This window comes from Parageobacillus thermantarcticus, assembly GCF_900111865.1.
Classification (GTDB): Bacteria; Bacillota; Bacilli; order Bacillales; family Anoxybacillaceae; genus Parageobacillus; species Parageobacillus thermantarcticus.
Window position 1 is genome coordinate 1 of the sequence record NZ_FOJS01000022.1, and the last position, 50,799, is coordinate 50,799.

Annotated in this window: 47 protein-coding genes and 4 pseudogenes; 13 read left to right on the forward strand and 38 right to left on the reverse strand. The window is 42.6% G+C overall.

Going from position 1 to position 50,799, the window contains the following annotated elements:
* Positions 1-321 precede the first annotated feature (321 nt).
* A pseudogene (locus BM278_RS19265) lies at positions 322-513 on the reverse strand (asparagine synthase (glutamine-hydrolyzing)); the annotation flags it as partial.
* 422 nt (positions 514-935) lie between these two features.
* On the opposite strand from BM278_RS19265, the gene BM278_RS11195 reads away from it, so the two are divergent.
* Together BM278_RS11195 and BM278_RS11200 are read left to right on the forward strand one after the other, a co-directional pair.
* On the forward strand, positions 936-1,799 hold the full coding sequence (locus tag BM278_RS11195; RefSeq protein WP_090949754.1) for a C39 family peptidase: 864 nt from the start codon (positions 936-938) through the stop codon (positions 1,797-1,799).
* A 219-nt stretch (positions 1,800-2,018) separates the two neighbouring features.
* The gene (locus BM278_RS11200) at positions 2,019-2,366 is read left to right on the forward strand and encodes a four-helix bundle copper-binding protein (protein ID WP_090949755.1); all 348 of its coding nucleotides are present in this window, start codon (positions 2,019-2,021) and stop codon (positions 2,364-2,366) included.
* Positions 2,367-2,419: 53 nt separating this feature from the next.
* Here the strand turns inward: BM278_RS11200 and copZ are convergent, their stop codons facing one another.
* From copZ to BM278_RS11215, 3 genes are read right to left on the reverse strand one after another with little or no spacing between them, the layout of a single operon-like run.
* The gene (gene copZ / locus BM278_RS11205; protein ID WP_090949756.1) at positions 2,420-2,623 is read right to left on the reverse strand and encodes a copper chaperone CopZ; all 204 of its coding nucleotides are present in this window, start codon (positions 2,621-2,623) and stop codon (positions 2,420-2,422) included.
* Positions 2,624-2,653: 30 nt separating this feature from the next.
* Positions 2,654-5,050, reverse strand: coding sequence for a heavy metal translocating P-type ATPase (locus BM278_RS11210; RefSeq protein ID WP_090949758.1), 2,397 nt, complete (start codon positions 5,048-5,050; stop codon positions 2,654-2,656).
* 14 nt (positions 5,051-5,064) lie between these two features.
* A complete protein-coding gene (locus BM278_RS11215) occupies positions 5,065-5,376 on the reverse strand; it encodes a metal-sensing transcriptional repressor (protein WP_090949760.1) in 312 nt (103 codons plus the stop codon).
* 324 nt (positions 5,377-5,700) lie between these two features.
* Here BM278_RS11215 and BM278_RS11220 point away from each other — a divergent pair, with 324 nt between their 5' ends.
* On the forward strand, positions 5,701-6,651 hold the full coding sequence (locus BM278_RS11220) for a multicopper oxidase family protein (protein WP_090949761.1): 951 nt from the start codon (positions 5,701-5,703) through the stop codon (positions 6,649-6,651).
* A 28-nt stretch (positions 6,652-6,679) separates the two neighbouring features.
* On the opposite strand, the gene BM278_RS11225 is transcribed toward BM278_RS11220, so the two are convergent.
* From BM278_RS11225 to BM278_RS11255, 7 genes are all read right to left on the reverse strand, one after another.
* On the reverse strand, positions 6,680-7,933 hold the full coding sequence (locus BM278_RS11225; RefSeq protein WP_244151146.1) for a TlpA family protein disulfide reductase: 1,254 nt from the start codon (positions 7,931-7,933) through the stop codon (positions 6,680-6,682).
* A gap of 413 nt (positions 7,934-8,346) precedes the next feature.
* Complete coding sequence (locus BM278_RS11230; RefSeq protein WP_090949765.1) at positions 8,347-9,330, reverse strand: F510_1955 family glycosylhydrolase; 984 nt, start codon at positions 9,328-9,330, stop codon at positions 8,347-8,349.
* 311 nt (positions 9,331-9,641) lie between these two features.
* Positions 9,642-9,899, reverse strand: coding sequence for a hypothetical protein (locus tag BM278_RS11235; protein WP_090949767.1), 258 nt, complete (start codon positions 9,897-9,899; stop codon positions 9,642-9,644).
* A gap of 482 nt (positions 9,900-10,381) precedes the next feature.
* A complete protein-coding gene (locus tag BM278_RS11240) occupies positions 10,382-11,650 on the reverse strand; it encodes a cell wall-binding repeat-containing protein (protein ID WP_425272982.1) in 1,269 nt (422 codons plus the stop codon).
* A gap of 353 nt (positions 11,651-12,003) precedes the next feature.
* On the reverse strand, positions 12,004-12,189 hold the full coding sequence (locus BM278_RS11245; protein WP_090949769.1) for a DUF2933 domain-containing protein: 186 nt from the start codon (positions 12,187-12,189) through the stop codon (positions 12,004-12,006).
* A 45-nt stretch (positions 12,190-12,234) separates the two neighbouring features.
* Complete coding sequence (locus BM278_RS11250; RefSeq protein ID WP_244151147.1) at positions 12,235-12,615, reverse strand: cupredoxin domain-containing protein; 381 nt, start codon at positions 12,613-12,615, stop codon at positions 12,235-12,237.
* Positions 12,616-12,618: 3 nt separating this feature from the next.
* Positions 12,619-14,472, reverse strand: coding sequence for a copper-translocating P-type ATPase (locus BM278_RS11255; protein WP_090949770.1), 1,854 nt, complete (start codon positions 14,470-14,472; stop codon positions 12,619-12,621).
* A 270-nt stretch (positions 14,473-14,742) separates the two neighbouring features.
* Here BM278_RS11255 and BM278_RS19480 point away from each other — a divergent pair, with 270 nt between their 5' ends.
* Both BM278_RS19480 and BM278_RS11260 read left to right on the forward strand, forming a co-directional pair.
* Entirely contained in the window at positions 14,743-14,865 is a 123-nt protein-coding gene (locus BM278_RS19480) for a hypothetical protein (protein ID WP_279625761.1), read from the forward strand.
* Between the two features lie 441 nt (positions 14,866-15,306).
* Positions 15,307-16,382 (forward strand): annotated as a pseudogene (locus tag BM278_RS11260) (YncE family protein).
* Positions 16,383-16,514: 132 nt separating this feature from the next.
* On the opposite strand, the gene BM278_RS11265 reads toward BM278_RS11260, so the two are convergent.
* The 6 genes from BM278_RS11265 to BM278_RS11285 all read right to left on the reverse strand — a co-directional run bounded on the left by BM278_RS11265 (position 16,515) and on the right by BM278_RS11285 (position 21,550).
* Complete coding sequence (locus BM278_RS11265) at positions 16,515-17,012, reverse strand: QcrA and Rieske domain-containing protein (protein WP_090949824.1); 498 nt, start codon at positions 17,010-17,012, stop codon at positions 16,515-16,517.
* 77 nt (positions 17,013-17,089) lie between these two features.
* Positions 17,090-17,218: a hypothetical protein gene (locus BM278_RS19485; protein ID WP_279625762.1), complete on the reverse strand. Its 129-nt coding sequence runs from the start codon at positions 17,216-17,218 to the stop codon at positions 17,090-17,092.
* Positions 17,219-17,872: 654 nt separating this feature from the next.
* A complete protein-coding gene (locus BM278_RS11270) occupies positions 17,873-18,817 on the reverse strand; it encodes a hypothetical protein (RefSeq protein WP_090949772.1) in 945 nt (314 codons plus the stop codon).
* Between the two features lie 201 nt (positions 18,818-19,018).
* On the reverse strand, positions 19,019-19,807 hold the full coding sequence (locus BM278_RS11275; RefSeq protein WP_090949773.1) for an ABC transporter permease: 789 nt from the start codon (positions 19,805-19,807) through the stop codon (positions 19,019-19,021).
* Positions 19,808-19,809: 2 nt separating this feature from the next.
* Positions 19,810-20,583: an ABC transporter permease gene (locus BM278_RS11280; protein WP_090949775.1), complete on the reverse strand. Its 774-nt coding sequence runs from the start codon at positions 20,581-20,583 to the stop codon at positions 19,810-19,812.
* Positions 20,573-21,550: an ABC transporter ATP-binding protein gene (locus tag BM278_RS11285; RefSeq protein ID WP_090949776.1), complete on the reverse strand. Its 978-nt coding sequence runs from the start codon at positions 21,548-21,550 to the stop codon at positions 20,573-20,575. The genes BM278_RS11280 and BM278_RS11285 overlap by 11 nt, the downstream gene beginning before the upstream one ends.
* A 344-nt stretch (positions 21,551-21,894) precedes the next feature.
* Between BM278_RS11285 and BM278_RS11290 the strand changes: the two genes are divergently transcribed.
* Complete coding sequence (locus BM278_RS11290) at positions 21,895-22,503, forward strand: transglutaminase-like domain-containing protein (RefSeq protein ID WP_090949778.1); 609 nt, start codon at positions 21,895-21,897, stop codon at positions 22,501-22,503.
* Between the two features lie 149 nt (positions 22,504-22,652).
* Here BM278_RS11290 and BM278_RS11295 read toward each other — a convergent pair whose 3' ends face one another.
* Positions 22,653-24,653 (reverse strand): acetoacetate--CoA ligase, encoded by a 2,001-nt coding sequence (locus BM278_RS11295; protein ID WP_090949780.1) that lies wholly within the window; start codon positions 24,651-24,653, stop codon positions 22,653-22,655.
* A 268-nt stretch (positions 24,654-24,921) separates the two neighbouring features.
* Between BM278_RS11295 and BM278_RS11300 the strand changes: the two genes are divergently transcribed.
* Genes BM278_RS11300 through BM278_RS11310 form a run of 3 tightly spaced genes read left to right on the forward strand, consistent with a single transcriptional unit; the run spans position 24,922 to position 27,263 of the window.
* Complete coding sequence (locus tag BM278_RS11300; RefSeq protein WP_090949781.1) at positions 24,922-25,182, forward strand: FeoA family protein; 261 nt, start codon at positions 24,922-24,924, stop codon at positions 25,180-25,182.
* Positions 25,169-25,900 carry a FeoB small GTPase domain-containing protein gene (locus BM278_RS11305; protein ID WP_090949783.1) on the forward strand — a complete coding sequence of 244 codons (732 nt, stop codon included), beginning with the start codon at positions 25,169-25,171 and terminating at the stop codon, positions 25,898-25,900. The genes BM278_RS11300 and BM278_RS11305 overlap by 14 nt, the downstream gene beginning before the upstream one ends.
* Positions 25,869-27,263, forward strand: a complete 1,395-nt coding sequence (locus BM278_RS11310) for a nucleoside recognition domain-containing protein (protein WP_090949784.1) — start codon at positions 25,869-25,871, stop codon at positions 27,261-27,263. The genes BM278_RS11305 and BM278_RS11310 overlap by 32 nt, the downstream gene beginning before the upstream one ends.
* 254 nt (positions 27,264-27,517) lie before the next feature.
* Here the strand turns inward: BM278_RS11310 and BM278_RS11315 are convergent, their stop codons facing one another.
* The 8 genes from BM278_RS11315 to BM278_RS18795 all read right to left on the reverse strand — a co-directional run bounded on the left by BM278_RS11315 (position 27,518) and on the right by BM278_RS18795 (position 38,376).
* Entirely contained in the window at positions 27,518-29,185 is a 1,668-nt protein-coding gene (locus tag BM278_RS11315) for a diguanylate cyclase domain-containing protein (RefSeq protein ID WP_090949786.1), read from the reverse strand.
* 79 nt (positions 29,186-29,264) lie between these two features.
* On the reverse strand, positions 29,265-30,005 hold the full coding sequence (locus BM278_RS11320; protein WP_090949787.1) for a LytR/AlgR family response regulator transcription factor: 741 nt from the start codon (positions 30,003-30,005) through the stop codon (positions 29,265-29,267).
* Between the two features lie 234 nt (positions 30,006-30,239).
* A complete protein-coding gene (locus BM278_RS11325) occupies positions 30,240-32,291 on the reverse strand; it encodes a FapA family protein (protein WP_090949789.1) in 2,052 nt (683 codons plus the stop codon).
* Positions 32,292-32,656: 365 nt separating this feature from the next.
* The gene (locus BM278_RS11330) at positions 32,657-33,376 is read right to left on the reverse strand and encodes an EAL domain-containing protein (protein ID WP_090949791.1); all 720 of its coding nucleotides are present in this window, start codon (positions 33,374-33,376) and stop codon (positions 32,657-32,659) included.
* Positions 33,377-33,585: 209 nt separating this feature from the next.
* Positions 33,586-34,788 carry a hybrid sensor histidine kinase/response regulator gene (locus BM278_RS11335; RefSeq protein ID WP_090949793.1) on the reverse strand — a complete coding sequence of 401 codons (1,203 nt, stop codon included), beginning with the start codon at positions 34,786-34,788 and terminating at the stop codon, positions 33,586-33,588.
* A gap of 377 nt (positions 34,789-35,165) precedes the next feature.
* A complete protein-coding gene (locus BM278_RS11340; RefSeq protein WP_090949795.1) occupies positions 35,166-35,789 on the reverse strand; it encodes a histidine phosphatase family protein in 624 nt (207 codons plus the stop codon).
* 375 nt (positions 35,790-36,164) lie between these two features.
* Positions 36,165-38,171: a sensor domain-containing protein gene (locus BM278_RS11345; protein ID WP_090949797.1), complete on the reverse strand. Its 2,007-nt coding sequence runs from the start codon at positions 38,169-38,171 to the stop codon at positions 36,165-36,167.
* A gap of 58 nt (positions 38,172-38,229) precedes the next feature.
* A complete protein-coding gene (locus BM278_RS18795; RefSeq protein WP_167359629.1) occupies positions 38,230-38,376 on the reverse strand; it encodes a hypothetical protein in 147 nt (48 codons plus the stop codon).
* 136 nt (positions 38,377-38,512) lie between these two features.
* On the opposite strand from BM278_RS18795, the gene BM278_RS11350 reads away from it, so the two are divergent.
* Complete coding sequence (locus BM278_RS11350) at positions 38,513-39,007, forward strand: PCYCGC domain-containing protein (RefSeq protein WP_090949799.1); 495 nt, start codon at positions 38,513-38,515, stop codon at positions 39,005-39,007.
* 34 nt (positions 39,008-39,041) lie between these two features.
* Here BM278_RS11350 and BM278_RS11355 read toward each other — a convergent pair whose 3' ends face one another.
* The 6 genes from BM278_RS11355 to BM278_RS11380 form a co-directional block, all read right to left on the reverse strand.
* Complete coding sequence (locus tag BM278_RS11355) at positions 39,042-39,779, reverse strand: exonuclease domain-containing protein (protein ID WP_090949800.1); 738 nt, start codon at positions 39,777-39,779, stop codon at positions 39,042-39,044.
* Position 39,780: 1 nt separating this feature from the next.
* Positions 39,781-40,824, reverse strand: coding sequence for a DUF294 nucleotidyltransferase-like domain-containing protein (locus BM278_RS11360; protein ID WP_090949802.1), 1,044 nt, complete (start codon positions 40,822-40,824; stop codon positions 39,781-39,783).
* Between the two features lie 38 nt (positions 40,825-40,862).
* Positions 40,863-42,161, reverse strand: a complete 1,299-nt coding sequence (locus tag BM278_RS11365) for an ammonium transporter (protein ID WP_090949803.1) — start codon at positions 42,159-42,161, stop codon at positions 40,863-40,865.
* A gap of 396 nt (positions 42,162-42,557) precedes the next feature.
* Complete coding sequence (locus tag BM278_RS11370) at positions 42,558-42,965, reverse strand: vWA domain-containing protein (RefSeq protein ID WP_090949826.1); 408 nt, start codon at positions 42,963-42,965, stop codon at positions 42,558-42,560.
* 97 nt (positions 42,966-43,062) lie between these two features.
* On the reverse strand, positions 43,063-43,893 hold the full coding sequence (locus BM278_RS11375; RefSeq protein WP_090949805.1) for a DMT family transporter: 831 nt from the start codon (positions 43,891-43,893) through the stop codon (positions 43,063-43,065).
* 94 nt (positions 43,894-43,987) lie between these two features.
* Entirely contained in the window at positions 43,988-44,185 is a 198-nt protein-coding gene (locus BM278_RS11380; protein WP_090949807.1) for a YozQ family protein, read from the reverse strand.
* A 151-nt stretch (positions 44,186-44,336) separates the two neighbouring features.
* On the opposite strand from BM278_RS11380, the gene BM278_RS19490 reads away from it, so the two are divergent.
* Entirely contained in the window at positions 44,337-44,465 is a 129-nt protein-coding gene (locus tag BM278_RS19490) for a hypothetical protein (protein ID WP_279625763.1), read from the forward strand.
* 27 nt (positions 44,466-44,492) lie between these two features.
* Complete coding sequence (locus BM278_RS11385) at positions 44,493-44,945, forward strand: YndM family protein (protein ID WP_090949810.1); 453 nt, start codon at positions 44,493-44,495, stop codon at positions 44,943-44,945.
* A 38-nt stretch (positions 44,946-44,983) separates the two neighbouring features.
* On the opposite strand, the gene BM278_RS11390 is transcribed toward BM278_RS11385, so the two are convergent.
* Complete coding sequence (locus tag BM278_RS11390) at positions 44,984-46,177, reverse strand: toxic anion resistance protein (RefSeq protein WP_090949813.1); 1,194 nt, start codon at positions 46,175-46,177, stop codon at positions 44,984-44,986.
* Positions 46,161-46,823 carry a 5-bromo-4-chloroindolyl phosphate hydrolysis family protein gene (locus tag BM278_RS11395; protein WP_090949815.1) on the reverse strand — a complete coding sequence of 221 codons (663 nt, stop codon included), beginning with the start codon at positions 46,821-46,823 and terminating at the stop codon, positions 46,161-46,163. The genes BM278_RS11390 and BM278_RS11395 overlap by 17 nt, the downstream gene beginning before the upstream one ends.
* Positions 46,824-47,032: 209 nt before the next feature.
* On the opposite strand from BM278_RS11395, the gene BM278_RS19495 reads away from it, so the two are divergent.
* Positions 47,033-47,167: a hypothetical protein gene (locus tag BM278_RS19495; RefSeq protein ID WP_279625764.1), complete on the forward strand. Its 135-nt coding sequence runs from the start codon at positions 47,033-47,035 to the stop codon at positions 47,165-47,167.
* 98 nt (positions 47,168-47,265) lie between these two features.
* On the opposite strand, the gene BM278_RS11400 is transcribed toward BM278_RS19495, so the two are convergent.
* From BM278_RS11400 to BM278_RS11420, 4 genes and pseudogenes are all read right to left on the reverse strand, one after another.
* Entirely contained in the window at positions 47,266-48,027 is a 762-nt protein-coding gene (locus tag BM278_RS11400; protein WP_090949817.1) for a zinc ribbon domain-containing protein, read from the reverse strand.
* A 251-nt stretch (positions 48,028-48,278) separates the two neighbouring features.
* A complete protein-coding gene (locus BM278_RS11410; RefSeq protein ID WP_090949818.1) occupies positions 48,279-49,544 on the reverse strand; it encodes an MDR family MFS transporter in 1,266 nt (421 codons plus the stop codon).
* Between the two features lie 420 nt (positions 49,545-49,964).
* Positions 49,965-50,492, reverse strand: a pseudogene (locus BM278_RS11415) (CAP domain-containing protein); the annotation flags it as partial.
* A gap of 76 nt (positions 50,493-50,568) precedes the next feature.
* A pseudogene (locus BM278_RS11420) lies at positions 50,569-50,799 on the reverse strand (IS701 family transposase); the annotation flags it as partial.

Below are 50,799 nucleotides of genomic sequence, written 5' to 3' on the forward strand. Positions count from 1 at the left end.
AAATGGATGTCGGGACGTAAATACTTAGATATGTCCGAATATTGGCAGTGGCGGAAAACGAAAGAGCAAGAAGCTCGATCGGTGAATCAGGAAGTTTCGGAGATGAAAAGAGTAGGGTAACCCCTTCGCTGTGTCAAGGAGAACGTGGAATACCGGAGCGAAGCGAGGATATGCCGCGAAAGCTCCTTGACACGCCTGTTCCTTGACAACATGATCGTTTGTCCGGGAAGGCGACTGGCAGGGAGACTTGCCGGACTTGCCTACCATACGTCAAGTCATCAGGTCCATGTTGTCTATCAAAGGGGAATTTACACAATAATTAGGACTTGACCCTGATTCAAGATCAATAATACTTAAACGTCGAAATCCAAAATTCACGTGTTCATCAAAAAAATAGCCATTATCATCAGGACCGCGATGAGTAATGATATCATTCATTTTTTGAAACGTTTCTTTCCATTTTTTATCGATGATTCTTGGTTGGTCATGAATGCATCCAATAAAACCACACATTATATTATTATTCCCCCACTTTATTTAATGTGATAGATTTATCAAGGATTAGGCTAATTAAATATTATATTATTATATATTTAAAACTTAACAAATTTTATTATATCATTTTATCGATTCCTGTAATGGGCTTTTTACATTAAATTAAATTAAAATTATTTTTCTTGAATTTTCTTGCGACATGGCCCAAGATATTAAAACATACAAAATGTAGAGAAATGATAAATTCTTTTGCGATTATTGCATACATTACACAGGGGAAGCATTCTCCATTGGGTCAATTCTTTAGCATTGGTGTAAGTCCAAGCGAACTTGGATCATTGGCAAACAAATGCACTTTTCGGCGTTCAATCCTCCATTGTTTCTGCAAATTTAGCCGGTAAGATAAAAACAGCAAGCTTTGCGAAGGGGTTGCAGCTGTTATGTTGGGAACTATATTTTTCTTAGCACTTATGATTTTTTCACTTTCTATTTTTCTTTTGCGAAAGCCAACTAATGAAAAGTTATATAAATTAGCAATAGGATATTATATCGCTTTTTCCTTATTGTTTTTCACTCTATTTGTCCATTATGCAAAATCTGAGAATATGATCGATACTATAATGGATCTAGTACAGAAAACATCAAAAGTGGAAGCAAGAAACCGATCATCTAGGGATTCAAAAGAACAAGCCGCCATTAAATCGACTCTCATCGACGCCCCCATTATCTCGCAGCTTCCAGAATTACCAAGGGGGTGCGAAGTAACAAGCTTGGCCATGCTTTTGAATTATGCGGGGGTCAACGTAGACAAGATGACACTAGCGAAACAAATAAAGAAAAATCCAACCCCCTATCGAAAACATAACGGAAAAGTATTTTATGGACATCCAAATGAAGGGTTTGTTGGTGACATGTATACAACAAAGAAACCCGGATACGGCGTCTATCATAAACCGATAAAACAATTAGCCGAAATGTATTTGCCTAATCAAATCGTTGATTTAACAGGACAATCATTTGCAGAAATATATAAATATTTGTCAAAAGGCACCCCAGTTTGGGTGATTACCAACACAACCTTTCGTGTACTTCCTCCGTCTGAATTTAGGGAATGGCAGACCCCGCAAGGTCCTATAAAAATAACATATCGGGAGCATTCGGTATTAATCACCGGATATGATGATCAATATATTTATTTTAATGATCCGCTGACAGGTACGAAAAATAAAAAAGCGCCTAAAGTTGAATTCATTAAAGCTTGGGAACAAATGGGCAAACAAGCGATTACCTATAACCGCAATTAATCGGTTGTAGCTAATCGCTGTCTTTTTTTATTTTAGACTCTTAAGATCCAAAAGAAATAACGGTTTATCGCAGTAAGAAAAGAGGCTGGCTTCAAAAGGGGGATGGATTTAGCACCCTTTTGAGGAAGCCTATCTTTTTTTGGTTTTTATTTCCAGTTTATTGTTTTTTAAGTTAGAAAAAAATAAAAATGAATTTTAATCAATGGAGGGATATTATATATGGCGACAGTTATTAATTCATCTGTTCAACAATTTCAAGCGTGTATCGATGCTTGTAACAAATGCATGCAAGCATGCGAAGAATGTCTGACTTCATGTTTAAAAGAAGCGGACGTACAGGCTCGAACACATTGCATCAACATTTTAAGGGATTGTGCAGACATTTGTGCCATGGCGGCTCAATGGATGTCCCGCGGAAGCACATATGCGAAGCAGTTTTGCCAACTTTGCGCAACCATTTGCGATGCTTGTGCGGCTGAATGTGCAAAATTCCAAGATACACATTGTCAGGAATGTGCTAATGTATGCCGTCAGTGTGCTGAAGAATGCCGTAAAATGTCATCATAATATGATTGAAGGCTGCCCCAAAAGTGGTTTCACTTTGGGACAGCCTTTTTACGTTATTTCACATCATAACCTTGTTCTTCAATCGCCTCTTTGAGTTTTTCTACACTTACCTTTGTTTCATCATAATCGACATCCACAGTGCCTTCTTGCAGATGTACTTCTACATTTTTTACACCGTCTAGCTCTTTAAGAGCGTTCGTCACTGCCATTTTGCAGTGGCCGCAAGTCATTCCTTGTACATGTAATGTAATGGTCATTGTCCATTCCTCCTTAAAAATTTTTATTTTTTATATTTTCACGCGTTTCAAACGAAGCGCGTTTGTCACAACAGATACGGAACTGAATGCCATGGCCGCTCCGGCAACCCACGGCTGCAATAATCCTGCGGCAGCTACAGGAATGCCGATGGTATTATAGAACAAAGCCCAGAACAAGTTTTGTCGAATGTTTTTCATCGTTTTGCGGCTTAACTCGATCGCTTTCGGAATATGCGCTAAATCTCCGCCGACCAAAGTGACATCAGCCGTTTCGATGGCGACATCCGCTCCTGTGCCAATCGCCATACCAATATCCGCTTTGGCAAGAGCTGGGGCGTCATTTATTCCATCGCCAACCATCGCCACACGTTTTCCTTGTTTTTGCAATTCCTCGACAATTTTTGCTTTGTCTTCCGGAAGCACCTCTGCATAGACATGATCGATGTTCACTTGGTTTGCGATCGCTTCTGCTGTCCGTTTATTGTCTCCTGTTACCATGTACACTTCGATACCCATTTGTTTTAATGTTGCAATCGCCTCTTTTGAGCTTTCTTTTACCGTATCCGCGACGGCAATGATGCCAGCAAGCTGTCCATCAACAGCAACTAGCATAGCCGTTTTTCCCTGTTTTTCAAGCTCTATCATTTGATGTTCATAGGCGTCAATCGCTACAGAGCGCTCCTTCATCAGTTTTCGCGTTCCAACAAGGACGCTGTGCCCATCAATGACAGCTTCAATTCCGTGGCCGGTAATAGCAGCAAAATGTTCCAGCGGCTTCATAGCGACCGCTTGTTTTTTTCCATATTCGACAATCGCATGTGCCAACGGATGTTCCGAAGCGCTCTCAGCGGAAACGGCATAATCGAGCATATCCTCGCGGAATTTAAGCACATCGGTTACTTCCGGTTTTCCTTTTGTCACTGTTCCTGTTTTATCCAGTAATACGGCATTGATTTTATGCGTTCCTTCCAGGTATTCACCTCCTTTAAAGAGGATTCCCTGTTCTGCCCCTTTTCCTGTACCAACCATAATCGATGTCGGTGTGGCAAGACCAAGCGCACAAGGACAAGCAATAACAAGAACCGCGATCGCGACCTCAAGCGCTTTTGGCAAGTCGCCCGGCGCAACAAAGAAGTACCATATAATGAATGCAACGGCAGCAATTCCTACAACAATTGGCACGAAAATGCCTGAAATGACATCAGCCATACGCTGAATCGGCGCTTTCGAACCTTGGGCCTCTTCGACGATTTTAATGATATTGGCAAGTGCAGTATCTTTTCCAACCTTTTCCGCACGAATGGTTAGTACACCGTTTTTATTAATGGTTGCCCCAATGACATAGTCTCCTTCTCTCTTATCAACAGGAATGGATTCGCCGGTAATCATCGATTCGTCTACAGAGGATGCTCCGGCGATGACAGTGCCATCTACCGGGATTTTTTCTCCCGGCTTGACGACAATGGTGTCGCCAATCGCCACTTCCTCCAGCGGAACTCTTATTTCCTCCCCATTACGGATGACAGTAGCTTCTTTCGCCTGCAGACTCAACAGCTTAGAGATCGCTTCTGTCGTTCTCCCTTTCGCGAGAGACTCAAAATATTTTCCGACAAGTACAAGCGTAATCAGCACGGCACTCGTTTCAAAATACAATCTTGGCATATATTCGGGATTTCCTAACGTTTTGAGTGCTTCATATAAGCTGTAAAAGTAAGCTGCCGATGTTCCAAGCGCCACCAGTACGTCCATGTTGGCACTCTTGTTTCGCAATGCCCGGTACGCCCCTACATAGAAGGGACCGCCAATGTAGAACTGGACAGGTGTAGCTAAAAGAAGCTGGAACCACGGATTCATCAATAGGTGCGGCATCGGCAAGCCGATATTAAACGGCATATGCGCAATCATCGTATAAAGCAAAGGCAGCGATAAAACGATGGAAATGGCAAGTTGCCGTTGTTTTTGTTTTAGCAGCTCTTCTCTTCGGCTTGCGTGATCTTGTTCTTCATTTCGGATTTGTCCTTTGTATCCAAGCTTTTTGATTTTCTCTAAAATGTCATCTACAGATATAATCCCTTCATTGTATTCTACAACAGCACTGTTTGTCGCCAAGTTTACAGCAGCGCTTGTCACACCTTCCATACGATTTAATCCTTTTTCAATCCGTGCCGCACATGCCGCGCATGTCATCCCTTCAATGTCCAGCGTCACTTTTTCCGTGGCAACGCCATAGCCCAAGTTCTCAATCTTGGATTGAATGTCAGCTATGCTTTGTTTCGATGGATCATATTTAACCGTTGCTTTTTCCATTGCCAAATTAACATTTGCTTCTACGCCATCCATCTTGTTCAACACTTTTTCAATACGATTGGAACAAGCGGCGCATGTCATGCCAGTTACTTTCAGTGTCACGGTTCTTTGTTCACTCATCCATTTTCCCTTCCTTACTTTGAGAATTGCTTAATCACATCCATTAGTTCCTGAATGGATTCTTCCCCGCTTCCTTCGCGGATCGCCTTGGCAACACAATGATTGACATGGCGTTCCAGCAAGTTCAGCCCGACTTTGTTTAATGCGGCTTGGATTGCGGAAATTTGCACTAAAATATCAATGCAGTATCGATTGTCCTCAACCATTTTTTGCACTCCGCGTACTTGCCCTTCAATGCGCCTCAGGCGCTTGACGATGCTTTCGATCTCTTCTTCGGTCCGCGGAACCATTTTTGCATTGATATGGTCATCTTCATATTGGCTCATTACTATCACCTCATTGCTCATACCCGTCGCTTCTGAATACATTATACCCGTATCGGGTATAAATTGCAACTGATACATATGTAATTTTTTATTTATTTTGAATCAGAGCAGCAAACATCTATTCAACTATTGATGAAATTCAAGAATTTGTGTAAAAAACAGCAAACAGCCGCTTTATTTTTCTAAGTTTGCTGGGCAGAGAACACCATTTCACATCATATTCCAAACTTTATCCAGCTATTTCCTGAAAAAATAAAACGACTATCGCCGCATTTAATAACATATATTGAAATTGTAATACCTTTTCCATAGGGGGATGACGAAATGTATGATTATTTTGCCAAAAATCCTCAAACTCCTATTGTGACTCCCGACGTGAAAAATGCACCGTTTCAAATTCTCCAAAACGGTGCCAAACGATTTCATTTGCGTGCAGAACCGGTTGTTCATGAACTAGTGGGCGGAATAAAAATCCGCGGGTATGGTTACAACGGGAGTATTCCCGGCCCAACCATTCTTGTCAATGAGGGAGACTATGTCCAAATTACAGTGGAAAACCGGTTGCCGGAAGCGACATCTGTTCATTGGCATGGGTTAATTGTTTCCAACCGAATGGATGGGGTGCCTGGCCCCGGGGGAAGTCCCATTATACGTCCCGGGGAAAGTTTTATGTACGAATTTCGTATACAGCAAGCAGGGACTTTCATGTATCACAGTCATGTCCATAACGCAAGACAAGAGCTAATGGGGCTGGGAGGCATGCTTATTTCGCGCGGTATATACGAAGAGGCAGTCGACCGCGACTATGTTCTTTTACTTCAGGAGTGGGCGGTGCAAACGGAAAGGCGCCCACAAAATAATGGCCAGCCAATTTCTGGGCAATTGGCTCCAAATATATACCATATTGACCCATCGTCCATGATGTTTAATTTTTTCACGATTAACGGCAAAGCTTATCCTGATACAACTCCTCTACTTGTTCGATATGGTGAACGAGTTCGTATTCGCCTTGGCAATTTAAGCATGAACTCCCATCCTATGCATTTTCATGGACATGACTTTATTACAACTGCCGTCGACGGAAACATCATCCCCGTTGCGGCGAGACAAAAACGAAATACGATTAATGTCGCTCCAGGAGAAACGTGGAATATTGAATTTTTCGCGAACAACCCAGGAAATTGGGCATTTCACTGCCATAAGCCACATCATACAGCGAACATGCATTCTATGGATATGGGCGGAATGCTTACCATTATTCGCTATGTGCAGTGATTGGTTCTAAATACTGTTTTAGCTTTTTCTAGTTGGCATCTGAATTTTTTATATTAGAAATGAAGTTATCCATCATTTCATAAGACATGGGACCTATATGCTTATCTCTGATAACCCCATTTTTATCGATGATATACGAAGTAGGAATCGTCATTACACTGTATAAATTGCTAATTTCTCCTTGTTGATCAAGCAAGATGTTAAATGTCATTCCTTTATCCTTGACAAAATCCTTCACCGCATCAGGGCTACGTTCGCTATTCGTTAAATTGACTGCCAAAATCTCTACGTTGTTATTTCGGTTGTTTTCATAAAATTTTTGCATTTCCGGAATTTCCGCTTTGCAAGGCGGACACCAAGAAGCCCAAAAATTCAATATAACGGTCTTCCCGCGAAAATCAGACAACTTCCATTTGTCCCCTTTTATTGAAAGCAGCTCAAAATCTGGCGCCACTTGTCCTTTATTAATTCCGATTTTTCCTGAATTTAACGGCGCAGACGCAGCCGCTTTAGATTCTATTCGCTTTGTTTCTTGTTGATTGGCAAGAATAGAAGTTATGCCAAAGCTTAAAATGATCACACCTAATGTGATTTTAATCGTTGTATTTCTCCATCCCTTTTTCTTGTCCTTATCCGCTTCTTCCCTACCTTGTCTTTCTAGCCAATACGAAACAGACAAAAAGATAACAATTAAAGAGACATAGAACAATGCTTCTTTTGATATGCTTGTGGCATATACAAAATGATTTTTATACAAAGCGATCTCCAATTGAACTAAATGAAACCATATGAGAAGCTGCAACAACGTTTTTTGCCTTTTCATTAGTGAGGCTGCTATAAAAAAAGAAACAGCTGCTATTGCTTGCAAAATTACTGGATAGTTCCGTGGATCTTCCATTACGTAAACCGATGCAAAAGTGCTAAAATACCCAAAATATACTGGAACTGCCGCCCGTATATAAGAATCTACAGGAATGTTCTGTTTTCTGATGCATGACCAAGTATAGACCGTCATAAATACAATCGCAATGCCAATTCCAACATATCCCCCGTTAAAATAAAGTATCGTCATAGGATTTTGCAAAACGGAATCGAGGTGTAAAACACCATAGCTAAATTTCCAAATCAACACTCCATTAATGAAGCTATTAAAAATTAAATCCATGATATTTCGCTCTATTTTCAATATCCTAATACCATAATAAAACAGTACATAGCTAATTAATAAGCCGCTTATTAGCAAAAGATTTTCACCTTGAACGATGATGCTACCAAATTGCAATATACATTCCCCCTCATTCATCGGTCATTGATAAAACGATACAAGAGATAAAAACCAATGGCGATTAATACCACCCAGAACAACATCACCGCGATCATCAAGACCGAACCCTCAAACATCGCCTTCCACTTTCCTCCTCTTCGCCACGTTAGCATCAACCAGCAATAGTATCTTAATAAACCGAGTAAGATTCATGACAATTCCAATAATTTTCCGAACATAACTTCCTGTTCATTTTCTTTTAGAAACCGCTAGACTAAGAAATTACTTATTCCATCCAAGAATGAATACGCCCTTCTTTCCACCTTTTTCTCCAACAGGTTATTGATGATTATAGCAATGAATTTTGCAGAAATGATGGAGTAGGATATTTTTGAAATAGGAAGCAAAAAAGACATGCGGATGCATGTCTTTTATTCCAAATTTATTTTTCCTTTCGATGCCAATTTTGCCCAACTTGCACCGTTATTTTTTGTCATGAAAATATCCCCGTTCATGGTAGCAATCACAATTTCCTTCTCGTTTCTCGGATTAGAGGTTATATACATGATATGGTCTTTTTCATCAAGCGGAGGAACAGGAAGAAATTCCTCTCGTTTTGAGTTTAATGATTGTTTGATCAGTATAGGCTTATTGTTTTCTATAGCCGCAAATAAAATGGATTTTTCTTGAAAGGCAAAAGTTGTGGTATTGATCTTTCGAGTAAAACGCTCAAACGTATTTCCATTATCATTTGAGATGAAAATTCCTTCAGGCGTACTAATTCCAACCATGTTTTCGTCGGTTGGATGGGCTGCAATCGTTCCTGCAGAAGTTTGCGGCAAACCGTTCAATTGGCTTTGCGACCACGTTTTTCCATCGTCTTTACTATAAAATACCCCTTGTCCGAGCGTTTTATTTTCTTCTTGGTTCACCACATAAATCGTATGGCTTCGATAGCCGACGGCCATGTAATGAAAATCAGATTCTTTATAAAATCCTAGATTCATCAATGTTTGTCCATTATCAAAACTTTTGACAAGACCAAGCGGATTCCCCAACGATGAACCTGCTTCTGGATGCCCCGATGAATAAAAGCCATCATCAGTCGCAGAAAAGCCCATATAATCATGTTTATTGGAAGTCGTCTCATACCATCTATTATTTTGGTAAACAAGCAAACCTTCGTGTGTAGCGAAGTAAACCGCATTTTTGTTGCCTGCATAACCGATTCCATGCAAATGTTCAAACTTTCCTTCTTTCTTTTCTTTAAAGAAAGGATTGTTCGTAACAGAGACGTTCGACTTTGCCTGTTCTTTGCTAGTAATAAAAGGCTGTTTTTCTGCAGTGGGAGATGAACAAGCGCTTAACAGAAAAATAGCCGATGTAATCATAATGGCTTTGGTCATTTTTTTCATCGTGGATACCCCTTTTGTGCATGAAGTGTATGAAAGTATTATAACAAAAATATTTGCAGAATTTAAAACTTAACTTTTGCAAGCGTTCCATCATTATCTGCTAATCGTTGCGTCAAGTGTATATTCGGTATCCGGCATCTGTTCTCGCCGTTTTCGGGATTCACTCTCCGTTCATGGTTGATATTGCAATCGTTTCTTTATTAAATTTTCTCGGCAACTTCACGAATCCGATCATGGCGCACGCAGATCATCTCACACAAAAGTATAGACCCTGTATGAAAGTACAGGGTCAAGAATTTGATTTGCCTTTGTTACATCATGCTATTCATTTGTTGATTCATTTTGCTATTATTCATCATATGTTCCATCATTTGATTCATATTTTTAGTATTTTGGCACTGTTCGTACATCTTTTGTAATTGTTCCTCCGAAAATTTTGGATGCATTTGTTTCATCATTGACAACATTTCTTTCTGGTCATTATTCTCGTTTTTATTTGCTGCAAAAACTGCTGTAGCTAATACAAAAGCTGAAACAAGAACGAACAAACCTGAAATAAGTTTTTTCACTTTCAACACCTCCATCTTTTTCTGGTTTTAGAATAAAGGAAAAGTATGGAGAAAGTATTCATAAAAAATTACAAATTTTTGTCGCGTTAGATATTGTCAAAAATCGATTAGAATTTCTAATGGCTTTGTCATCATAAACATATTTTGTTTTGTTGCTTGCATGTTTCTTAAACAACGTGAGTCATTACGATTAAGTCCGAAATTTGGTGTAAAAAGAAACGGCCAAAAGCAGTTTGATTTTTGATTTCTCCAAAACGTCAATTTGCTGAACCAAGAAATGAAAATTTACACAAGACTTGGATCATCATCACACATTAGCTTGTAGAAATGGTATAAGATGATATGCGAATAATTCAAAAACCTTTGCTGTTAGTCGAATGCTATATGTTTGCACATCCGTCATATTAATACAACGAGTTTCCAAAATAAAAAACAGCTCGCTCAGCTTGCAAGCTGTTTTGCGCATATCGATTTGCGTGCTTCTAATGCCCTTTCCCGGTCGCGGGAACAATTTCGAGTTTTTCATCGATGATTCCTTGTGTTTGATAAGAGATAGAACGGAATGTACCAGATAAAAATGCGTGGTTATACGGTCCTGCTGTTGGATCATCCGTAAAAGTTGGTTTTAAACGGGCTAAAAATGCATATACGTCCTTTGTTAATGTCCCATTTTCTAGCCATATTAAAGGCGCATGTTTTCCTAAATGGGAAAACGGCGCAGCCGCAATCGCTAGTTCTGGGGTTTTCGTTGAAATAAATGATACGCCATGTCCCGGATCATTTAACCCCCAGCCAAACTTCGTTTTTTCATCTTTGTAAGCAGCAAAAGAAACAGATTGTTGCACCGGCGTTTCGCCCGCGATTCGGACAACGGAGCCAAATGATTTTAGTTCGTTTTCCACTTTTTTAGAGATTACTGATTCGGGACCTAAAAGATATATGTTTGCTTTTCCTTTTCTTTGCTGTAGCGCCACTTTGGTTGGCTGCGGAATGTCATTTTCCGTAACATACAGTAACGGTTCTTCCATATGGGCGATCCAATTGGCGGCTATAAGAGTGTACAATTTCGCCTTCTCTTCTAAAGAACCAATAATCACGCCTTGTGGAGTCTTACCGGCGATGTCACTGTAAAATCGGTCAATTTCTTTTGCAAACGCAGCTGGATCCGTCTCACTAATTTGTTTCAGCTTAAAATTTTTTAATTTATTCAGTTCGCTTTTCTTAAGATTTCCCATCACCATAATTTGCGTACCGTCAGCTGTGCCTAAAGGTTGAAGACGGTTTATTTCTTTTATGACGGCATCTGGTATTTTTTGGTCTTTTGTAAATAAAACAGGGCCATTGTTTGGATGATGGATGAAGTCCACACTCGCCAATGCGATTTGCCAGTTTTCAACAGGCACTAAGATAACTCCGCCGGGTTGATTTTCTTTATGTGTAGCAGGCCAAACCGTTTGTGAAACCTTGACGGATAATTCAATGGGATCATCCGTGTTGATACGGGTAACGTTTTTCGTTGCGGTTATCATGATGTGTTGATTTGCCAAACGGTTGAAGGAACTTGGCGGCTTTGCGAATTCCATTTCATTGTTTTTGCCATTGGTGGACATCCCCATATTTTCATGATTCATATTCGCACGCTGCATTCCTTTTGAATCACGATCCATCTGGCCATTGTTTTGATTATTACATCCGATAGTAATAAAGACAGGCAGCACAGCTACTAGGAGTCCCCTAAACAATTTACTGATCATGTGCAATCCTCCTTGAAACAACTTTTCTTTTTATAATTATCCCCGTTTGTTATTGCTTTTATTAATCAAAAAAGTCCAATACAAGGCTTTCCACCAAAAAACTCAAACGAATGTATATGAAAATCGCTCTCTTTTTGGGGCGGCGATGATCAAGCCCGGAATTTATGTCAAAAGAAACGGCAAAAAGCAGTTTAGTTTGATTCCCCAAAATCTAAATTCGCTGGATCAACAACTTTTTACACATAATCAAGATTTGATCGGCGGCCACTTTATGATACGAAAACATGGCTATTGCATTTTTTGCAAAAGACAAAAAGCGAAGGATGCCCTAAGACACCCTTCGCTACCCCTCATTTACTTTTTAATTGTTTCTTTAATTGCTCATTGTCTGCCTGTAATTTTGTAATCTGATCCTGTAATTCCTTGATGGAATGATGATCATGATGGTTATGATGATTATGATGCTTATGTCCTCTCATACAAAATAGCATCATTAAAGGACATAGCAACAATATTAAAAGATTGGCCCAATTCATTCCGTTTCTCTCCTCTTCCGTTTAGTTGACAACTTTTGTTGTCTTTTAATCCTGAACAATTACTTTCCCGCGATACATCCCCATTTGACATTGAAACGAATATTCTCCGCTTTCTTTTGGCAGAAATTCAACCGTCACCTTTTCCCCAACAGGGAGAACCGCACTTTTGTTGAATTCAGGAAATACAACCATTTCCGAACAAGAGTTTTCCTCTTTTCGAATAAATTGAAACTTCACCGGCTTTCCTTTTTTGACTACAACAATATGTGGAGTATAGCCGCCTTTGACGATTATTTCTGCTTCTTGATATCCAGATGGGGTTAAGGTAGCTTTGTATCCGCCCTTTTTAGGACCCCAGAAAAACCAAGCAATGAAAACAATAAGAAGCAGCCCACTCACATTAACGATAATCGGAGTCATATCCATCAATCATACCTCCTTTGGTTGAAAACGTTTCAAGCGATTGGCGTTTGCCACAACAGTAACAGAGCTAAACGCCATTGCCGCTGCGGCTACAAGCGGAGACAATAATGAACCAGTCAATGGATAAAGCGCGCCAAGAGCGATTGGGATGCCTAGTGCATTATAAATGAACGCGCCAATTAAATTTTGATATACATTTCTCATCGTTGCCCGACTAATTTGAATCGCTTGCACTACCGATTGTAAACTTCCTTTAACAAGGGTAATATCACTCGCTTCAATCGCTACATCCGTACCGGTTCCGATTGCCATTCCAATATCTGCCTGCGTCAGTGCCGGGGCATCATTGATTCCATCTCCCACCATTGCTACTTTTTTCCCATCTGCTTGCAGTTTCCGGACAATTTCTGCTTTATTCTGCGGGAGCACATCTGAGATGACATTGGTAATCCCTACCTTCTTCGCGATTGCACGCGCCGTTCGCTCGTTATCCCCCGTAACCATGATTACCTCTAATCCGATGTTTTTCATTGCCGTAATTGCCTCTAAAGAATCTTGTTTCACCGTATCCGCTACAGAGATGACTCCTTCCGGTTTTCCATCAATCGCCAAAAACATTGGTGTTTTTCCTTCGTCCGCCAATCTTTCAGCATGTTGTATATAAACTTCTGTTGCAATGTTGCCTTTCTTCATGAGTTTCAAGTTTCCGAATAGAACATGGCGATCATCAATCCATCCTTGCACACCATGCCCCGGTATAGCTTCAAAGTTCTCGGTTTTCCCCAGCAATATATTTTTCTCTTTAGCTGCTTCAAGTATTGCACCTGCTAACGGATGTTCCGATCCTTGTTCAAGCGTTGCCGCGAAATAAATTAATTCTTCTTCTTTGAGTGAACCTACAGGGATCACATCGGTTAACGAAGGTTTGCCCATGGTGATCGTCCCCGTCTTATCTAAAACGATAGTCGTTAATTTCTGGGCGATTTGCAGCGCTTCGCCGGAACGGATGAGAATCCCGTTTTCCGCTCCTTTACCTATCCCCGTAGTCAAGGACATAGGAGTGGCCATTCCTAATGCACAAGGGCAGGCAATAATGAGCGTCGTCACTAAAACAATTAGAGCATACATACTTGAAGGCGAAGGACCGAAATTAAACCAAATTAAGTACCCAATGATAGCTAAAATGATTACACTCGGAGTAAAAATCGCAGAAACTTTATCAACAATTCGTTGGACAGGGATGCGGGAGCCTTGAGCTTGCCTCACCATGTTGATGATATTAGATAATGCGGTATCATCCGGCGACTTTGTCACCTGAAATGTAAAGCTCCCTGTTTTATTCATCGTGCCGCCAAATACTTCGTCACCTTGAACTTTCTGTACAGGCAACGATTCGCCGGTCAACATCGATTCATCAACGGCTGAACTTCCGTCAAGAATGATTCCGTCGACCGGTATCTTCTCACCGGGCCGCACAACAACGATATCCCCGATCTGAATCTGCGATACAGGAATTTCTGTTTCCACTCCTTCTTTTAACACCCGAGCCGTCTTAGGTTGTAAACCAATGAGTCTTTTAATTGCTTCAGATGATTTGCCCTTCGCTTTTTCTTCCATCGCCATTCCTAATACGACTAACGCAGTGACAACCGTTGAAACATCGTAATACACTTCCGCCATCGATGGATCTGGAAATAAGTCCGGCCAAAGCAAGGCGACAACCGAATAAATCCATGCCGCACTGATCCCGATGGCAATTAGTGTATGCATATTGGCTGAACGTTGTTTTAATCCTTCCCATGCCCCAATGAAAAACTGGCTTCCGCTGTAAATCATCACAATCAAGGCTACTACTGCCATGAGCAACCTGCTAAACCAGAGTTGACTGCTTCCCATAGGCAGCAAATTTCTTATGATTGGAAAAAAATCTGGATATGACACCAATATAACAGGAACTGACAATATTCCGGCAACCCACCATTTTTTCATTAGTTCTCGATACAATTGTTCATCATTTTCGTGTTTTTCTCCCTCTTCTGTTTGATGTGAGGTATCCGAGTGTATCGAGCTAGAACTGAAAGTGTTGGATTCGTGATGGCATGAATGTTTCTCTTGATGGTGAACGCGATGATGGCTGTGGCTGTGGTGATGCTTGTCATGATGGTGATCATGTTGGTGATCATGATGGTGATGGGTGCAAGAATGGTTATTTCTTCTCTCCATAAATTCCCCTCCGCATTGTTTTCTTTGTGAATAATATTAAGAACGAAACATGGAGATTGTATGGAGAAATTTAGAAAATTACGTGACAGTTGAAACCATAATGAATGTATTTATATGTAAATAAAAGGAAATAAAATCCCTTCGATCACTTTTTTGATAATGATGAACGGATTTTTCTGTGACGAACCCCTTATTTCTTTCTCTTTGCTCTCTGATATCCCGAAAGATAGACTGATTCCATGTCAGATCGATACTCTTGGATCATTCTTTCGAAGTTCGCCTCCACAACAGTCCCTCCTTCTTATTGAAAATCTTTTCTATTTTACAAGATAAATTTGCAGAATTGATGGATTTCAATAAATTGTAACGGTTAAGAACAATTTTAATTTTATTGTGAAATTCATCACAGCGATTAAATATTTTGGCTAATATCATGTCTTTAGACTCAATAAACCAAAAGGAGGAATTTGGATGCGTAAAATGACCATTGCCTTGTTAACCTTATTGGCGATGTTTACGCTTATTCTAGGAGGTTGCGGGACGAATTCTCAAAAAAGCAACACTACTTTAGGGGAAAATAAACAATCCGCAGCCGCCACAAAAGGGCAAAGAAAAGAAACGAAAAAATATTATTTTACCGCTAACGAAGGCGGAAGCATTTCAAAAATTGATTTAGAGACAAATAAAGTCGTTTCAACAATCAAAGTAGAAGGTTCTGTTCACAATGTCCAAGTTTCCCCGGACGGAAAAATTCTCGGCGCTACTTTAGTGCCGGGAATGCAGCACGGGAACGATCACTCCATGGAAATGAAAGGAATGGCATTGTTTTATAATACAGAAACGGACGAATTAATAAAGAAAGTGGAAGTCGGGAATCATCCTGCTCATATCGTTTTTACCGAAAATGGAAAGTACGCTCTCGTTACCAATAATGAAGACAATAACGTTTCAGTCATTGATATGGCGAGCTACTCAGTCATCCAAACAATTCCAACTGGAAAAGGTCCGCATGGTTTCCGGATCTCTAAAGATAGCCGTTATGCGTATATTGCCAATATGGGAGAAGATAGCGTCAGCATCCTCAATTTAGAAACCATGAAAGAAGAAAAGAAAATAAAAGTAGGATCTACTCCTGTAACAACCGGTATTACTTCGGACGGTAAAACATTAGCCGTAACGTTAAATAAAGAGAATGCCCTCGCCATTGTTGACTTAGCAAGCGGTAAAGTAGAAAAAGTGCCGGTCGGTCGGGGGCCAGCCCAAGTGTACATGGATCCAGATGATACATTCGCTTATGTAGCCATCAAGGGACGAAGGAGGCACCGTCTCATTCCGTAAGCAAAATAAACATAAAAACAAAAAAAGTGGTTGCCACGATTGAAACTGGCAAAGGAGCGCACGGAGTTGTCACAAGCCCGAATCAAAAATATGTTTTCGTCACCAATATGTTTGACAACACGGTGAGTGTCATTGATAAAGTGCGAAACAAAGCAATCAAAACGGTTCCAGTAGGTGAAATTCCGAACGGGATCAGCATCATGCCGTAAAATAAATAAGCAGCAGGTTGCATTTTTAGCCTGCTGCTCTTTCTTTTCTATTTACGGAATGATAAAAATTATAAAAAAAAGAAAACAGCGCTCCGTTTTTATTGTAGCAAACACATCCCTTTAGTCCTTTTTTTATTTTTCTCTTTTTCTCGGGCTCAATACAGCAATATAAACATTGCCGTCCTTAATGTAAGGGTCAAATACATCTAACGGTCTTGGCGGCGGCCCTCCTACATTGATGCCGTATTCATCATATTGCCCTCCGTGGCACGGGCAAAAAAAGCGGACACCTTTTTTCTGCATATTCATTTCCGCATCGCCTATTGTACAGCCTAGATGGGTGCAAACCGGAGACATAATCAGCAAAGAGTCGTCTTTTTTATTGATATACACAAATCCTTCCCTTTCCTGTTCGGTCCATGCATCTTTTATTTTGGCTTTATACGATACCTTTTTCGGAAATTCCCCCTTTTCTAACTCGCTTAGAGGACCTAGATTGGCCATGGAGCTGATATCGACGTTTTTCTTTTTATCATTACTGCAAGCAGACAACCCTATAGGCAATGCGGAAACGGCAAATAATCCAGCTGCTCCTTTTAGCGATCTGCTCAGAAAATCTCTCCGATTCAACTTCAATCTCCCCCCCTAATCGCCTTTAAGATAAAGGTCCTTCTTTTCTTACTCTGCGACAAATGCATCTTTAATGATCACTTGTCTTTATGACGTAATGCAAGTTTTACAGCAAAATAAACAACCAGTCCAATGATGAACAAGTTAAGAACCCAACCAATGATTCCCAATCCCATCATTCCCCAAACACTCATCATCCCATCCATCATCATCATCACCTCTCGCAAATTTTAAAATGATTCATCATCGTTCCTTGGCGTTTCATTTATTCAAAGTTTTTGCTTGATGCTTTGCTGTTATACATGATGGCATGGATCACACATGTTTTCTAGCTTATTTGGAGGGGCATTGCTCCATAAAGTGGAAGGAAGCGTTTAATTCGATATTCCCCCTTGTCTTCACTGCTGCTACGCAAATAGTCCATTCCATAAACTAATACAACAGCTAACTTGCACTCTTTTTCGAACAAGTCCGGAAATTGCGAAAAAAGAAACAACAAAAAGCAGCGGAATTTTCCCGAAGCTGAAATTCGGGCCACGTCCCAATTATTGTGTACAATTCCATGACAGTACAATAAATTTGGATGACGAAAAAACCAAATCGTCTTTTGCCGTTTTGCTTTTTACACAAAATCTCGACTTCATCGACATTCGCTGGACCAACAGTGCTTTTTTCATGTTTTTTATGATTTTATAATAAAAAAAAAGTATGGAGAAAGTGTTCATAAAAAATTACAATTTTTTGTCATGGTCTTTTATTTGGCAACTAGATGTTTTCAAAAAATCGATTGCTTCTGCCATTCAATCATATTGGTGTTTACGCCAACATCCGGACTTATTTCCAACAGCCGTTCCTCTTCTTTAAGAAATTTCAACGAATCCAACCATTCCAGATTCTTTATGGCCGGGAACCGTACAATAAAATCGAAAAACACCGCTTTCAACCGGTATGAACCGAATTTCGGCTGTTTTACCCGGCAAAGAGTGAACATGGACTGTTTGATTTTTTGAATCATTCCCATGATGACTTGGTTGTAAAAGGGAGGCTTTCATATTTTCGAATTCGATATCATGTTCAACTTCACCGCTATTTTTGAGAATTAAGGTTACGGGTTGTCCTATAGTAAGTTTGAAATTTTTTGGGAAATAAGCAAATTCGGTTGCTTCCATGACTACTGTTTTCACCTTTGCCCCAGAGTTTAACGGAGAAGCAAACCGATTATTACTGATCATAGAATGGCCCATAGATGAATTTTTTATTGGAACGTTGTCATCTCGAGCGAGTTCATTATATAAGTGGTTATAAGCGTAGAAAAACAGGAGAAAAAATATTGCTAGTAATAGGGGATTATGGAATATTTTATTAATCAAAGATAAACGGTTAAAACCGGTTTCTTGTTGAAGCATGTACAAAATGATGCTAATCATTCCGACAAATATGACGAGCATGATATGAATCATTGAATTTCGGTATTCTGGTAACATCATTTCACCTAACATCGCACCCATCATTCCGCCCATGATTCCTGACAAAATACCATCTATGATGGCCATCACACTAATCGGCAGACCGGTCAAAAAACCAGCTAAAAAACCAATGGCCGCTCCTAAAATAGTTGAGAAAAAGAGGTTGCCGCTATACAAAATCCCGACGAGCAATCCGCCTGTTAGCCCGACCAACATTCCCAAAGCCATCGCCGTCATCATTCCAGCCATGCATGTTATTTTCTTTCTTTTTATGAATACGAAAGCAATAACCATCAATGATAAAATGGTTACAATAATTCCGGTTAATAAAATTGGCAATGAACGATCCCCTCCCGCGTAAGTTTTTATTTGTAAACATATATGTGGCCAAGTGATTAGTTAGTCCTTTTAAAATTTATTATTCATAGGGATAAACTAATGTCTGAAACAATAAAATGACTTTTATATTTTCCTTATTCTTCGCCCATACAGTAGTGGTATCGTGATTTTTTGCTGTTGAAACGAAAACACCGCAATTTATCAGCTGCTCGCGCTCGTATAAAAACGAAGCGCAAAGCGCCAAAAGCGGCGCGCAAGCCATAGAAAGACCAAAGCAAGCAAAGCGGCGATGAGCGCGGTCGCCATATTCCACTTTCCTAACAGTGACAACGCCGGCATGTTCGTAATGACAGCGGCAGGCAATACGTACGTCAGCACAATACGCACCCAGCCGCGGTACATGCCGACCGGAAACCTTGCCGTTTCAAAAAACGAATCAAAAATAAAGGACAAGTCGTCAATGCGGATGACCCAAAACGACGTCGTCATCAGCAGCATCCATAACGAATAAATTAACACGAACGAAGCGGCGATCGTTACGATAAAAACGATCACATCTACTAGCGACGGAATATAATGTTTTTTTATTAATCCGTAGCCGATGACGCCAATGCCAAGCAATACATCGATAAGCCGCCAAAATACTAAATGGCGAAAGCTGACGTAAAACATGCTATCGACCGGCTTTGTCAAAATATAATCCAACGTGCCGCGGCGGACATGCTCAAGCAGGCGCGGCATGTTTGGACGCAACGCAAAATCAATCATCCCTCTCAGCGTATTAAAGACGCCAAGCAAAACAAGCACGTCGGCATATGTCCAGCCGCCTAATTGGTCAGTCTGATAGAAAAAGATGTTAACCGTCAAAACCGCAATCCCAATGCCAAAAAAGCTGGAGATGAGATTGCCGAGAAACTCGCTGCGATATTCCAATTCTTCCACAAAACAGGCGCGGAAAAACTCGCGGAAAATCCGTACATATCTTCGCACGCTTAACCACCTACCGCTTGGTTTTTCTTTAATCCCGCTTTCCATATCCACCGCAAAGCGATAACGAACACCACAATCCAAATGGAAGCGATGGCAAAGCCTTGCAGCATATCATGGCTATTGGCTGCTTTGGTAATGATGTCAATCGGAAAGCCAATCATATAACGAAACGGCAAAAAAATGCTCCACTGCTGCAACACCGGCGGCAGCAGCGACAACGGCGCAATCCGCCCTGATAAAAATAGAGAAATCACTTCCAGCACGCCATAGACCGCCGTAACTTTGGTAATCCAAAAGCCGAGCAGCCCGCAAATGTAGCTAAGCAAAAAGCGCAGTGCCGCTCCAAGCAGCAGCGCCATCAAAAACAAAAGCGTTTGTCCTCCTGTCATGTCAAAACGAAGGGCGGGCACAAACAGCGCCGCCACCGCCCATACCGGCGCTAGTATGACGAGAAATAGCACTTTATAAACGATATTTTCCGCAACTGCCCAATGAATTGGATGAAGCGGGCGGAGAATATAGTTGGAAAACGTCCCCTCGCGAATTTCGCGATCCAGCTCCCAAACGTCCCACGCGCTCGTCATCCGCTCGACAAAAATGACCGCCATAAAGTAAAAAAGGAAAGCATCGCTTTGGGACGGATCGATGTTCATCCAGACGGCCATCGTAATGAGCGGCTGAACAATCGCTCCTGTCATCCAGACGATCGTTGCGAGACGATAAGCCAACATTTCTACATATTTCATGCGCAGAAGGGCGATGTATTTACGAATCATTGAACCCCTCCTGAAACGCCCGCGTAATGACTTCTTCCATCGGCGGGTCTTGAATGTTAATGTCATGGACGTGGAAATGCTGCAAAAAATGGGACGATACTTCCGCTACTTTCTCGCGGGCGACGCGCAATGTCGCCTTTCCGTCTTCAATCTCCACGATTTCTCCGTAATTTTCCCATGGCACTGCAGGTATATTCGCAAAACGAATTTCCAGCCGTTTATAAGGGGCAAGCTTCTCTGTTAACACATCTAGCTCCCCATCATAAATAAGCGTTCCATGATTGATAATCATTACCCGGTCGCATAGCGCCGTAACATCGCCCATATAATGGGACGTTAATAAAATCGTCGTTTCATGTTCACGGTTGTAATCGACAATAAAGCGGCGCACTTTTTCCTGCGTATGGACATCGAGGCCAATGGTCGGCTCGTCTAAAAACAACACTTTCGGGCGATGCAGCAGCGCCGCCGCAAGTTCGCAGCGCATCCGCTGCCCGAGCGACAAGCTGCGCGTCGGTTTATCTAGCAGCGGCGCAAGCTCCAGCAATTCGACCAATTCGTCCAACGTTTGCTGAAATGTGCGATCATCGATTTCATAAATCGCCTTGTTGACCAAAAACGTTTCCATTGGCGGAATGTCCCAAATGAGCTGGCTTTTTTGCCCCATCACCAAACTCATCATTTTTTTAAATTCCGTTTTTTGCTCAAACGGCACAAAACCGCCGACCGTAATTTCCCCCGAAGTCGGATGAAGGAGCCCCGCGAGCATCTTCATCGTCGTCGTCTTTCCCGCTCCGTTCGGACCTAGAAATCCGACAATCTCCCCCTTTTCAATCGTAAACGAAATATCTTTGACTGCTTCCACAAGCCGATATTCGCGATTCAACAAGCTGCGGATGGCCTCCAGCCATCCCGTTTGCCGGACATGCACGCGAAATGATTTATGCAAATGCTTCACATGAATCATCGGTTTATTCCTCCAGCCGTTGCCAAGAAGTGTTGCCCTTACATTATTTTTATATGAGCGGCCGGCAGCATGCAAACAAAAAGCAAATTTCCAAAATTAACTGTAACTTTAAAGAGGGGACATAGCCCACAGCGGGAGGCGCAACAAAATCTTTTAATTTCAAGAAGGCGCTCCCCTATTCAAAAAATCGACAAAGCAATCGAAAACCTATACTATACATACAAGCCAATGGGAATTTTAATGAACATGTGGTACAGCTGAAGTAACCCAAGTAAATTATAATTGTATTTTTATTCAAATATTTTTATAATTATGTAAAACATATTCAATAAGGGGGAACTAAAATGGAACTAATTCCCGAGTCGACTAATTTAATGGACTATCTGGAAGAATTAGAGGTTGTCGATTTTTCCCATCCTTTCATCCAGAAAAAAATAAACGAATTGTTTCATGAAGGGCAGTCAGAACTGGACAAAGCGAAAATAGCATTTGAATTTGTCAGGGATGAAATTTCGCACTCATGGGATATACAAAGCACAAGAGTTACATGCAAAGCTTCTGAGGTGCTTTACTATAAAGAAGGAGTTTGTTACGCAAAAGCGAATTTATTAGCCGCTTTGTTAAGATCGCAAGGAATCCCGACAGGTTTTTGTTATCAGCGGCTCATGATATTCGATACACCGGACAAGGGCTATTCCCTTCATGCGCTGAATGGTGTTTTTCTTTCTTCATTAAATCGGTGGATTCGTTTAGATGCTCGCGGAAACAAACCAGGTGTACAGGCAGAATTTTCTATAGATAAAGAAATATTAGCATTTCCCGTCCAAGAGGAGCTGGGCGAAAAAGATTTTCCGACCATCTATACGAAACCGAACCCAAAAACCATTTCCGTTTTAAAGGAACATACAGATGCGCTAGAAATGTATAAATATTATTTGCCTGACAATTTATAAACTGTTAACAAATAAATATGAAAGATGAGCAATTTACTTCAGCATTCTATACGTATAAGCCTAGACGCTTATCCTTTATCGCTGCTTCTTCCCCGAAACAACAAAGGGCTGGCCCAAAAACTTTTTGGTTCAGCCCTTGCGAAATACGTTTAATGATTCGATAAACGATTTTGTTCGCTGCTTGCCAACTGTTTGGATAATTCAATAAAAAACTGCAAAGCCTCCGGATTCGCCATTGATCCACGGTTGACCGCTTTTTCGAGCGGAAAGCCTAACAAGATTTTGCGAATGGGGATTTCCATTTTCTTTCCGTTTAACGTTTTTGGAATTTGCTCGATTTGGTAAATTTCATCTGGCACAAAGCGCGGCGATACTTTTTGGCGAATGGCGTTTTTGATTTTTTCTTTTAGCTCCTCGTTTAATGCCACTTCTGGCTGAAGAACGACAAACAGCGGCATAAACGATTTTTTGCCCATCATTTCCAAATCGATGACCAAGCTGTCGAGCACTTCATCGATCGCTTCGACGGCGCGGTAAATTTCGCTCGTTCCCATGCGGACGCCGGCGCGATTAATCGTCGAATCGGAGCGCCCGTAAATGACGCAGCCGCCTTCCTCGTCCATTTTAATCCAATCGCCATGTTTCCAAATTCCCGGATACGTATCGAAATAACTGTCCAAATACCGCTCGTCATTTTGATCATTCCAGAAATAAAGCGGCATCGACGGCATTGGATCAACAATGACCAGCTCTCCCACTTCGTTTATTAAGCGGTTTCCATTTTCATCAAACGCTTGGACATTCGCACCTAGCGAACGGCATTGGATGACCCCGGCGCGAACCGGCAAGATGGGCGAACCGGCAACGAAAGCGGTGCACACGTCCGTCCCGCCGCTGCACGAAACTAAACAAACGTCGTCTTTGACGTTTTCATACACCCATAAAAACCCTTCCGCCGTCAGCGGCGATCCCGTCGAAAGAACCGCTTCCAAATCGGAAAAATCGTATGATTCTTTTGGTTTCACCCCAAGCTTCATGCAAATGTTGATAAACGCCGCGCTCGTTCCAAAATGGGTGATGCGGGCCTTTTCCGCCAGCTCCCATAACGCGTTTCCGTCCGGATATGTCGGACTGCCGTCATAAAGAACGACCGTCGCTCCGACAAGCAATCCGCCGATCAAAAAATTCCACATCATCCATCCCGTCGTCGTAAACCAGAAAAACGTGCTTTCTTTCGTGATATTTTCTTCAATCATCAGCGATTTTAAATGCTCAAGCAAAATGCCGCCATGTCCATGAACGATTGGTTTCGGCAGCCCTGTTGTCCCCGAGGAGTATAAAATCCAAAGCGGGTGGTCAAACGGAACGTATTCATAAGAAAGTTCCGCTTTTTCCTGTATGATCTCATCCCATAATAAAACAGAATCATCCGTCGCTTGTACGTCTTCTCGCAAATATGGAAGCAAAATCGTTTTCTTGAGCGACGGCAAATTTTTCCTCAATTCATCGACGATTGGACGTTTATCCAACTCTTTTCCATTATATTGGCATCCGTCCATCGCGAAAAGCACTGTTGGTTCGATTTGCCGGAAGCGGTCGAGGACGCTGCTCGCGCCAAAATCCGGAGAACAGCTCGACCAAATCGCGCCAATGCTGGCGCATGCCAAGAAGGCGACGACGGTTTCCGGAATGTTTGGCATGTATGCCACCACCCGGTCTCCCGGTTTGACACCGATTTTTTTAAGCGCGCTCGCGACCGCCGCCGTTTTTTCTTTTAGCTCCTTCCAAGCCACTTCACGATAAGGAACGCGCTCGGAACGGAAAAGAAGCGCTGGGCGGTCGGACCGCTCGTTTCGAAATACGTGCTCCGCGTAATTTAACATCGCTCCTGGAAACCATTTCGCACCTGGCATTTTCCTCTCTTCCAAAACGCAACGATACGGCGTGACCGATTTTATCTCACAATATTCCCACACCGATTCCCAAAATTTCTCTAAATGCTCAACGGACCAATTCCATAATGCATGATGCGTTTCCAACGACAGCCCCCTTTTTTTCTTTAACCAATTCATATATTTCTTTATATTCGATCGTTGCACACGCTCCTCTGACGGCATCCATAATATCGCCCCTTCCGCAACCGTTTTCATTTCTGTCTGCGCAAAAACGCAGACTCCCCCCTTTCCCCTTTGTTTTTATTGATTGAAAATTTCGATTATTTATATAATATCATTTTTTGCTGCTGCTGAAAATATGGAAGCAGAGAACGAACTTCATGAAAAAGAATGACAAAATTCGCCGAGGAACCGTGAAACAAAATGATTGACAAAACAAAAAGGAAAGAATAAGATAAAAGAAAATTTGGTTTAGCGCAAAATTATAATCTTAATACAATTTATTAGACAGGAGGAAACTATTATGCCTTCAGTAAAATTGCAGCGTCTATCCGAAGCCGAAGAAGGGGAGCATTTCCGTATTGAAAAACTTGACATAAAAGATGGAACGATGAAACGAAGATTGCTTGACTTAGGGTTTGTTCCCGGGTGCGAAATCATCGTTCTCCAAAAAAGCCCGTTGGGAGACCCGACCGCCTATCGTGTCAGCAATACAACGATTGCGTTGCGGAAGGAAGAAAGCGACCATATTTACGGGGAGAGAATATGCGATGACAACAAATGAATATACCGTTGCCCTCGCCGGAAATCCAAACACGGGAAAAAGCACATTGTTTAACGTTTTGACCGGATTGAGCCAGCACACCGGAAATTGGCCGGGAAAAACGGTCGTTTACGCGGAAGGGTTTTTTACGTACAATCACAACCGCTATAAAATGGTTGATTTACCTGGAACTTACTCTCTTTATTCAAATTCAGCTGATGAAGAAGTGGCGCGGAATTTTATCATTTTTGGAAAGCCGGATGTAACAATCGTTGTTCTTGACGCCACAGCGTTAGAGCGCAACCTGAACCTCGCCTTGCAAGTGTTGGAAATGACAAGCAGCGTCATCGTCTGCCTAAACTTAATGGATGAAGCGAAAAAGAAAGGGATCCGCATCGATGCCGGGAAACTAGCTGAAAAATTAGGAGTGCCGGTCGTACCGATTTCCGCGCGCAACAAAGAAGGAATCGACGCGTTATTAAAAACGATCGATGCGATGGTGTGCGGAAAAATTAAAACAAAACCGATCGTCGTTCGGTACAGTCCAGAAATCGAACAATGCATGGAAAAGCTGATTCCGCGCGTGAAAGAGGTTATTGGCGATGCATACCCTGCCCGCTGGGTCGCGCTTCGCTTGCTCGATGGGGATATGTCTTTGCTTCATGCTTTTTATAAACTATTTCCATCGAAAAAGGAGGCAACTGTATATGCATGCGACGGTTCCGCAAAATCGATTTAAAGAGCTGTTGAACGAAGCGCAAGCGCTAGCGCCTGCCGATACGCGTGAACAAATCGTATCAGCCATTTTTCGCGCCTCCCAAGCGATTTGCGACGAAACCGTCACCTATGAAACGCAAGCGAAACAATACGAAATGGAAAAGCTAGACCGCATTTTCACTTCGAAATTATGGGGATTTCCGATCATGCTTGCGATGCTCGCAGTCGTTATTTATATCACGATCGCCGGAGCAAATATTCCATCCAACATGTTGGCAAGTTTTTTCACTTGGCTTGAAGGTTATTTGACACTTTTCTTTCAAACGCTCCATGCCCCTGATTGGCTGCATGGATTGATCGTACTAGGATTGTATCGGGGGACGACTTGGGTCATCAGCGTGATGCTTCCTCCAATGGCGATTTTCTTTCCAATTTTCGCGCTTCTAGAAAACTATGGATATCTTCCGCGCGTCGCGTTCAATATGGATCGCTTGTTTAAAAAAGCGGGAGCGCACGGAAAACAATCGCTTACGATGGCGATGGGATTCGGATGCAACGCCGCCGCGATTATGTCGACGCGCATCATTGAATCGCCGCGCGAGCGGATGCTGGCCATTTTAACAAACAATTTCGTCCCTTGCAACGGACGGTGGCCGACACTGATCTTATTATCTTCTTTATTTATGGCGGCAAATTATACAGGCGGATGGAAAACGTTTGTCACCGCCAGCGTTGTCGTTGGGATGGTGCTATTTGGCATCGTCGTTACGCTTTCGGTTTCGTGGGTGCTGTCGAAAACGGCGCTGCGCGGCATTCCTACCCATTATACGCTGGAACTGCCTCCGTATCGGCGCCCGAAAATATGGGATACCATTGTGCGCGCCACATTAGACAAATCCGTTTATGTATTAAAACGGGCGGTTGTTGTGGCCGCTCCAGCCGGCGCATTGACATGGGTGCTCGGAAATATTCATATCGGCGACACAACGATTCTCGCTTACTTGGCAAACTGGCTCGATCCTTTTGCCAAAGCGCTTGGGCTGGATGGCTATATTTTAATGGCGTTTATTTTAGGACTGCCTGCCAATGAAATCGTCTTGCCGATTTTATTCATGGGCTATTTATCAACCGGCTCGTTGACGGAGGTCGATGGTCTTCACTCGCTTAAGCAAATTTTCGTCGACCACGGCTGGACGTGGCTAACGGCGCTCAATATGATGCTGTTTTCCTTGCTTCACTACCCATGCGGAACGACGTTGATAAATATTTACAAAGAAACAAAAAGCAGAAAATGGACATTCGTCGCATTCGCCCTGCCCACCGCCGTCGCGATTGCCGTCACGTTTTTGACGACGTATATTGCGCGATGGTTTTCACTTGTTTAGCCGCATCTGGAAGAAGAACAAAATATGGAATTTATGAAACAGTTTTCTTTTCCGAAGACTTAAAGTTTGCTGATCTAGAAGTGGGATTTACACAAAATTAGGAGCTTGGAAGAAACGACAGTTATAGTTTTCTTTCAACTTGTTTAAACAATATCCAAAGAGTGCAAATACTTGAGTCAGCATCCATAGCTTATTAAATTTGTTTAGCCATCTCCCTCCCCCGCCTTTTTGGAACAAAGGACGGGGGATTAAAATCAGTAAAATCGATAGCTGTTTTTTTTCGCTTTCGCTTTATAGAGCGCTTGATCGGCGTGGCGGATCAACGCTTTCGGAGTGGCGCCGTCGGCGGGATAAACCGCGATTCCAATGCTTGTCGTCGCTCGAATGGTAAGATTTTTAATTTGATAAGGTTTTTGAATATTTTTATACAACCTTTTCGCAAACTTATTGACATCTGTTCGCTCTTTGATACCTTTTAACAACACTAAAAACTCATCTCCGCCAATTCGGCAAACAACGTTATTCGCACCAACGTTTTTCCTTATTCTCTCGGCAAACTGTTTTAACAGTTCATCTCCAATCTCATGGCCAAACGTGTCGTTGACGTCTTTAAAGTTATCCATGTCTAAATACATAACGGCTAAGCCGTTTTTCGACCGCTTCGCTTCTTCAATGGATTCACCAACGATATCGAAAAACAATCTTCTATTCGGCAGCTTTGTCAATGGGTCGTGAAACGCCAAAAATTCCAATTGCTTTTCATAATTAATTCTTTCCGTCACATCGCGGAAAATTCCTTGCATCGCCGGTTCTCCAGCAAATTCAACGGCCGATAACGATACTTCCAAATAAACCGTTTTCCCATCGAGACGGACGAATTCCTCTATGAAAGGTTCTTGGGCATCGGAGCTGTTTTGCCATTTTTTCCACGCGATTGGAGTTGCGTCGCGAAAAAACTTCCATATTGCATTTCCGACTATATCTTGTTTCTGTTTGGCGCCAAGCAATTTTACCCCCGCCAAATTCGCGTAAACAATTTTCCCTTCGTTGTTACATACGATAATTGCCTCAGGCAGAAATTCTACTAATTTCCGATAGCGTTCCTCGCTAGCCGCAAGCTGTTGTTTCATTTGTTCTTTCTCCGTAATATCTTTGGCAATGCAAAAAACGCCGGTAACTTGATGATTAACGATAATTGGCACTTTTTTTATTTGCAGATTCACTTTTTTTCCCGTTCGATGGTAAACGGATGCTTCATATTCTTTGGAATAGCCTTCTATTGCCTTCTGCAAATGCGATAATGCCCTTTCCCTGTCTTCGCGTGCGACAAAAACGGTAAATAAACGGCCGATCACTTCGTCTGCAGAGTACCCTAGTATCGTTTCGACTACCGGGTTCACGCGTCGAACCGTTCCGTGCAAGTCCAATTCAAAAATGACATCCGTATTATGTTCAATTAACGACTGAAACCTTTGCTCGTTTATTTTCAGTTCCCATTTCGCTTTTTGCAATTCCTGCTCTTTCTTTTTTTGCTCCGTTACATCCCTCTCGACCGCAACAATGATGCCGCTTGTTTCATCTTCAAAACAAATGGGGATAAGAATCGTCTCCCTAACGAATGAACCGTTAGAAGTGACGAAAGTATCTTCGTAAACTACGGTGCTTTTTGCTTCGATAGCTTGCTGGTATTTCGTTTTCACAACGGCAACTTGTTCTGGAGATAAAACATCCTCGAGCCGTTTTCCATAAACCGTTTCATCGACACCGATTTCATGACGCGCCGCTTGATTCATCCATATATAACGAAATGTGTCCCCGTCCGCTTTTACCACAAAAACCGTATCTTTTATTGCATTCAAAATATCATTTAATATATCTAAGCAGTGAAATAAATCGGCTGATAATAATTTATCGTTATTCACATTGCCCTCCTTATGTCACAAAGACTTATTTGTGCATTGCTGAAAGCACTGCCTCGCTGTCAAATCAATCAAAACGATATCAAATGTCGTGAATCGCCAAAATTTTCTTTTGCACTTCATTGATTTTTAATTTAGAAATGTAAGCAATTTTATGGCTATCAAGAAAATGGGCTAAATAAGTTTCCCCTGCTGGTTCAATTTTTACTATTTTTTTTAGATTGACAATGTATGAACGGTGAGTTTTGAAAAAATAATCATCCAATCTGCTCTCGATTTCGCTTAACGTTTCTGTCGTTTCATACCGCTCGTTCGAAGTATGAATAACCGTTTTTCGGCTTTCTTTTTCTATGAATAAAATATCGTCCAAAGGGAGAAACAGAATAGAACCTTGCGATTTGATGTCAAGTCTTTTGTCCTTCTTTCTGATGGATGAACAGTCTTGCCTGAATAATTCGATTAGCTTGCGGGCTTTTTCTAGGGCGTGGAAAAGACGAACTCGCTCGATCGGTTTGACAATATAATCAGTCGCAGAAATCTCAAAAGCTTCGACGGCAAATTCGTCGTAGCCTGTTATAAAAATAATCTGCAAGGCAGGAACAGCCTGTTTGCATATTTTAACCGCTTCCATCCCGTTTAAGCCAGGCATGTTTATATCCACTAATACAATATCGGGCCTTTCTTCGAGCACAAGCCGGACAAACTCTTCCCCGTTCACCGCTTCCGCGACAATTTTGTATTGCGGCAAAACATGAATAAAGTGGCGCAAAAGGGTTCTCGATGTTACATTGTCATCAGCAATAATAATTTTGAAGGATTCCATTATTGTGTCCCCTTTCTATCCGTCTCTCCCTCGCGTCGCTTTCATGAACCGCAGATCGTGCACAATCTCATTATGAATGCATCCATCTATCCAACAAATTGCAAAAATATTTCCAGCGGAATTAGCGAAAGAGGCTAGCTTCCGAAACTTTTCCTCCACGTTAAGTCTGACCTTCATATAAGTAAACGGTTACAATTCATCTATTTACTTATAAAATCCTACGCAACGTTTAATTTATAAAAAAACTATTTGTTCCTCTTCATTCAAAGCCGCCTTAACATAGCTTCGTGCTTTTTGAAAACTGTATTTGGCTTTGCCAATTTGAATCATCGTACCTTCCTTAGCAAGTCCGATTTGAATTATTTGATCGGACGGGACGACAATATGTGTCGGAACTCCTATTTCTGAGCCTGTTTCTTTAATGGCCGCCCCGTGTTGCGCATAAGCTTCTCCTCCTCGCATTACCCCGTTTATTGTTAAAAAGCCGCCAGCATGAATTTTACAATTATAACATCCTTGTCCTAAAACCGCCACATCGCCGCTGCAATATATCGTGCTGTTTAGTGCATACATTAACTCTACATAGCCATTTCGACCATCCGCGATGCGGTGCTTGGCCATCGCCCCTCTTATATCGGCCAGCAAAATGGCAAGCTGTTCGAACGAATGGCATTCATTTGGAGTATGAGAAAAGAAACAAAGGCGGAAATGTTTGGCGAGATCCCCCAAGCTACTGTCTAATGCACCATCTGCATTTTCACAAACTTCAATATATTGTTTTGCCGTTGTAGCCAACAAACGAAATTTATCGCTTAACAGCAAGTTAATGAAAGGAAACAAGCCATTTTCGGTCGCTTTAAGCCGAGAAGACGCGATCAATCTTTTAATGGAGAGAATGAATTTTTCCATCTGGTCTTCAATGACGCCTAGCAAGCGGATTAACTCGAAAACGAACGCATCGCTTTTTCCAGAAGAAATGGTGCTCCCAATCACATTTTGCCGCACGAAGATTGCCTGTTTTGACATAATATTAGCGCGGTTCACATTTTGAAACACCGTGATATTTCCGTCCGCTTCCACGCTCATTCCATCTTCCACATTGCCTAATATATCGACGTCCCCTTTAAAACGGATATTACCCGAAGCGATATTTACGTCTCCACGATGAGTGAACTTTTCCATAATCGATACTTTCACTAGCATTCCAGTTTGTTCTAAATGTGGACGTCCTCTTTCGATTGCAACAATTTTCGTACCGTCTTCCACTGCCGCAACTCCCTTGCCCAATTGAACCGCCACTGGATACGTCGGCTCAGGTGGAAGCGGCTCGTTTGTTACAGTTACGCCAGGCGTTCCAGAAATTGGCGAATGAACAACAGCAATCACTTGCCCTTTACGGACAGAAGGAATGTTTTGTAATTCGCGAAAATCGACTGTGCCATCTTCACGAAGCCTAGGTCCTTTTTGATGGTTTTCTAAATTTATTTTTAATTCTACCCATCCGTTTTTTCCTTCTCGTGGTTTAACACCTCTGGCGATCACAAAACGGTCGGCTTTTTTCGTTTTGATCGCCTTGGAAATTTCAATGAAATCAAAACCTCGAACAACGTTTAACTCTTTTAATTTTTGCAGTATTTGTTGATATTGCAGATCGTTTCGAACCTCAATTTGCTCTTCCGCGCTTAGTTCAATATGATAATCAGGGGAAACGTCTTTTATCACAAAGCTTTTTTTCATTCCCGGCTCTACGTGCAAAATGGCGTTTAATTTGTTTTCGTCCACCGTTATGCTCCATTTTGTTTCTATTATTTTTTCTTCATCTGTTTTTATTTCGAATTGGTCGGTTTCCGTCACGATAGTTGTCCCTGTCACTAATTGACCGTTTTTGAAAAGCTTAATTCCCTTTCCAACCGTCACCGTCGGATAACGTGAAGGAGATCGTTTACAGAAAATTTTTCCATCCTTTACCCACACTTTTCCTTCTAACTCATCTTGCAAAAAACGTCCGGGATTTTCCTGTTTCTGATGTGCCTCTTCCATATGAACAGCAGGCAAAGCGAAAACAGGATCGTTCATCGTGCCTTCAGCATGACGATGATGATTTTGTCGTTTTTCCACTTTTGTTAATTTTACAATCGCAGGTTTAAATCTAATTCCCAAAATCCCTTTTTTCTCCTTTTGAATAACTTCCACAACCACTTCCTCACGAGTGCTTTTCAACATCGCCAACCCCATATTGATTGCTTCCTCTACATTTCGCCCTTTGGAAATAATCGTTTTTCCCATTTTCGTCTACCTCTTTTGAGAATATGAAATAAATAGTCAACTATCTGACCAGCCTTTTTGATCCAATTAATTTTTGTCCAAATCCTCATGTTTATGCGAACCCCGACTTCAAGTCCAGCAAACTCAGGACTTCGGAAAATAAAACAGCTTTGTGCCATTTCTTTTTACATAAATTTCCGAACTTCATCCAATTTTTCACCTTCACGATAAAATTCGCCAACCAACAGCTGGGTCTGTCTATTTTTTTTGTACATATTTTCTATGAAAATGCGCGCGCTTGGAGCGGCTATTTTCATGCCGGTGGAGAGCAAAGTGCGCTCAGGAACTTTTCTGTAAAACAGTAAGTTTTTAACTACAAACGCCTTTTATAAAAATTTCTCCGGTTTTCCTAAAAGATAGCCTTGCGCCGCCGGCACTCTTAATAGTTTCGCCTGCGCCAAATCTACTTCTGTTTCAATCCCTTCTAATATAAGGACCATTTTTCTTCGACAATAATTTGCCAGCAAAGTGACGATTTGTTGTTTTTCCTCATTGATCGCCAAATCTTTGGCGAAATATCGATCCAACTTAATGTAACTCGGCTGGAACTCAATGATTTTTTGGAGCGTCGAGGCTCCTCTCCCAACATCATCAATGGCGATGTAAAATCCGTAACTTTTTATCATTTGTATTTTCTCTTTTAATTCGGCAACTTCCCAAATTTCATCTTCTTCTTTCGTTTCGTTTAACTCAAAGACAATTTGCCCGCTTGTTTCGGGGAATTTGCTAGTCAACTCGTCCAAAAAGCAGCGAAAGCGACCGTGAAGAATCGTGGAAGGATAAATATTTAGAAATAACAATTTTTTATTTAATTGGGAAAAGGGAAAATGAGATACGGCATTTTTTATGGACGCGGTATCGAATTCGTATAAATACCCTTCTTCCCTTGCTTTCCGAAATAAACTCTCGACATTTTCTATGCTCCCATTCGCTACACGAATTAATGCCTCGTACCCGAGTATATTCCAATTTTCCAAATTCCAAAGGGGTTGATAGACATGCTCTAGTTGTTCTTCTATTCCCCATTCTTTCATGTGAAAATTCATCGTTTTCCCTCAATTCACTGCTTAAGCTTAATAAGTGAAACTAATATAATTTGTTTCGTTTTGTTTGTCTAACAACTTATTTGCATATTAGACAATATTAACTGCTTATCATAGACAAAAAAGGACATTTTAAACAGTTATTTCGACTTTTCGCGACATGAATCTTGAAAAACAGACAAAAAAAGAGAACGATCCTTGCAAACAAAGAATCAATTCTCTTTGTTTTTGTTCTGTGTAAATATTTGTTCTAGCTTTCGAAAAAATAGCCCAACTTCCAATGGCTTTGCCATATACTCCTTGAGCCCCTTTTTCGAAATTTTTAGCATTTCCATTTCCAATGAAGCGATATCGGCACTGAAAACGATCACAGGAATTTGTTTTGTCCGTCCATCTTTCTGCAAACTTTCCAACACCTTATATCCACTGATATCTCGAAGATGTATATCAACGAGAATAAGATCGAATCGCTCGCGAAACGCCATTTTTAACCCGTCTTTTCCGCAGTTGGCAGAAATTAAAGAAAAATTGGGAAATGGTTCCAATATTTTTTCCATTAGCTTTAAATTAGCCTCGCTATTTTCAATATATAAAATTTTCTTTTCTCCCATTTGTAACAATCGCTTTTGATACAAATTCATGCCGCCTGAATAGTCTCCTTTTATCGCAGGAAGGCTGAACCAAAAATCGCTTCCTGCCCCTAATTCACTTTCTACTCCAATGGTTCCTCCCATGAATTGAATAAGTTGCTTCACCAATGCCAATCCCATACCAGTGCCGTCCACTTCCGTTCCTTTTATTCGATAAAATGGCTCAAAAATTTTTTCATGCTCATTTTTCGGAATGCCAACTCCACTATCTTTTATGTGTATACATATGTTGCCCCCTTCGCTTCTGCCCGTAATCATCACCGTGCCATTGTCGCGATTATACTTCACGGCATTATCTAATAAATTCAATAAAATCTGTCTAAATCTTGTCGGATCCGTATATACATAGTATTCGTCCAGCTGCGCTTGATTAACGATTTTTATATTTCTTTTGTCCGCTAACGGCTGGATCAACTTGACGCTCTCGTCAATAACGGAGTCAAGCTTAATCACATCATAAGTGAGTTGTATCTCCCCTGTTTCGATTCTCGCAATGTCCAGCATTTCATTTACTAAATTTAGTAAATGTCGGGCGCCATTTAATATCGCTTGTACAAATTCCTGCTGCTGACTATTTAATGAATCGTCCATTTCTAACAGCTGAGCGAAACCTAAAATGCCATTTAACGGCGTTCTAAGTTCATGGCTCATCCGCGAAATAAGTTCTAACTTTGCCTGATTTGCTTTTTCTAATCGCTCTTTCGCATGAATCACCGCTTTCTCTACTGTTTTTCGTTCCCGAATATCAGCGGTGGAACCAATCATCTTGATCACTCCACCATTTTTTATGGGGCGGAGACCAGTTAACCATTTATCTCCTCCTCATCATATATTTGTTTCCTTCCAAACTTTATATATTCCGTTTTTATTGGCAACTGCTTTATTAGGAAGTCATACACCTCTAAACGAAGCTCAGGGGTGGAAAAATCGGAAGGTATGAGTCAACATTTGTGGAAGAAAGTTTATTATCTTTTCTTTGGGGAGGAGAATCCATGGAGAGAGGCGAGCATATGACGTGAAAAAGGACTCTCTTCCTGTATTGTAAAAAAATCAAAAAAAACATAAAGGAAGCAAGAGAGTCCCTATGCAACAAGATACCATATCATCTTCCGCTTGCCAACATGGAAAATAGCGAACTTTCGTCATACTTCTCTTACTTCTTCCAGATGCGACACATCTCCTTCCAAAAGCAGTTCAAATCTCCCATCGTCCGCTTTAACGATCGTAACGCTTGTTCCGTACATATACGGAGGAGCCCAAAGCTCTTTTAACGGCGTGTTTTTGAAACGAGCGATGACCGCCTTTAACACCACCCCATGCGTCACAATCAAAATATTTCCTTCCGAGTGGCGTTCGACGATTTTCTCAATGGCGGTAAATGCTCGGTTTTGCACATCGATAAACCGCTCGCCGCGCCGTGGCGTGTATAAATGTGGATAATTCCAAAAATGGTCAAAAGCGACAGGATCCATCTCTTTAATTTCCTCATGGGTTTTTCCTTCCCAGTCGCCAAGGTGAATTTCCCGCAGCTGTTCGTCTGTATAAATCGGAACAAGCCGTTTTCCGCGAATCAACTGGGCGGTTTCGAGAGCGCGCCCGCTTGTGCTGGTGTAAATCGCGGTCAAATCAACCGCTTCTAACCGTTTTCCAAGCCGCAGTGCGTCTTGCCGCCCTTTTTCCGTCAGCGGCGAGTCTTGCCATCCTTGCATCCGTTTTTCAACATTCCACTCTGTTTCTCCGTGTCTAGTTAAATATAACATCACCATTCTTCCGTTCCCCCGTCCGTTATTTTCAATCGTTCCACCGCTAGCTTAAGCAGGAAAAAAGCGAGAAATCCGATCCGGCATAAGCGCGAAACCGAAAGTACAGCACCATTTTGGTCCATTCGGTTGTCACTATCATCATCTTTCTTTCCTTTTTCATCCTGCGCTATCCGTTTTTATTTCTCGATGTCTGTAACAAAAAGCGATGTTGCCCAACGGCGCGATGCTGTTCATTCGTCCATCACTTTATACAGGAAAGCGTCCGCTTTGTTCCTGTACTGTCCATTTTTCCGTCTCCAACTCGCTCGCTTTTAATAACAAAAAACGAAAGAAAATCCCTTCTAACACGTTCATTTAGAAGGGACGATCCAATACCGATCAGTTATGCTCTTCCAGCCATTGTTGCAACTTTTCGGCTTCCAGCGACTTGCTAAAGTAATATCCTTGGGCAAAATCACAGTCCATCTGTTGGAGAAGCACCACTTGCTGATGCGTCTCGACACCTTCCGCCAGCACTTGAATATCCAAACTTTTCGCTAAATGAATAATCGTATCGACAATCGTTGCGTCTTTTGAGTTTTCGGCAATTCCTTGAATAAAGCTGCGATCAATTTTTAATAAAGACACCGGCAAATTGCGAATGCACGCTAATGAAGAAAAACCTGTTCCAAAATCATCAATGGCTACTTGCACGCCGATATGCTTTAATTCGGCTAAAATATGTTTGCCCGTTTCAATATTTTCCATCAAGCCGCTTTCCGTCACTTCCAAAATTAAATATTCCGGTACAAATTTTGTATCATGCAAAATATCGGTAATATGTTGAATCAATTCCATGCGATTTAACAAAAACGGCGATAAGTTGACCGCCAACTTTAACTCTGGAAATCGTGACTGCCATTCTTTCACTTGGCGGCACGCATGTTCAAGCACCCATAACGTAATTTCGAAAATAAATCCGCTTTCTTCGGCAAGCGGAATAAAATCAAATGGCGGAATTTCCCCAAGCGACGGGTGACGCCAACGCAACAGTGTTTCCACACCCATCGTCGCACCGCTGCCAAGCTTGATTTTCGGCTGGTAACATAAATAAAATTGCTCACGCAAAATCGCAAACGGCAAATCTTGTTCAATGATCGCTTTCCGATTGTGCGTCGGGCGATAAAACTCATACCCGTTTTTTCCTCTTTTCTTTACATTATATAGGGCTTGATCGGCGTATTTCATTACTTGTTCAATTCGGTCGCTGTCTTTTGGAAAAAACGCAATTCCCATCGATAGCGTGGACTGAATGAGCTGTTTTTCATAATAAAATGGTTTATGAAACGCTTGAACAAGCTCATCGGCGAGTTTCGTCACTTCTTCTTTCGTCATGTCCGGAAGCAAAAGTACAAATTCATCTCCGCCAATGCGCGCAAAAAAATCTTCTTTACGTAGCACGCTTTGTACACGTTTTACCGCTTCCCGCAAAAAATAGTCGCCCGCTTGATGGGAAAAGTGATCATTAATCCATTTAAACTTATCAAAATCTAAATAACATAACGCAAAATCGGTTTGGCTTTCGATCAGCTGTTTTAGGTATCTTTCAAAATAGCTGCGGTTTGCAATGCCTGTCAACGAGTCAAAATAGGCAAGCTGACGCAGCTTTTCTTCGTACTTTTTCCGCTCACTAATGTTTTTCACTGTTACAATCACATAGTCAAGCTCATTTTGCTCATTCACAATCGCTTTTCCTTGCGCTTCCATCCATATCCATTTTCCTTCGTTATCGCGCTTGCGAAACTCAGCGATTTGCGTGTCATATGTACGGTATAGCTCATCAAACTTTCTCCTAATGTTCGGCAAATCATCAGGATGGACAAATTGAAAGATATCTTTATACGAGCGGCTGCGATTCGCTCTGTTCGCTTTTTTGTGAGAAGACGGTGTGTATAATAGCTCCCGTCTATTGGAAAAAATAAGAATATAATCCGTCGAATGTTCAGCGATCAGTTGAAAACGCTGCTTGTATTCTTCCAATGCCTGTTCTAATTTTTTCTCCTTCGTCACGTCCCGGCATACGCATAAAACGGCATCGGCTTCTCCTTGTTCGTTGATAATTGGTGAAAAAACAATCTTCACGAGAACAAGATGACCATCCGCCTTTTTAATCGTCCATTCCACATGTGCGGGTTTCCCGTTTCTGACCGAATGCAATAACGGCTCCATTGCGTTTTTTTCCATCCCGACAATTGCGCCAAAATGAGCGCGTTGCGTCGCGTCACAGCCATTTTTACCTAGCAACGCTTGAAACGCGGGATTGATGTAAATGACATTCCCTTCTTTGCTTAAAACCGCGACTGCATCAGTAAAATGATGAAAAAAAGCAGCATACTTACTTGTCATGAAACAATTACCTCTCAATGATAATTTTTAAGCAAAGCTGCCTCATATACTTTCATTTTTACGAAAAACATATATAAAAATCAACAAATTTCGTGAAATTTCTAGAAAAAAGAAACAATGCCGTTTTCTCATACTGCTTCGTCGAACGATCCGCTGATCGCAATGTCGTCCCCCGCTTTGCGCGCGCGCCACACCACTTTTTCATCTTCTTCGCTCCGCTGCTTCAGCTATGTTTAGTACATGACTTGAAACGCCTCCATCGCCCGTTAAAAAAGTTGCTGTTTATAAAAAACCATGCTAGATTTAAAGTACGAGTGTTTGAAGAGAAAGGATGACAATCAATGAAACGAACGACCATCATGGCAGCGTGCCTGCTTTCTTTTAGCGTCATCATGAGCGCTTGTTCGAATGACGAAGCGAACAAAGCAAAGCAGGACCATTCTACGACATATACGACCAATTCTGGAGACATCCGCGAAACGACAAAATCGATCGACCATCTTCCTAAATTTTTAAACAACTTTGAAGAAGATATGGCCGTTTTGTACCAGCAAGCCGCCAAGCATAAAGACTTGCTCGAATATATTCCTTGCTACTGCGGCTGCGGCGAATCGGCCAATCACCAAAATAACTACGATTGTTTCGTGCACGAGACGAGAAAAGACGGCTCTATCGTTTGGGACGACCACGCGACAAAATGCGGCGTCTGCCTTGAAATCGCGGCAGAATCCATCGCTTCGTATGAACAAGGAAAATCGGTAAAAGAAATTCGCCAAATGATTGACGAAAAATATAAAGAAGGCTACGCGAAGCCGACGCCAACAAAACCGCTATAATAAAAGGCGATCACCTGTTTTGGTGACCGCCTTTTTATCGTTTGCTTAGCGCACTATATAAATCATACAGCGTTTCGATGTTTTTGTTTTTTAATTCTTGCAACAGCCGCGCCCATAGCTCCGCCATCGCCTGCACATCGCCATCTGCCGTATGCCGTCTTTCGCAAGAAATCCGATAATGCTGCAACGCCTCATCGAGCGTAGGAAACGATCGGCGCTGCACCATTTCTGCAATGGGCTGCATATCGAAAAAACGCGCTGTCCATTTTGTTCGATAATGCGTCCAAAGGAAATGATTCAAAAACGATAAATCATGGCCGATATGGTATCCGATCATTACCCCGCCGCTGATGAAAGATAAAAACGAACGCATCGCCTCATGCAGCCGCGGAGCATGCTGCACATCTTTCGCTCGAATTCCAGTCAATGCGGAAATGTGCGGCGGAATCGCTTTTTCCGGGCAAACAAGCGTGTAATACGTCTCTTCCACCGCTCCGCGCACCGTTTTTGCCGCGGCCATCGCCAAAATTTCATCACCACGCTGCGGCGAAAACCCGGTTGTTTCCATGTCGATGATCATAAACGTGACTTCATCAAGGGGCATGTTCATATCGATTTGCTTTTTTTGCTGCTCTTTCCGCAACGCGCGGAGCCACATCTCCTGCTGGAATGAATGTTCCCCGTCAGCAAACGCTGACGGGACGTTGCCGTGCGGTATTCCGAGCGACAAAAAGCGAAGCGCCCGCTGCCAAAAACGATGCTGTCCTTCCATTTTACTTACCACCTGCCTGCCGCGCAACAAACTGCTGCAGCCTTTTTGCTGTCCTCATCGCTTTTTTCAGCCATTTTTGTTCATTTGCTTCAAGCGCGCGCCATAACACATAGTCGCGGTCGGCTCCAGCTTCTGTTGCGTACTTTAGCCGAACGTAGTAATAAACCGACAGCGCATCCTTTGCTTCCTTCGCTAGCGGAAAAGGCAGCAGCGCCTGATTCGTAATCTCACGCCATCGTTCTAACGTCGTTGCTGCGGAAATATTGGCAAAGCACGATAGCCATTTTAACGAGTTGACGATTTGTACGTAACCGCTATGTTTCATATGAATCGATCCGCTATACGTCCCCCACCGTTCTGTCTGCACGTTATTGAACCAACCTAACGGCACGGCAGGAAACATAACATGCTCCCCCATTTGCCGAAGCAGCTGCGGCTCACGGTGGATCCAGTCAAACAGCGCTTTTCTGCTGTCAATAACAAGCTGGCTGTCTCCATAAATCGGCCGCATATCGATCGCGATGAATAAAAAACGAATATCATTGGGGAGACGGTCGCGGATATACGCTTTGCTTTGATTTTCCCAATCATGAAGCGATTGCCCCCACCGTTTATTCGTCGCCATCACGTAGCCTGGACAATACGGATAGCCGATTTCATATAAATAATTCGTTCCGATTGCCGCCACATGTCGGACAAATTCATAACATTCTGTTTCTGCATGCTCGCCGCATTCGAACAAAATGCCATGATCTTGGTCTGTCCATATGGTCGGTTCCCGTCTCCCCAAGCTTCCCATCACGTACCAACACCATTTTCTCGGGCGAATACCTACCGCCGCGCGCAACGTCTCCTCTTCCGCGAGTTGAAACGCCCGCTTCATGAGAACATCGTGCGCATCGCTGACGATATGGGAAAGCGGTTCAAGCCGTTCCCATTGCAAAGCGAGGCGAAGCCGCCTGGCAAGTTCGTCATGACAAACGCGAAGCTCTCCGACTGTCTTTGCCTGTTCCGCTTGCTTTATTAACTCATATAATGATTCCATCATTTTTCTTCCTTCGAAAACGCGCAGCAAAATGAATGTTATTGCGTAAGCGGCTTCGACTGATAAGCCGGATCAAGCTGCTCCGGATAACCGTACGAACCGTGCTCACTAATATCCAATCCGGAAATTTCTTGTTCTGCTGTCACGCGCAATCCGATCGTTTTCTTTAATGCAAACAATACGACAAACGATACCGCCGCCACATATACCGCTGCTCCGAGCACTCCGACCGTCTGCACGATTAATTGATGAAATCCGCCACCATACAACAATCCCGCTTTGCCGATACCCGTTATTTCCACTAAACGAGGCGAAGCGAAAAATCCGGTTGAAATCGTACCGATAATGCCGGCAATGCCATGCACCGAAAACGCATAAATCGGATCATCAATGCCTTTTCGTTCAAAATAAATCGATGTCCAAAACGTCAACGAGCCGGCCACTGCTCCGATCACGACCGCCGCCCACGGTTCCACGAACGCGCACGCCGCGGTAATCGCCACTAATGCTGCGAGCACACCGTTGACCATCGCCGGAATATCCGCTTTTCCGATCATGATTTTCGCCGTTAAAATTGCAGCAATCGCTCCCGCCGCGGCCGCCAAATTCGTCGTCAACGCGACATGGCCGAAAAACCCGTCGCCTACTGCCATCGTGCTTCCTGCATTAAATCCAAACCAGCCGATCCATAAAATCAAACCGCCGATTACCGTATATACTTGGTTATGCCCCGGAATGACGTTCGGCGTTTTATCTTTATTAAATTTTCCGATCCGAGGTCCAAGCAAAATCGTCGCAATCAGCGCGGCAATCGCTCCTTGCAAATGAACGACCGTAGAGCCGGCAAAATCTTGCATTCCGATTTCGCCAAGCCAGCCGCCGCCCCATACCCAGTGGCCAATCACTGGATAAATCGCAATCGTAAAAATCGTTCCAAATAGAAAATAAACGGATAATTTCGCGCGTTCCGCAAAGCCTCCCCACGCGATTGCCAGCGATACCCCAGCAAAGCCTAACTGAAACAAAAACTTCAATGATAGCGGAACGTTAGCCCATGAAAGCGAAGCAAACGTCTTTTCATCTCCTTGCAAAAACCATCCTTCTGTTCCGATAAACCGGTTTCCCGAACCGAACGTAATCGCGAAGCCAAATGCCCAAAATGCAAGTGATGCAATCGCAAAGCTCAATATTTGTTTTCCTGCGACATGCCCGGAGTTTTTCATTCTCGTCGATCCCGCTTCCAACAAAGCGAATCCAGCCTGCATGCTGATCACTAGTATTGCGCTCACCATTACCCAAAGCGCATCAAGTCCTGCCGCTAACATTTTTCCGTCCATCTTTCTCCTCTCCCTTTCTGTTATATTTTATAACTTTATATGTAAAAATATATTACATTTAAAACAAATTTGCAATATTAATTTTATTATGTTAGCGATTACAAAATATTTTTTGTTATATTTTATAACATGATTGACATCCTTCTTATTGGGTCAAGTCCAAATTATTGTATAAAATTCTATTACTAGTACATGGAATTATGGAAAAATAACACCGCTTTTTACTGTTTTGTTTTTACACAATTTTGCGGACTTGATCTTCTTATTGAATTAAGCTTCAAAAATTATAAAAAAATGGTTGTGCTTTTCCGTGATCTCACAATAATGTGGACTGCCCGTTTTTTAATGAAAAAGCAGAACGCCTTAAACCAAAGCGGTTTAAGGCGTTCTGACCATTTAGGCAACGCGAATCGGCTTGCCAAACGGCACGCGCGGCATATAATCATCTGGAACAAGCCAAAACACTTCATAATCTACTTCCAATTCTTCATAAAAATAGCCTGTGACATCGGTAATGTAAAAAAGCGTATCGATTTTTTGTTCTTTCGCCCATTCCAACACTTCCGTATACGATGATTTTCCGTGTTTAAAATATTTAATCGCCGCCATCCCGATGGGAGACACGTCACGAATTTTAAAATCGGCTTGCACGAGTAGCGTATCCGGTCTTGCTTTTTCAAACAGCTTAACGATGTTTTGAATTAAAATCGGACGCGATGGACGATTGGACGTATCAATCGCCAAAGCGATCGAATGGTCTTTTCGTTCCTTCAATAGCGCAAGCAGCGCCCTCTGCCATTTCACGATCATCATCCCTCCTAATCATGATGTTGTGACATTGTCGGTATTAGTATGGTCAGGGAGGAAGCCGAATACGAACTGCTTTTCTTTCCTCTTTCTCCTACAATTTCGTCAAAATCAAGCCAAATAACGCTGTCGCAATTCCAATGAGCTGGTACGATTTTAGTCTTTCTTTAAATAAGAAGCGACCAAGCACGACAACGACGAGGCAGTTTAAACTAACGATCGGAAACACGATCGAGGCAACACCTTGATTCAACGCATAAAAGTAACAGCTAAACCCGATGACGCTAAATAGCGCCACTGTTGCCCCGATGCGAAATTCCCGCTTTTGCGCTGCTGTTTTCCGGCAGCTCCAAAATAAATACACTCCTCCACCGCCGTACATGGCAGTCAGCAAGTCTAGCGAACCGATGCCGCTGACAGAGCACCACTTCATCAAAATTCCAACCGCTCCAAACGAAACAATCGCCATGCCGATATGGATTAGCCAAGGTATGTATTGATAATTTTCTTTCACTTTCGGAGTATATTGGATGATGGCAGCGGAACATAACATGCACAAAATGCCAATCCAATGCAAAAGCGGGATATGTTCGCCAAATATAATTCCAGCCGCCAGCACAGGAAAAATCGCATTCACCGCAATAAGCGGCGCCGTTAAGCTAGCCGGCCCTTTTTCGAAAGCATCGGACATTTGCATATTTCCCGTTGCGTTGCAAATTCCGATGAGCGCCCCAAGAACAACAGACGCCACGCTAGGATGCAGCGATTTCGTCATCCATCCATACAACATCATAATGGAAAACGCTACGACATAAAAATAAAATTGGATATGTTGCTTCGACAACGAATAGCGCGTGCTCCACTTAAACAGCGTGTTATTGATGCCGAAACAAACGGCAGTTAATACAGCAGCAGCTAACCACACTTTTGTTTCGCTCCCTAGTTGCAATGTACATCTTTTATTATAAATCGGGGAAACGAAATAGCGTCAAGGCTTTTTTCCGCCTTGACGCCTTTGTTTACTCGCTGTTTTGCCGAGAAAGGGGAATATCTTTTCCGCTTACATCATCCATGACCCCATCGACCGTCCCTTCCACATACGCGTCCCTCACTTGTTCGTGCGTTGTCGCCAACGCGGAAGCTAAAAAAGTAGAACGGTCATAATCAGATGGATTATATTGCCTTCCCGCGATATTTAAGTTTTCTTGTTTTTCCATCTTCATGCCTCCTTGTTCTTTTCCGCTCATCATTAATATGAAACAAGCATGGAAAATAAAAAGAGGAAATTTATGGGCATTATATGTATACATCTGTACAAAAGCGGCAAACTAATGGTGAAACATTTCTGCAAGAGAGGATGAAGACAACATGACGAAATCCAAACAAAACAACAGCATCGAACAACAACAGAAAGAAAGCCAGCAAGTAAAAGAGATGGAAAAACAACGAGGATACGGGGATAAAAAACTAGAAGGGCCAAACATTCCCGCCGAATAACCGTTTTTTGAAGGATGACGTTCAACGATGAGACATGTCATCGCCCTTTCCATAAAATTCGTGCTGCTTGCCACTGTCTTTTTTGCGATGATTCCGTTATTTTTGCGCGTCTCTTCCGCGGAACTGCTATGGTTCAGCCTATGGATGACGCTTGTTGCTTATGCGCTTGGAGATTTGTACATTCTTCCGCGCTTTGGCAATATATCAGCAACAATTGCCGATTTCGGCCTCGCGTTTGTCGGTGTTTGGTTTGGAATCGGCATTTTTTACAATACTGGCAGCGCCGCCGTTGTCAGCGCCGCATTTTTTTCCGCGCTGCTTATCGCGCTAGGCGAAATATTGTTTCACGCCTATATGGAACGAAGTGTTCTTCGCCAGCAAAATGAGGGGAAAGAACGTATGATGCGGCAAGAGCTGCAAACAGAAACAGCGGAAGAAATCGATATTCGCAGCGCATCAAACCAAGAAAAAGACAAATGAAAAGCTGACCTCTTATCGTGCGAGGTCAGCTTTTTCGTTCATCCGTCATTTCGTCTCAATGACAGCAATGTTTGTTTCAGCTGTTCTTCCATCGTAACGAGTTCCCGTTCTACTTGTTGCCGTTTGAGACGGCCTTCTTGCTGGATTTTCAGTGTTTCTTCTAATGTAGTGACTAAATTTTCCTGCGTTTTTTTCAATGTTTCAATGTCAATCAGCCCACGTTCGTTTTCTTTCGCGACTTCGATGCTGTTTGTTTTCAGCATTTCCGAATTGCGAAGCAGCAAGTTGTTCGTCGTCTCTGTTACTTGTTTTTGCGCCTCGACCGCTTTTTGCTGGCGGAATAAGGTCAGAGCGATCACCACTTGGTTTTTCCATAGCGGAATCGCCGTTAAAATCGATGATTGAATGCGCTCGACAAGCGTCTGGTTCATATGCTGAATCATGCGGATTTGCGGCGCGGTTTGGATCGTTACTTGCCGGCTTAATTTTAAATCGTGAATCCGCTTTTCAAGCCGGTCGGCGAACTGCAACAAATCGTTGACTTCTTGCATTTCCATTTGGTTTCCCGACCGTTCTGCTTGGGCGCGTTTTTCCGGAATCACTTTCGTCCGCAATTCTTCCAATTTATACTCAGCCGCGGCGATGTAAATGTTCAGCGCGTCAAAGTATTCCTTATTTTTTTCATACAACGTTTCTAACATCATAATGTCGCGAAACAGCGATTGCCGGTGCTTTTCCAGCTGATCGGCGATTTTATCAATTTCCACGCCGATTTTTTGATACTTCGCGACCATGCTATGCAGCGATTTGGATACAGAGCCAAACAGCCGCGCCAACAATCCTTTTTTCACCGGAAGCAAATCATCGGGATTTACTTCTTTAATTTTTGCCATTAAGTCGCTGATCACTTCCCCAACGGGACCCGCATCCTTCGTTTGCACATGATGCAAAATCGCATGGGAAAACTTCGACAACTCTGCCTGCGCGGCAACTCCGTATTGAATGATCGCTTGCTGGTTGCGCGGGTCGATTTGTTTTGCGAGCTGGAGCGCTTTGTCGCGATGTTCCGGCTTTAACGTGTCGATCAGCTTCGTTGGCTGCCGCTGTTCATTCGCGCCGGGTTCGATCTGTTCGTTCGGCAATGAAAACGGGTTTTCCAGCAATGAATCAAGCGAGCTTGTCCATTGTTGATCGCGAAAATCGTTTGTCGCCATATTATCGGACGGTTTCATAATCGTTCTCCTTTCTCCATTCCATCGTTTCCGGCAGCTTTTGCTGCTCCAGCGACTGTTCGAGCAATTTCGCTTCCACTTTTAAATCAAACACATCGTTCGAAAGTATCTCCAATAGACGCTGCTCCGCAGAAGCGGCCAGTTCATCGAGAAGCCGTTCCGTTTTCCACAACATCTCTTTCATCTCTTGATTGCGCACGGGCTGGTTGGTTAAATACACGTACTTTTCGATCATCGTCACCGCCGTCGACAATTCGTTTAAGAAAAACGACTGGGCAAGGCGAAACTGATGCGGATGTTGCTCCACCGCGCGAATCATTTTGTCGACAACCGCACATATGCGCGAAATTTTTTGCCACATGACAAGCGAGCGAACGCGAAAACGAGCGATGCGCATTCGCTTCCACTTTTTCCGTGCCTCACCAAGCTGTGCGCGAATATACGCTTTTTCTTCTTTTAAAAGATTTCCGGCAAGCCGACCATCTCTTTTTTTCATGATCATCGATGTGACAACCATCGCACCCATTCCGGAAAAGAAGGAAGAAAAAAAGTGAAAATCAGCGAGAAAAAACGTCGCTACCGCCACTATTACCCCCACATTCCAAGAAACAAACCAGCGCCATAACGTTTTAAGCAACTGTTTCATCGTCCATCCCTTTCCCTGATCTATTTACTTTCATTATAGCATGTCCCCTTGCTTTCATACGTGTCAATTGCTGATTTTGTTTCATTTATCGTATTCATCATCTAATTCGCGTTATTGTTGGCGCTGTTATAGATCCGCCTCTTTTCACGCATAGGACAACGTAACGGACGAATACGATGTAACAAAGCTGCGCAAAGGAGATGAAATGCATGAAACATATCGATTGGCAAATGGCATATTTTGTCGGAGTGACGCTATTGAAAGAATATTGGTGCTATATCGGGCTGCCGCGCGTTTACTATTGGATCGCGAGCGATGGTGAAGATAAAAATAAAGCGGCGTAAAACGAAAAGGAGATCATGTGTCGCGCTTCCCCTTTCCGCGCAGCGCTGGCTGCTTTCCCCGATGCAACAAAAAAAGATCCTTCCTTTCGCGAAGGATCTCATTCTTTTGTCAAATCGACTTCATACACTCTCGCACCGCCAAATAAAATAACTTGTTTTGTTTGTTTCTTGCGCTTTTCCCCATCTTCCACGCTCGTGACCGTATACGTCCCTGGCAAATACGGGCCGACCTTTTTTACAAACGGGTCTTTTGTCGCTTCCCCCTGCACTTTCTTTCCATTGACCAACATTAGATCATCCGCCTCATCAAGGCGGATTTTAAGAAAATACAAAGTCGGCTCAAAGACGTAGCGATTTTCGTATACTTTTATCGTAAAAACAGGCGGTTTCGACGTCAGCCCTTTTATATACACGTGCTTCATTTTCCGCTGTTTGTCAAAATCTCGTTCAAGCGTTTCATACGCCTGCGGATGCTTATCTAAATACGTAAATAACGGCTGAAGCGTCGTTTCATTGACGGGAAACGCTTCACCAGGTATGCGGATGTATGTTTGCAAAGCAGCAACATCTTTCCTTTTTAACGCCTGTTCAAACCGCATCATCGCGATTTCTCTCCCTGCGGTGTTTTTAAGGACGCTATACCCGTTTAAAATCAGCTCTCCGATGATCCATGCCACAATGATGGCGAAACCGATCCGACGCATGAAGCGATAATATTTTTTCCGCCGCTTTTGCGCAACAAGGCGCGCTTGTTTTTTCTGTTCATAGCGCGCCAACATCGCTTTGCCGTTTCCCGCGTTTTTTATTTCTGTACTGTTTGCCCCCTCTACATTTTCGTTCGTAGATACATGATGTTTCACCTAACTTCCCCTCTCCTGCCTTTCATCTAGTTCATCTTTATGCCAGAATCAGGGAATTTATGTGGAGGGAACAACCAATGCACTGTTAGCGTTTTTTATTATAAAACGTGGATAAAACCGCATGCCAATGTTTTGCACTCGGCGATGCGGTTCGTTTCCAGCTTTTTTCTTTAACGCAGAACCGACGAAGCGATGGAACAAGTTTTCCATGACGAACGGGAGTAATGGGCATGTTTCCTGCCATCGACCGCTTATAATGGTGCCGCGGTCCGCTTTGCAAACTGTCGAAACATCACCGCATATAAAGCGGCGCTGACGAACGAAAGCATGCTTAACAAGAAAAACGTCCATTCATACCCAAGCCATGTCGTCGCCGTAATCGAAAGCGGAGCGATCGCCCTCCCGATCGTCCAGCGCAAGCTTGCGGCCGCAAAATATTGTCCGCGCATTTCCTCCGGGGCCAGCTTTGCAATAAACGTTTGCTGCAAACCCGCGGTCATCAGTTCCCCAAATGTAAACAATCCCATCACAAAAATAAGTCCCCAAAGCGATGTCATTTGCCCAAACAAGAAAATCGCAATTCCATAAACAACGGACGATCCAACAAACGCCGTCCGCTCATGATAACGTTCCATCCATCTCGTCACCCACAAGGTAAACAACACAACAAGCAAGCCGTTTTCGGAAATAAGAAGGCCAAACGCTTTCTCTCCGCTAAGCGTCAGCGACCAATCGCCAAATGAAAATAGCGTTTGCTTCTCCACAGTATCTTTCGTATATACAGGAATTAGCAAATCCAGCTGCATAAACGTCTGTGCAGCAAGAATTCCCGCGATAATAAACAAGAAAAATATCCGGTCACGTACAATCACGCTGTACTGACGAATTTGCTGCCATAAAAACTCATGCCATTTTCCGCGCACCAACTCTTCCCCTTCACGTGTGGGCGCAGTCTCGCGAAGCCTCCTTGCCAATAGTATAGCGAGAAACAAGCATGAAAACGCTGCGGCTAGCAATAGCCCAAAGCGATACCGTTCATAAAAAATCCCGCCAATCATTGGCCCGACGACCACGGCAATATTAACGGACGTATAAAACGCGGCAAAAACGCTGCTGCGGTGTTCTTCCGGCACTACATCGGCAACCATTGCCTGGCTTGCCGGCCAATAAAACGACCCGCAAATTCCCGCGATCGTAAAACAAAGAAATCCAACATGAGGCGAAATAAACCATGGGGAACTGGCAAGGGCAAAAAAGAAAAACGCCACCCCTTGACCATAAGCGGACAACACCATCATCCGCTTGCGCCCAAACACATCTGCGCAATACCCGCCCATTAAACTAGCAATTACTGAAAAAATTTGCGAAACAATCAATAACAGCCCCGCTTTATCTTTTCCGAACGCTTCCGTAAAATAGATCGCCATAAACGGGAAAAACATCCAAAAAGTGATATTGATTAATGATTCGCCGAATAAACGAACCTTTAAATTCCGATCCCAGTCGCGTATCTTCATATGTATGTCACTCTCTTCCTCCACATCCGAGATGCATTCGATACCATCACTGTATCGCTTTCCAATTATACCATTATCTTTATGTTTATGTCTTTTAGGAAAATACTTTTTAATGAAAATATTATTTAGCGCAATCTGGCAATTAAAAATTGCGCATCGGAGTGATGTAAAAAGAAACTAGCAAAAAGCAGTTTTATTTTCCGGCGGCCCAAGTTTACTAGTGAAAGAATTTTTACATAATAACGAATCGCGACCTAATCAAAAAATGCCGCCACCTTCTAAAAACAACCTTCTAATTAAGCTGTTTTCGCTGATCAGCAAAAGTCGACACGCCAATCGACTCCTTGCTGCCAAGAAAAAGCGCATGAAAAAACCACACCACTAACGCTACTTAGTGGTGTGGTGCAGAAACAATGACGCTTATTTTCTTATAAATTGTTGCGTCCAGATGTACCCGTTTTCTTCAAAACCTACCCCAATATGAGTATAGTTTTTGTTTAAAATATTTGCTCGATGTCCTTCGCTATTCATCCAAGCTGCCACTACTTCTTGCGGCGTCCGTTGGCCTTTTGCAATATTTTCCCCGGCAGCTGTATAAGAAATGCCAAATTTTCGCATCATATCAAATGGCGAGCCGTACGTCGGACTGTTGTGGGAGAAATAACGGTTTACCGCCATGTCTCTTGATTTTTCACGGGCGACTTTGCTTAACGCTGCATCGACCTTCAAAGGCGGCAAGCCATATTTCGCCCGCTCTTTGTTCGTTAAGTCCACGACTTGTTGTTCATAAGCGTTTAATCCTGCTTCATTTTCATTTGCTTTTTTGTTTTCGCTTGGCACAGGCGCCTGTGCCGCCGGCTTGCTTGCAGGAGCTTGCACCTTCGCCGCCGGTTTTTGCGCAGTGGTCATGGCCGGTTTTGGCTGTACCGGTTTTGCCACTTTGAAATTTCCTGTTTTATTTAACTGTAGTTGAGCAATTTTAATTACAATAATTACCATGTAAAAGAGACAAACAGGGTACCCCTTATGCCACGTGGAGCTGTTTTTTCACGGTATCAATGGGAATATTTTGTTTCGCTGCACGGTAAATGAACTCCACGAGGCTATGTCCTTTTCTCTTGCGCAGAAGATCGAGCCCATCAGAAAAATCGCTGTTCGACTCGAACATGCTGTACACGTAAGCAAGCTGCACCAAGATCCAGTAGCGTTTCACCGCCCGACGTCCGCGAACGCGGTATCCATCGAGTTTCAGCTG

Coding starts and splice junctions, on each gene's coding strand:
- BM278_RS11195 (WP_090949754.1), top strand. CDS start 936: ATGTTGGGAACTATATTTTTCTTAGCACTTATGATTTTTTCACTTTCT.
- BM278_RS11200 (WP_090949755.1), top strand. CDS start 2,019: ATGGCGACAGTTATTAATTCATCTGTTCAACAATTTCAAGCGTGTATC.
- copZ (WP_090949756.1), bottom strand. CDS start 2,623: ATGACCATTACATTACATGTACAAGGAATGACTTGCGGCCACTGCAAA.
- BM278_RS11210 (WP_090949758.1), bottom strand. CDS start 5,050: ATGAGTGAACAAAGAACCGTGACACTGAAAGTAACTGGCATGACATGC.
- BM278_RS11215 (WP_090949760.1), bottom strand. CDS start 5,376: ATGAGCCAATATGAAGATGACCATATCAATGCAAAAATGGTTCCGCGG.
- BM278_RS11220 (WP_090949761.1), top strand. CDS start 5,701: ATGTATGATTATTTTGCCAAAAATCCTCAAACTCCTATTGTGACTCCC.
- BM278_RS11230 (WP_090949765.1), bottom strand. CDS start 9,330: ATGAAAAAAATGACCAAAGCCATTATGATTACATCGGCTATTTTTCTG.
- BM278_RS11245 (WP_090949769.1), bottom strand. CDS start 12,189: ATGAATTGGGCCAATCTTTTAATATTGTTGCTATGTCCTTTAATGATG.
- BM278_RS11250 (WP_244151147.1), bottom strand. CDS start 12,615: ATGGATATGACTCCGATTATCGTTAATGTGAGTGGGCTGCTTCTTATT.
- BM278_RS11255 (WP_090949770.1), bottom strand. CDS start 14,472: ATGGCAGTAGTAGCCTTGATTGTGATGATTTACAGCGGAAGCCAGTTT.
- BM278_RS19480 (WP_279625761.1), top strand. CDS start 14,743: ATGGCTGTGGCTGTGGTGATGCTTGTCATGATGGTGATCATGTTGGTG.
- BM278_RS19485 (WP_279625762.1), bottom strand. CDS start 17,218: ATGGATGGGATGATGAGTGTTTGGGGAATGATGGGATTGGGAATCATT.
- BM278_RS11280 (WP_090949775.1), bottom strand. CDS start 20,583: ATGATTCGTAAATACATCGCCCTTCTGCGCATGAAATATGTAGAAATG.
- BM278_RS11285 (WP_090949776.1), bottom strand. CDS start 21,550: ATGATTCATGTGAAGCATTTGCATAAATCATTTCGCGTGCATGTCCGG.
- BM278_RS11290 (WP_090949778.1), top strand. CDS start 21,895: ATGGAACTAATTCCCGAGTCGACTAATTTAATGGACTATCTGGAAGAA.
- BM278_RS11295 (WP_090949780.1), bottom strand. CDS start 24,653: ATGAAAACGGTTGCGGAAGGGGCGATATTATGGATGCCGTCAGAGGAG.
- BM278_RS11300 (WP_090949781.1), top strand. CDS start 24,922: ATGCCTTCAGTAAAATTGCAGCGTCTATCCGAAGCCGAAGAAGGGGAG.
- BM278_RS11305 (WP_090949783.1), top strand. CDS start 25,169: ATGACAACAAATGAATATACCGTTGCCCTCGCCGGAAATCCAAACACG.
- BM278_RS11310 (WP_090949784.1), top strand. CDS start 25,869: ATGCATGCGACGGTTCCGCAAAATCGATTTAAAGAGCTGTTGAACGAA.
- BM278_RS11320 (WP_090949787.1), bottom strand. CDS start 30,005: ATGGAATCCTTCAAAATTATTATTGCTGATGACAATGTAACATCGAGA.
- BM278_RS11325 (WP_090949789.1), bottom strand. CDS start 32,291: ATGGGAAAAACGATTATTTCCAAAGGGCGAAATGTAGAGGAAGCAATC.
- BM278_RS11330 (WP_090949791.1), bottom strand. CDS start 33,376: ATGAATTTTCACATGAAAGAATGGGGAATAGAAGAACAACTAGAGCAT.
- BM278_RS11335 (WP_090949793.1), bottom strand. CDS start 34,788: ATGATTGGTTCCACCGCTGATATTCGGGAACGAAAAACAGTAGAGAAA.
- BM278_RS11340 (WP_090949795.1), bottom strand. CDS start 35,789: ATGGTGATGTTATATTTAACTAGACACGGAGAAACAGAGTGGAATGTT.
- BM278_RS11345 (WP_090949797.1), bottom strand. CDS start 38,171: ATGACAAGTAAGTATGCTGCTTTTTTTCATCATTTTACTGATGCAGTC.
- BM278_RS18795 (WP_167359629.1), bottom strand. CDS start 38,376: ATGAAAAAGTGGTGTGGCGCGCGCGCAAAGCGGGGGACGACATTGCGA.
- BM278_RS11350 (WP_090949799.1), top strand. CDS start 38,513: ATGAAACGAACGACCATCATGGCAGCGTGCCTGCTTTCTTTTAGCGTC.
- BM278_RS11355 (WP_090949800.1), bottom strand. CDS start 39,779: ATGGAAGGACAGCATCGTTTTTGGCAGCGGGCGCTTCGCTTTTTGTCG.
- BM278_RS11360 (WP_090949802.1), bottom strand. CDS start 40,824: ATGGAATCATTATATGAGTTAATAAAGCAAGCGGAACAGGCAAAGACA.
- BM278_RS11365 (WP_090949803.1), bottom strand. CDS start 42,161: ATGGACGGAAAAATGTTAGCGGCAGGACTTGATGCGCTTTGGGTAATG.
- BM278_RS11380 (WP_090949807.1), bottom strand. CDS start 44,185: ATGGAAAAACAAGAAAACTTAAATATCGCGGGAAGGCAATATAATCCA.
- BM278_RS19490 (WP_279625763.1), top strand. CDS start 44,337: ATGACGAAATCCAAACAAAACAACAGCATCGAACAACAACAGAAAGAA.
- BM278_RS11385 (WP_090949810.1), top strand. CDS start 44,493: ATGAGACATGTCATCGCCCTTTCCATAAAATTCGTGCTGCTTGCCACT.
- BM278_RS11390 (WP_090949813.1), bottom strand. CDS start 46,177: ATGAAACCGTCCGATAATATGGCGACAAACGATTTTCGCGATCAACAA.
- BM278_RS11395 (WP_090949815.1), bottom strand. CDS start 46,823: ATGAAACAGTTGCTTAAAACGTTATGGCGCTGGTTTGTTTCTTGGAAT.
- BM278_RS19495 (WP_279625764.1), top strand. CDS start 47,033: ATGAAACATATCGATTGGCAAATGGCATATTTTGTCGGAGTGACGCTA.
- BM278_RS11410 (WP_090949818.1), bottom strand. CDS start 49,544: ATGAAGATACGCGACTGGGATCGGAATTTAAAGGTTCGTTTATTCGGC.